General features: G+C 62.4%; 54 protein-coding genes, 1 tRNA gene and 1 riboswitch (1 of these 56 running past the window's edge). Of the genes, 26 read left to right on the top strand and 29 right to left on the bottom strand.

All coding sequences use genetic code 11. The annotated features are described in order from the left end of the window. Window positions 1–126: 126 nt before the first annotated feature. On the top strand, window positions 127–1,620 hold the full coding sequence (locus XB14_RS08660; protein WP_077961204.1) for an MFS transporter: 1,494 nt from the start codon (window positions 127–129) through the stop codon (window positions 1,618–1,620). 54 nt (window positions 1,621–1,674) lie between these two features. On the opposite strand, the gene XB14_RS08655 is transcribed toward XB14_RS08660, so the two are convergent. Together XB14_RS08655 and carB are read right to left on the bottom strand one after the other, a co-directional pair. Further along, window positions 1,675–2,010, bottom strand: coding sequence for a hypothetical protein (locus XB14_RS08655; RefSeq protein WP_077961203.1), 336 nt, complete (start codon window positions 2,008–2,010; stop codon window positions 1,675–1,677). Window positions 2,011–2,150: 140 nt separating this feature from the next. Continuing rightward, entirely contained in the window at window positions 2,151–5,642 is a 3,492-nt protein-coding gene (gene carB, locus XB14_RS08650; protein WP_077961202.1) for a carbamoyl-phosphate synthase large subunit, read from the bottom strand. 705 nt (window positions 5,643–6,347) lie between these two features. On the opposite strand from carB, the gene XB14_RS08640 reads away from it, so the two are divergent. Next, window positions 6,348–7,286: a neutral zinc metallopeptidase gene (locus tag XB14_RS08640; protein ID WP_077961200.1), complete on the top strand. Its 939-nt coding sequence runs from the start codon at window positions 6,348–6,350 to the stop codon at window positions 7,284–7,286. A 48-nt stretch (window positions 7,287–7,334) separates the two neighbouring features. Here XB14_RS08640 and XB14_RS08635 read toward each other — a convergent pair whose 3' ends face one another. Beyond that, entirely contained in the window at window positions 7,335–8,327 is a 993-nt protein-coding gene (locus XB14_RS08635) for an aldo/keto reductase (RefSeq protein WP_077961199.1), read from the bottom strand. 120 nt (window positions 8,328–8,447) lie between these two features. Here XB14_RS08635 and XB14_RS08630 point away from each other — a divergent pair, with 120 nt between their 5' ends. The 3 genes from XB14_RS08630 to XB14_RS08620 all read left to right on the top strand — a co-directional run bounded on the left by XB14_RS08630 (window position 8,448) and on the right by XB14_RS08620 (window position 12,392). Continuing rightward, window positions 8,448–9,356: a LysR family transcriptional regulator gene (locus XB14_RS08630; RefSeq protein WP_077961198.1), complete on the top strand. Its 909-nt coding sequence runs from the start codon at window positions 8,448–8,450 to the stop codon at window positions 9,354–9,356. Between the two features lie 167 nt (window positions 9,357–9,523). Beyond that, on the top strand, window positions 9,524–10,837 hold the full coding sequence (locus tag XB14_RS08625) for a TCR/Tet family MFS transporter (protein ID WP_077961197.1): 1,314 nt from the start codon (window positions 9,524–9,526) through the stop codon (window positions 10,835–10,837). A gap of 142 nt (window positions 10,838–10,979) precedes the next feature. Next, on the top strand, window positions 10,980–12,392 hold the full coding sequence (locus tag XB14_RS08620; RefSeq protein WP_077961196.1) for an MATE family efflux transporter: 1,413 nt from the start codon (window positions 10,980–10,982) through the stop codon (window positions 12,390–12,392). A gap of 140 nt (window positions 12,393–12,532) precedes the next feature. Here XB14_RS08620 and XB14_RS33770 read toward each other — a convergent pair whose 3' ends face one another. Both XB14_RS33770 and XB14_RS33765 read right to left on the bottom strand, forming a co-directional pair. Continuing rightward, entirely contained in the window at window positions 12,533–12,661 is a 129-nt protein-coding gene (locus XB14_RS33770; protein ID WP_255380878.1) for a hypothetical protein, read from the bottom strand. An 11-nt stretch (window positions 12,662–12,672) separates the two neighbouring features. Continuing rightward, window positions 12,673–12,795 (bottom strand): hypothetical protein, encoded by a 123-nt coding sequence (locus XB14_RS33765; RefSeq protein WP_255380879.1) that lies wholly within the window; start codon window positions 12,793–12,795, stop codon window positions 12,673–12,675. Window positions 12,796–13,021: 226 nt separating this feature from the next. Between XB14_RS33765 and coaD the strand changes: the two genes are divergently transcribed. From coaD to tgt, 5 genes are all read left to right on the top strand, one after another. Continuing rightward, window positions 13,022–13,516, top strand: a complete 495-nt coding sequence (gene coaD / locus XB14_RS08615) for a pantetheine-phosphate adenylyltransferase (RefSeq protein ID WP_077961195.1) — start codon at window positions 13,022–13,024, stop codon at window positions 13,514–13,516. A gap of 35 nt (window positions 13,517–13,551) precedes the next feature. After that, window positions 13,552–14,124, top strand: a complete 573-nt coding sequence (locus tag XB14_RS08610; protein ID WP_077961194.1) for a peptidylprolyl isomerase — start codon at window positions 13,552–13,554, stop codon at window positions 14,122–14,124. Between the two features lie 21 nt (window positions 14,125–14,145). After that, window positions 14,146–14,655, top strand: a complete 510-nt coding sequence (locus XB14_RS08605) for a peptidylprolyl isomerase (protein ID WP_077961193.1) — start codon at window positions 14,146–14,148, stop codon at window positions 14,653–14,655. A gap of 73 nt (window positions 14,656–14,728) precedes the next feature. Continuing rightward, complete coding sequence (gene queA / locus XB14_RS08600) at window positions 14,729–15,811, top strand: tRNA preQ1(34) S-adenosylmethionine ribosyltransferase-isomerase QueA (RefSeq protein ID WP_077961192.1); 1,083 nt, start codon at window positions 14,729–14,731, stop codon at window positions 15,809–15,811. Next, window positions 15,812–16,942, top strand: a complete 1,131-nt coding sequence (tgt, locus tag XB14_RS08595; RefSeq protein WP_077961191.1) for a tRNA guanosine(34) transglycosylase Tgt — start codon at window positions 15,812–15,814, stop codon at window positions 16,940–16,942. A gap of 27 nt (window positions 16,943–16,969) precedes the next feature. Here the strand turns inward: tgt and XB14_RS08590 are convergent, their stop codons facing one another. The 3 genes from XB14_RS08590 to XB14_RS08580 form a co-directional block, all read right to left on the bottom strand. Next, window positions 16,970–17,392, bottom strand: coding sequence for a DUF4864 domain-containing protein (locus tag XB14_RS08590; protein ID WP_077961190.1), 423 nt, complete (start codon window positions 17,390–17,392; stop codon window positions 16,970–16,972). Between the two features lie 267 nt (window positions 17,393–17,659). Further along, on the bottom strand, window positions 17,660–18,457 hold the full coding sequence (locus XB14_RS08585) for an SRPBCC family protein (RefSeq protein ID WP_143348296.1): 798 nt from the start codon (window positions 18,455–18,457) through the stop codon (window positions 17,660–17,662). An 11-nt stretch (window positions 18,458–18,468) separates the two neighbouring features. Then, complete coding sequence (locus XB14_RS08580; RefSeq protein WP_077961189.1) at window positions 18,469–19,089, bottom strand: helix-turn-helix domain-containing protein; 621 nt, start codon at window positions 19,087–19,089, stop codon at window positions 18,469–18,471. 106 nt (window positions 19,090–19,195) lie between these two features. On the opposite strand from XB14_RS08580, the gene XB14_RS08575 reads away from it, so the two are divergent. From XB14_RS08575 to XB14_RS08560, 4 genes are all read left to right on the top strand, one after another. Further along, window positions 19,196–19,708 carry a GNAT family N-acetyltransferase gene (locus XB14_RS08575; protein ID WP_143348295.1) on the top strand — a complete coding sequence of 171 codons (513 nt, stop codon included), beginning with the start codon at window positions 19,196–19,198 and terminating at the stop codon, window positions 19,706–19,708. A gap of 172 nt (window positions 19,709–19,880) precedes the next feature. Then, a complete protein-coding gene (locus XB14_RS08570) occupies window positions 19,881–20,933 on the top strand; it encodes a hypothetical protein (RefSeq protein ID WP_210190008.1) in 1,053 nt (350 codons plus the stop codon). Between the two features lie 41 nt (window positions 20,934–20,974). Continuing rightward, a complete protein-coding gene (locus tag XB14_RS08565) occupies window positions 20,975–21,451 on the top strand; it encodes a hypothetical protein (protein WP_234804009.1) in 477 nt (158 codons plus the stop codon). A gap of 267 nt (window positions 21,452–21,718) precedes the next feature. Then, window positions 21,719–22,666: a phosphoribosylaminoimidazolesuccinocarboxamide synthase gene (locus XB14_RS08560; RefSeq protein WP_077961937.1), complete on the top strand. Its 948-nt coding sequence runs from the start codon at window positions 21,719–21,721 to the stop codon at window positions 22,664–22,666. A 32-nt stretch (window positions 22,667–22,698) separates the two neighbouring features. On the opposite strand, the gene XB14_RS08555 is transcribed toward XB14_RS08560, so the two are convergent. From XB14_RS08555 to metG, 3 genes are read right to left on the bottom strand one after another with little or no spacing between them, the layout of a single operon-like run. Beyond that, window positions 22,699–23,532: an MBL fold metallo-hydrolase gene (locus tag XB14_RS08555; RefSeq protein WP_077961936.1), complete on the bottom strand. Its 834-nt coding sequence runs from the start codon at window positions 23,530–23,532 to the stop codon at window positions 22,699–22,701. Between the two features lie 4 nt (window positions 23,533–23,536). After that, window positions 23,537–24,316, bottom strand: a complete 780-nt coding sequence (locus XB14_RS08550; RefSeq protein WP_077961187.1) for a TatD family hydrolase — start codon at window positions 24,314–24,316, stop codon at window positions 23,537–23,539. Window positions 24,317–24,326: 10 nt separating this feature from the next. Further along, window positions 24,327–25,880: a methionine--tRNA ligase gene (gene metG / locus XB14_RS08545; protein WP_077961186.1), complete on the bottom strand. Its 1,554-nt coding sequence runs from the start codon at window positions 25,878–25,880 to the stop codon at window positions 24,327–24,329. A 177-nt stretch (window positions 25,881–26,057) separates the two neighbouring features. Here metG and XB14_RS08540 point away from each other — a divergent pair, with 177 nt between their 5' ends. Next, a complete protein-coding gene (locus XB14_RS08540) occupies window positions 26,058–26,363 on the top strand; it encodes a pyrophosphatase (RefSeq protein WP_077961185.1) in 306 nt (101 codons plus the stop codon). Here XB14_RS08540 and XB14_RS08535 read toward each other — a convergent pair. The 4 genes from XB14_RS08535 to XB14_RS08520 all read right to left on the bottom strand — a co-directional run bounded on the left by XB14_RS08535 (window position 26,358) and on the right by XB14_RS08520 (window position 30,426). After that, entirely contained in the window at window positions 26,358–27,386 is a 1,029-nt protein-coding gene (locus XB14_RS08535) for a DNA polymerase III subunit delta' (RefSeq protein ID WP_419178570.1), read from the bottom strand. The two genes, XB14_RS08540 and XB14_RS08535, sit on opposite strands and share 6 nt — an antisense overlap. Next, a complete protein-coding gene (gene tmk / locus XB14_RS08530) occupies window positions 27,383–28,063 on the bottom strand; it encodes a dTMP kinase (protein WP_077961934.1) in 681 nt (226 codons plus the stop codon). Before tmk ends, XB14_RS08535 begins: the two co-directional genes overlap by 4 nt. Window positions 28,064–28,167: 104 nt before the next feature. After that, window positions 28,168–29,328, bottom strand: coding sequence for a D-alanyl-D-alanine carboxypeptidase family protein (locus XB14_RS08525; RefSeq protein ID WP_077961184.1), 1,161 nt, complete (start codon window positions 29,326–29,328; stop codon window positions 28,168–28,170). 63 nt (window positions 29,329–29,391) lie between these two features. Next, on the bottom strand, window positions 29,392–30,426 hold the full coding sequence (locus XB14_RS08520) for a septal ring lytic transglycosylase RlpA family protein (RefSeq protein ID WP_077961933.1): 1,035 nt from the start codon (window positions 30,424–30,426) through the stop codon (window positions 29,392–29,394). 311 nt (window positions 30,427–30,737) lie between these two features. On the opposite strand from XB14_RS08520, the gene XB14_RS08515 reads away from it, so the two are divergent. The 5 genes from XB14_RS08515 to XB14_RS08495 all read left to right on the top strand — a co-directional run bounded on the left by XB14_RS08515 (window position 30,738) and on the right by XB14_RS08495 (window position 37,400). Further along, window positions 30,738–30,827 (top strand) — tRNA-Ser (locus tag XB14_RS08515). 97 nt (window positions 30,828–30,924) lie between these two features. Next, a complete protein-coding gene (locus XB14_RS08510; protein ID WP_077961183.1) occupies window positions 30,925–31,590 on the top strand; it encodes a CBS domain-containing protein in 666 nt (221 codons plus the stop codon). A gap of 209 nt (window positions 31,591–31,799) precedes the next feature. Then, entirely contained in the window at window positions 31,800–34,256 is a 2,457-nt protein-coding gene (locus tag XB14_RS08505) for a phosphoketolase (protein WP_077961182.1), read from the top strand. A 125-nt stretch (window positions 34,257–34,381) separates the two neighbouring features. Beyond that, entirely contained in the window at window positions 34,382–35,701 is a 1,320-nt protein-coding gene (locus tag XB14_RS08500) for a glucoamylase family protein (protein WP_077961181.1), read from the top strand. A gap of 25 nt (window positions 35,702–35,726) precedes the next feature. After that, entirely contained in the window at window positions 35,727–37,400 is a 1,674-nt protein-coding gene (locus XB14_RS08495; protein ID WP_077961180.1) for an ABC transporter ATP-binding protein/permease, read from the top strand. A gap of 90 nt (window positions 37,401–37,490) precedes the next feature. Here the strand turns inward: XB14_RS08495 and XB14_RS33760 are convergent, their stop codons facing one another. Together XB14_RS33760 and XB14_RS08490 are read right to left on the bottom strand one after the other, a co-directional pair. Continuing rightward, on the bottom strand, window positions 37,491–37,616 hold the full coding sequence (locus XB14_RS33760) for a hypothetical protein (protein ID WP_255380881.1): 126 nt from the start codon (window positions 37,614–37,616) through the stop codon (window positions 37,491–37,493). A 193-nt stretch (window positions 37,617–37,809) separates the two neighbouring features. Then, window positions 37,810–38,052, bottom strand: a complete 243-nt coding sequence (locus XB14_RS08490; RefSeq protein ID WP_077961179.1) for a hypothetical protein — start codon at window positions 38,050–38,052, stop codon at window positions 37,810–37,812. 229 nt (window positions 38,053–38,281) lie between these two features. Between XB14_RS08490 and XB14_RS08485 the strand changes: the two genes are divergently transcribed. Both XB14_RS08485 and XB14_RS08480 read left to right on the top strand, forming a co-directional pair. Next, on the top strand, window positions 38,282–39,193 hold the full coding sequence (locus tag XB14_RS08485) for a DnaJ C-terminal domain-containing protein (RefSeq protein WP_077961178.1): 912 nt from the start codon (window positions 38,282–38,284) through the stop codon (window positions 39,191–39,193). A 3-nt stretch (window positions 39,194–39,196) separates the two neighbouring features. Beyond that, window positions 39,197–39,511 carry a chaperone modulator CbpM gene (locus tag XB14_RS08480; protein WP_077961177.1) on the top strand — a complete coding sequence of 105 codons (315 nt, stop codon included), beginning with the start codon at window positions 39,197–39,199 and terminating at the stop codon, window positions 39,509–39,511. On the opposite strand, the gene XB14_RS08475 is transcribed toward XB14_RS08480, so the two are convergent. After that, window positions 39,508–39,936: a nuclear transport factor 2 family protein gene (locus XB14_RS08475; protein ID WP_077961176.1), complete on the bottom strand. Its 429-nt coding sequence runs from the start codon at window positions 39,934–39,936 to the stop codon at window positions 39,508–39,510. The genes XB14_RS08480 and XB14_RS08475 overlap by 4 nt on opposite strands. Before the next feature lie 206 nt (window positions 39,937–40,142). Here XB14_RS08475 and XB14_RS08470 point away from each other — a divergent pair, with 206 nt between their 5' ends. Further along, window positions 40,143–40,499 carry a hypothetical protein gene (locus tag XB14_RS08470; protein ID WP_077961175.1) on the top strand — a complete coding sequence of 119 codons (357 nt, stop codon included), beginning with the start codon at window positions 40,143–40,145 and terminating at the stop codon, window positions 40,497–40,499. A 21-nt stretch (window positions 40,500–40,520) separates the two neighbouring features. Here XB14_RS08470 and XB14_RS08465 read toward each other — a convergent pair whose 3' ends face one another. Further along, entirely contained in the window at window positions 40,521–41,507 is a 987-nt protein-coding gene (locus XB14_RS08465; RefSeq protein WP_077961174.1) for a DUF1775 domain-containing protein, read from the bottom strand. 96 nt (window positions 41,508–41,603) lie between these two features. After that, complete coding sequence (locus XB14_RS08460) at window positions 41,604–41,993, bottom strand: hypothetical protein (protein WP_077961932.1); 390 nt, start codon at window positions 41,991–41,993, stop codon at window positions 41,604–41,606. A 162-nt stretch (window positions 41,994–42,155) separates the two neighbouring features. Then, a riboswitch (glycine riboswitch) is annotated at window positions 42,156–42,243 on the top strand. A gap of 141 nt (window positions 42,244–42,384) precedes the next feature. On the opposite strand from XB14_RS08460, the gene gcvT reads away from it, so the two are divergent. From gcvT to gcvP, 3 genes are read left to right on the top strand one after another with little or no spacing between them, the layout of a single operon-like run. Further along, window positions 42,385–43,524, top strand: a complete 1,140-nt coding sequence (gene gcvT / locus XB14_RS08455) for a glycine cleavage system aminomethyltransferase GcvT (protein ID WP_077961173.1) — start codon at window positions 42,385–42,387, stop codon at window positions 43,522–43,524. A gap of 16 nt (window positions 43,525–43,540) precedes the next feature. Then, window positions 43,541–43,903 carry a glycine cleavage system protein GcvH gene (gene gcvH / locus XB14_RS08450; protein WP_077961172.1) on the top strand — a complete coding sequence of 121 codons (363 nt, stop codon included), beginning with the start codon at window positions 43,541–43,543 and terminating at the stop codon, window positions 43,901–43,903. Then, window positions 43,903–46,767, top strand: coding sequence for an aminomethyl-transferring glycine dehydrogenase (gene gcvP, locus XB14_RS08445; protein WP_077961171.1), 2,865 nt, complete (start codon window positions 43,903–43,905; stop codon window positions 46,765–46,767). Before gcvH ends, gcvP begins: the two co-directional genes overlap by 1 nt. Window positions 46,768–46,945: 178 nt before the next feature. Here the strand turns inward: gcvP and XB14_RS08440 are convergent, their stop codons facing one another. The 9 genes from XB14_RS08440 to XB14_RS08400 form a co-directional block, all read right to left on the bottom strand. Continuing rightward, window positions 46,946–47,344: a response regulator gene (locus XB14_RS08440; protein ID WP_234804034.1), complete on the bottom strand. Its 399-nt coding sequence runs from the start codon at window positions 47,342–47,344 to the stop codon at window positions 46,946–46,948. A gap of 41 nt (window positions 47,345–47,385) precedes the next feature. Beyond that, the gene (locus tag XB14_RS08435; protein ID WP_077961169.1) at window positions 47,386–48,891 is read right to left on the bottom strand and encodes a sensor histidine kinase; all 1,506 of its coding nucleotides are present in this window, start codon (window positions 48,889–48,891) and stop codon (window positions 47,386–47,388) included. A 95-nt stretch (window positions 48,892–48,986) separates the two neighbouring features. Continuing rightward, entirely contained in the window at window positions 48,987–49,379 is a 393-nt protein-coding gene (sufA, locus tag XB14_RS08430; protein WP_077961168.1) for a Fe-S cluster assembly scaffold SufA, read from the bottom strand. Between the two features lie 94 nt (window positions 49,380–49,473). Further along, window positions 49,474–49,854 carry an SUF system Fe-S cluster assembly protein gene (locus XB14_RS08425; protein ID WP_077961167.1) on the bottom strand — a complete coding sequence of 127 codons (381 nt, stop codon included), beginning with the start codon at window positions 49,852–49,854 and terminating at the stop codon, window positions 49,474–49,476. A gap of 69 nt (window positions 49,855–49,923) precedes the next feature. Continuing rightward, entirely contained in the window at window positions 49,924–51,165 is a 1,242-nt protein-coding gene (locus XB14_RS08420) for a cysteine desulfurase (RefSeq protein WP_077961166.1), read from the bottom strand. 129 nt (window positions 51,166–51,294) lie between these two features. Beyond that, window positions 51,295–52,575: a Fe-S cluster assembly protein SufD gene (gene sufD, locus XB14_RS08415; protein WP_077961165.1), complete on the bottom strand. Its 1,281-nt coding sequence runs from the start codon at window positions 52,573–52,575 to the stop codon at window positions 51,295–51,297. Between the two features lie 22 nt (window positions 52,576–52,597). Next, a complete protein-coding gene (gene sufC / locus XB14_RS08410) occupies window positions 52,598–53,353 on the bottom strand; it encodes a Fe-S cluster assembly ATPase SufC (protein WP_077961164.1) in 756 nt (251 codons plus the stop codon). A gap of 77 nt (window positions 53,354–53,430) precedes the next feature. After that, a complete protein-coding gene (sufB, locus tag XB14_RS08405) occupies window positions 53,431–54,900 on the bottom strand; it encodes a Fe-S cluster assembly protein SufB (RefSeq protein WP_077961163.1) in 1,470 nt (489 codons plus the stop codon). A gap of 150 nt (window positions 54,901–55,050) precedes the next feature. Further along, a protein-coding gene (locus XB14_RS08400; RefSeq protein WP_077961162.1) for a cysteine desulfurase family protein crosses the window boundary here: on the bottom strand, window positions 55,051–56,136 show its 3' portion. Its footprint extends 81 nt past the window's final position; only the last 1,086 of its 1,167 coding nucleotides appear in the window; its start codon lies beyond the right edge, outside the window; the stop codon is at window positions 55,051–55,053.

Below are 56,136 nucleotides of genomic sequence, written 5' to 3'. Positions count from 1 at the left end.
AGAGGCGGTTGCAACTTGCGGAGGAGGCGGGCGGCTGGCAAGCTCCGGAGAAAGCGCTTTACCTCAACCGTGGTTGAGGTCGTAACACAGGTGTTCCTGAAAGATGACAACGAGGGAACGTTAGGCATGGTTCTGGCGAAGGACGATACCGAGGCAAGCGAAAGAAAGACCGCGGCTGAGGAGGACGGCCGCTGGAGCGAGTTGCTGCGGCCGGACTATCTGGCGACGACGGCTGCCCTCTGTCTCGGGGTCGCGCTCTTCGCCTTCAACGAATTTTTCGTCTCCACGGCGCTGCCGACGGCCGTCAACGAGATCGGCGGTGCCACCATACTTTCCTGGGCGGTCACGCTCTATCTCGTCTTCGCCATTCTCGGCGGGGCCGTCGCCGCTAACCTCAAGGCGCGGTTCGGTGCACGCAGCACGCTGATTGCGGCCGCGCTGATTTTCGTGGTCGGCACCATCATCGCGACAACCGCTGGCAACATGCCCCAGGTTCTCGCCGGCCGCGTGTTCCAGGGGTTCGGCGAAGGGATCATTGCCGCGATCTGCTACGCGCTCATCCCGGAACTCTTTCCTGCCCGGCTTGTGCCGAAGGTCTTCGGAGCCGAGGCCATCGTCTGGGCGACGGCCGCCTTTGGCGGGCCGCTCGTGTCCGGTTTCCTGACGGAGCACTGGTCGTGGCGGGCGGCCTTTGCCGTCAACATTCCCGCAACCGCCATCTTCGTCGCCCTCGTTTTGTTCATTGTGCCGGCACGGAAGGCGCCATCGACCGACACGCCCCGTCCAATCCCCATTCTGCGCCTGGCCGTCGTCGGTGCTGGCATATTGCTCATATCGGTATCAAACACGGCGAGCAGCGTTCCCTTGATGGCGGCGGCGTTGGCAACGGCGCTGACGATCCTCTGGGCGGCCGTCGCAACCGACCGCCGGGCGGAGCATTCGATCCTGCCTGGGGGTGCCTTTCAGCTCACGAAACCGCTCGGCACCGGACTTTGGGTCGTGCTGCTGATGCCGCTCGCTCAGGCGTCCGGCTCGGTGTACCTCATCTACGGCCTGCAACATGTCTGGAACTTCAGCCCGACTGCCGCCGGTTTTTCCGCAGCACTGATGGCCATCTCCTGGAGTGTGACAGCAATCGCCGTCGCAAGCCTGCGCTCGCACGATCTGCGCGTGAAGCTGATCCCGACGGGACCTGCGCTTCTCAGTCTCGGGCTTGCCGGCCTGATGATCGCCTTCGCGATCGACGACTTCCGGCTGGTCTTCCCGAGCCAGATCGCGGTCGGGGCCGGCTTCGGCATATCCTGGGGAACGCTCAGCCAGCTGATGATGGACGTCTCTTTGCGTGGAGAGCGGGACAAGACCTCGGCATTTCTGCCGACATTGCAATCGGCGGGCTACGCGATCGGCGCGGCAATCTGCGGACTGACCGCAAATCTTCGCGGGTTCGACGAAAATGCTGACATCGCGACCATGCATGGCGCCTTGTTCACGGTCTTTGTCGTCGCCTGCCTGATCTCGACGGCATCGCTCTATCTCGGCCTCAGAACCGTGCGGCTCGCGGCCAGCCAATCGAGGCATGATCGGGCCAGAAATGCTGCCCAGGCGTTCGCGGGAGACTAAGCACGGAGCGACCAAGCGCAAGGGATGTGTATGCGCTTTAGTTACGAGTCGCTGTCAAGCCGCAGCGCGGAGTGGCGCGCCAATGTTGCGCCTGGCAAGCAGCGCCCGCTGTTCGGCGCCTCGGCCGATGGAGGGCACGATTGTTGCCAGCAGCCTGCGGTTGCTGGAGAGGACCTGGACCTTCAGCGAGCCGTAATCGGCATCGCGGCCGATCTTGTCCGCGACCCGCTGGCCGTAATAGAGGGCCGACCCTTCGTCGAAATGGCTGATACCGTCTTCATCGACGAAGTGCTCGTCGCCCCACAGCAAATCAAAGAAATAGAGTTGCACGATCTTGCCCCATGTCGCACCCGCCGGCGAAATCGCCGTTCCCTCTGTGCGCAGGGTCATAGAAACATGTGCTGGGGGAATGCAGGCTGAACCGGCCGTTCATGCGGCATTCAGCGGAGGGCGGCGGCTTTTGAAGCTCAACGCACGCTGCAGAAGAGGAGAGAGGCGGCGCGCGAGGTTTCGCGCGCCGCGATTGTGCATCAGGCCTTGAAGTAGCTCTGCAGCGGGCGCACTTCGAGGCTGCCTGCCTTCAGCGCCTTGATCGCGTGGGCGGCCGCTTCCGCGCCCGACATGGTCGTGTAGTAAGGCACCTTCTGCATCAGCGTCGCGCGGCGCAGGGACTTCGAGTCCGAGATCGCCTTGTTGCCGTCGGTCGTGTTGATCACGAGCTGGACGTGGCGGTTGCGGATTGCATCCTCGACGTGCGGACGACCTTCCTGGACCTTGTTGATCTTGGTGGCGGCAATGCCGTGTTCACCGAGGAAGCGGGCCGTGCCGCCCGTCGCCATGACCTTGAAGCCGATGTCGACAAGAATGCGGATCGCCGGTAACACCCGGGTCTTGTCCTCGTCGCGCACTGAAACGAACACCGTGCCGTCGCGCGGCAGGTCGACGCCGGCGCCGAGCTGCGACTTGGCAAAGGCCAGTGCATAGTCCGTGTCGAGACCGATGACTTCGCCGGTCGAGCGCATTTCCGGGCCGAGCAGCGTGTCGACACCGGGGAAACGTGCGAACGGGAAGACCGCTTCCTTGACCGCGATGTGCTTGAGGTTGCGCGGGTCCGGCTTCTCGCCATAGGCGGCGATCGCAACGTCGAGCGCTTCGCCGGCCATGACGCGGGCAGCGATCTTGGCGATCGGCGCGCCGATCGTCTTGGCGACGAAGGGCACTGTGCGCGAGGCGCGCGGGTTGACTTCGAGCACGTAGATCGTGCCGTCCTTGATCGCGAACTGCACGTTCATCAGGCCGCCGACATTGAGCGCCTTGGCAAGGGCCGCCGTCTGGCGCTCGAGTTCGTCGACCATGGCGGTGTCGAGCGTGTGCACCGGCAGCGAGCAGGCGCTGTCGCCCGAGTGGATGCCGGCTTCCTCGATATGCTCCATGATGCCCGAGACGAAGACGTCCTTGCCGTCGCAGAGGCAGTCGACGTCGACTTCGGTCGCGTTGGTCAGGTAGCTGTCGAAGAGCAGCGGGTTCTTGCCGAGCAACGTGTTGATCTGGCCGGTCTTGTCGTTCGGATAGCGCTGCTTGATGTCTTCCGGAACGAGGCCCGGAACCGTGTCGAGCAGATAGCTTTGCAGCATGCTTTCCGAATGGATGATCTGCATGGCACGGCCGCCGAGAACGTAGGACGGGCGCACGACCAGCGGGAAGCCGATTTCGGCAGCGACGAGGCGCGCCTGCTCGACCGAATAGGCGATGCCGTTGTTCGGCTGGTTGAGGTCGAGCTTCATCAGAAGCTTCTGGAAGCGGTCGCGGTCTTCGGCAAGGTCGATCGCGTCGGGCGCCGTGCCGAGGATCGGGATGCCGTTCTTTTCCAGCGCTTCGGCAAGCTTCAGCGGCGTCTGGCCGCCGAACTGCACGATGACGCCGACAAGCTCGCCCTTTTCCTGCTCGGCGCGCATGATCTCGATCACGTCTTCGGCCGTCAGCGGCTCGAAGTAGAGGCGATCGGACGTGTCGTAGTCGGTGGAAACCGTCTCCGGGTTGCAGTTGATCATGATCGCTTCATAGCCCGCATCCTTCAGCGCGAAGGCGGCGTGGCAGCAGCAGTAGTCGAACTCGATGCCCTGGCCGATGCGGTTCGGGCCACCGCCGAGGATGACGACCTTCTTGCGATCGGAAACCTCGGCTTCGGAGCGGGCTGCACCGACGAAGGGCGTCTCGTAGGTCGAGTACATGTAGGCGGTCGGCGAGGCGAATTCGGCAGCACAGGTGTCGATGCGCTTGTAGACAGGGCGGACGTTCAGCGCATTGCGCAGTTCGGCCACTTCCTTCGGGCGCTTGCCGCCGAGCGTTGCCAGGCGCGCGTCGGAGAAGCCCATGGCCTTCAGCATGCGCAGGTTCTCGGCATCCTGGGGCAGGCCGTGCTCGCGGATGCGCGCTTCCATGTCGACGATCGCCTTGAACTGGGCGATGAACCACGGGTCGATCTTGCTCGCCTCGTGGACTTCCGCTTCGCTCATGCCAAAGCGCAACGCCTGCGCCACCATGCGCAGACGGTCCGGCGTCGGCGTACCGATCGCCGCACGGATGGCGTTGCGGCCATCGCCGTTCTCGTCCATGTCCGGAATTTCGATTTCGTCGAGACCGGTGAGGCCGGTCTCGAGGCCACGCAGCGCCTTCTGCAGCGATTCGGCAAAGGTGCGGCCGATCGCCATGACTTCGCCGACCGACTTCATGGCGGTGGTCAGGACCGGCGAGGCGCCCGGGAACTTTTCAAAGGCAAAGCGCGGGATCTTGGTGACGACGTAGTCGATCGACGGTTCGAAGGATGCCGGGGTCGCGCCGCCGGTGATGTCGTTGTCGAGTTCGTCGAGCGTGTAGCCGATCGCAAGCTTTGCCGCGATCTTGGCGATCGGGAAGCCGGTTGCCTTCGACGCCAGAGCCGACGAGCGCGAAACGCGCGGGTTCATTTCGATGACGACCAGGCGACCGTTCTCCGGGTTGACGGCGAACTGGACGTTCGAACCGCCTGTCTCGACGCCGATCTCGCGCAGCACCGCGATCGAGGCGTTGCGCATGATCTGGTATTCCTTGTCCGTCAGCGTCAGCGCCGGAGCAACCGTGATCGAATCGCCGGTGTGAACACCCATCGGGTCGATGTTTTCGATCGAGCAGATGATGATGCAATTGTCCGCCGTGTCGCGGACCACTTCCATCTCGTATTCCTTCCAGCCGAGTACCGATTCTTCGATCAGCACTTCGGTGGTCGGCGATGCGTCGAGGCCGCTGCCGACGATGTCGAAGAATTCCGTGCGGTTATAGGCGATGCCGCCGCCGGTACCGCCGAGCGTGAAGGACGGGCGGATAATCGCGGGCAGGCCGACATCGTCGAGCGCCTGGGCGGCAATCGCCATCGCATGGTTCATGTAGCGCTGCTTGCGGTCGCCTTCACCGAGGTTCCACTGGTTCTCGAGGTCGTCGAGCGCCTTGTCGAGATCCGCGCCGGAAAGACGCCCCTTCAGTTCGGCGCGCTCGGCCTCGTGCGCCTTGCGGTCATGGTCCTTGATGTCGGTGGCGTTGGCGAGCCGCGACTTAGGCGTCTCGAGGCCGATCTTGGCCATGGCCTCGCGGAAGAGGGCGCGGTCTTCCGCCTTGTCGATGGCGTCGGGCTTGGCGCCGATCATCTCGACATTGTAGCGCTCGAGGACGCCCATGCGGCGCAGCGAGAGCGCGGTGTTGAGCGCGGTCTGGCCGCCCATGGTCGGCAGCAGCGCATCCGGGCGCTCCTTGGCGATGATCTTGGCGACGACCTCAGGCGTGATCGGCTCAACATAGGTCGCGTCGGCGAGACCCGGGTCGGTCATGATCGTTGCCGGGTTGGAGTTGACGAGGATGACGCGGTAGCCTTCCTCCTTCAGCGCCTTACAGGCCTGGGTGCCGGAATAGTCGAATTCGCAAGCCTGACCGATGACGATCGGCCCTGCGCCGATGATAAGAATGGACTTGATATCTTGGCGCTTCGGCATGGTCGATCATCCGTTTCTAGCTGCGCGAAAAACCGGCCGAGGTGGGAGGTCACCGGCCGGGCACGCATTGATGGGTCTTTTCAGGCTAGAAGCGGCTTATAGGCAAATGTTTCTGCAAGCGAAACCCCGAAAATTCCGGAATCGACAGGAACTCGGCATATTTGCGCGCGTCTGGCCACGTAGTGAGCCCTGCGCGCGCCGCGGCAGTGCTTCGAACTGCAGGCGCCGCCGGGGATGACGAGAACTTTGACCTCGCCGGCTGCCTGCGGATGCGCGACGGCTTCGGCTGCTTGGCCGAGCTTGGTGAGCCGCGTCGACTGCATGCGGTTTCGGCAACACCGGCACATTCGATGACGGCGTCGACCCCATCGGCACGAGCCCGGTTTCCCGGCGATCTGTTCCACGAATCGTCGGAGGAGGGATCGACCGTCGCCGCTGCGCCGACCTTTTCGGCAAGACGGCGCGTTTCCGCCTGTCGCGTCGACAGGAAGAGCGTCGTTGCGTCCAGGCGGGCGCGACTGTTCCAGGCGGGCGATCGATCGTGCGGGGTTTGGTTTCCGGAAGCGCTTCGCGATCTGGCCATTGCGGCAAAAAGATTGGTGAGATCGCGAACTTAAGGGTGGCGATTGCGTTTTACAACGACGTTAGGGCCGTCTTATAAAAGAGCAAACCGACAACGCCTTTCAGAGGCCGGGAGGACAGATCATGGAATGGAAGGGCCGCCGCCAATCCGACAATATCGAAGACCAGCGCGGCGCGAGCCCGGGTGGCGGCAACCCGTTCGGTCGGGGCGGTGGCTTCCGCATGCCGGGAGGCGGGGGCGGGATGCGCCGCGCCGGCGGCGGCATGAGCTTCGGCACGATCATCTTCCTCGTCGTTCTCTATTTCATCCTGAAGGCCATGGGCATCGACATGCTGCAGGTGCTGGAAGGCGGCGGCGGGCAGGTGCAGATGCCGGGCTTCGAGCAGAGCGACGGCTCGCCGGCGCCGCAGGGAACTGCCCAGGAAGAGGAAATGAAGCAGTTCATGGCCACGGTGCTCGCCGAAACCGAAGATACCTGGAACGGCATCTTCCAGGCGAGCGGCCAGCAATATGAAGAGCCCAAGATGGTGCTCTTCCGTGGTCAGGTGCGTTCTGCCTGCGGCTTCGCTTCGGCTGCATCCGGCCCGTTCTATTGCCCGGGAGACCGCAAGGTCTATCTCGACATGAGCTTCTTCGACGAACTCGCCCAGAAGTTCGATGCATCCGGCGATTTCGCTCAGGCCTATGTGGTCGCGCACGAGGTCGGTCACCACGTGCAGAACCTGATCGGGGTGCTGCCGAAGTTCAACCAGATGCGTCAGTCGATGAGCGAGGCCGAGGCCAATCAGATGTCGGTTCGGGTCGAACTGCAGGCCGATTGCTTCGCCGGCGTCTGGGGCAAGTATACCGAGCAGAAGGGCCTGCTGGAGCAGGGCGATCTTCAAGAGGCGCTGAACGCCGCCACCCAGATCGGCGACGACACGCTGCAAAAGCGCATGCAGGGATATGTCGTTCCGGAAAGCTTCAACCACGGCACGTCCGAGCAGCGCATGCGCTGGTTCAAGCGCGGCTTCGACAGCGGCAAGATGACGTCCTGCGACACCTTCTCCGGCGGCGTCTGAACGCTTCCACTCAACAAACCGAAAGGGCCGGCCCTTTCGGTTGTCGCCTCAGCGTTCGCTGTCCATATGGGCGAGCTGCGCCTCGGGATATCGGGCGCCCGCGGCGGCGTCTTTCGGAACCGCCTGTTCGATCGCCGCCATGTCGCCGGCACTGAGATGGACGTCGCGCGACGCCAGCGCTTCCGCCAGCCGATCGCGCCGCCGCGCGCCGACGAGCGGAACGATGTCCTTGCCCTTGATCGCGACCCAGGCGATCGCGATCTGCGCCACCGAAACACCCTTTTTTTCGGCGATCTGTCGCAGCGCTTCGACGAGCGCGAGGTTCCGGTCGATGTTGCCTTCCTGAAACCGCGGGCTCATGGCGCGGAAATCACCCTTGCCGGCCGCCCCTTTCTGCCAATGGCCGCTGATCAGCCCGCGGGAAAGTACGCCATAGGCGGTGATGCCGATGCCGAGTTTGCGGCAGGTCGGCAGGATCTCATCCTCGATGCCGCGCGAAATCAGCGAATACTCGATCTGCAGATCGGCGATCGGATGCACGGCAGCGGCACGCCGGATGGTCTCAGCCCCGACTTCCGAGAGACCGACATGCCTGACGTAGCCCGCCTTCACCAGATCGGCGATCGCCCCGATCGTGTCTTCGATCGGTACATCCGGATCGAGCCTTGCCGGGCGGTAGATGTCGATGTGATCGACGCCGAGGCGCTGCAGCGTGTAGGCGAGGAAATTGCGGATGGCCTTCGGCCGGCAATCGTAGCCGGACCAGTTGCCTGCGGCGTCCCGCAAGGCGCCGAACTTGACGCTCAGCACCGCCTTGTCGCGCCTGCCACCTTTCAACGCTTCGCCGATCAGCATCTCGTTGTGGCCCATGCCGTAGAAATCGCCGGTATCGAGCAGCGTGATGCCGGCTTCCAGCGCGGCGTGGAAGGTAGCGATGCTTTCGGCGCGGTCCGCGGGGCCGTACATGCCCGACATTCCCATGCAGCCGAGGCCGAGCGCCGAGACCGAGGGGCCGGTCTTTCCGAGTGAAACGTAGTCCATCTTCGTTCTCCTTCGACAAGGCCGAGAACCTGCCGGCCGTTTGCCTGCCCTCTGTTTACTTCTCTCGCTTGCGTGCGATAATCCGATCTGAACCGAACGACTTGTACGGAATTCCGCACAATGGACGACTTGCCACTCGCCGATCTCGATGCCTTCACCGCCGTTGCCGCCGCGCGCAGCTTCCGTGCGGCTGCAAGGAGGCGCGGCGTTTCCGCGTCGTCGCTGAGCGAGGCGCTTCGCCGCCTCGAAGCCAAGTTGCAAGTGCGCCTGCTCAATCGCACGACCCGCAGCGTCACGCTGACGGAGGCCGGCACACGGCTGCTCGATCGGCTCACGCCGGCGCTCGGCGAAATTGCCGGCGCGCTCGATCAGGTCAACGAGATGCGCGACAGCCCAGCCGGAACGCTGAAGCTCAACGTTCCGACCATCGTCGCCCGCGAGATATTACCACCGATCATTGGCCGCTTCCTGCACGCACATCCGGCGATCACCCTCGAGGTGACGGCGGAAGACGGCTTCGTCGACGTTCTCGCCGCCGGCTTCGATGCCGGCGTCCGCTACGAGGAACGCGTCGAACGCGACATGATCGCGATCCCGATCGGCCCGCGTCGGCAGTGTTATGTCACAGCCGCAGCGCCGGCATATCTCGAAAGCCGCGGTGTTCCGCAGCATCCCCGCGATCTTCTGGAGCACGCTTGCATCCGCCACCGCTTTGCCAGTGGCTTTTCGCTTCCCTGGGAGTTCGGCGAGGGTGATGCGACGATCACGATCGCGCCGCCGGCCGTCGTGACCGCCAACACGATCGATCTCGAACTCGGTGCTGCGATCGACGGGCTCGGCATCATCAGGACGTTCGAAGAATTCGTCGCCCCTGCAATTGCAGCGGGCCGGCTTGTGCCCATTCTCGCCGACTGGACGACAGGCTTTTCCGGACCGTTTCTTTACTATGCAAGCCGCCGGCATATGCCGGCGCCCTTGCGCGTCTTCGTCGATTTCTTGAAGCTCGAACAGCGGCGTGAAAGCCTGTGAGTTGCGGGTGCACTGCACGCGAGTGATCAACCTTTGCGATCGTTCCTATCAGAAAAATTGAGATGTTCACGGATTGTTTCGTATGAAATGATCCGTTACACCTAAATTGGTACGCGTCGTTCACGTTCCGTCCCTCCCAGGACGGCAGGCGCTCGGGGAGGGGTTACATGCGCCACGAGAAATTTGTGCGACGTGGCCTGTTCCTCGTCTTCCTCATCCTGTTTCTGGATATCCTCGGCATCGCGATCATCGTGCCGGTGCTGCCGGCCTATCTCGAGGAATTGACCGGTGCTGATGTCAGCGAGGCGGCGATCGACGGTGGCTGGCTGCTGCTCGTCTATGCGGCGATGCAGTTTCTCTTTGCCCCGCTGATCGGCAATCTCAGCGATCGATTCGGCCGCCGTCCGGTACTGCTTGCATCGGTCTTCACCTTCGCGCTCGACAATCTCATCTGCGCGCTTGCCACCAGCTACTGGATGCTGTTCATCGGCCGTGTTCTCGCCGGGATCAGCGGTGCGAGCTTCGGCACCGCGTCCGCGTACATTGCCGACATCAGCCACGACGGCAACCGCGCCAAGAACTTCGGGCTTATCGGCATCGCCTTTGGGACGGGCTTTGCGCTCGGACCGGTGCTTGGCGGTTTGCTCGGCGAACTCGGTCCGCGGGTACCGTTCTACGGCGCGGCGGCACTTTCCTTCGTCAATTTCATACTTGGCGTATTCTTGCTGCCGGAAACGCTCGATAGCGCCAACCGTCGCCGGTTCGAGTGGAAGCGCGCCAACCCACTCGGCGCCCTCAAGCAGATGCGCAATTATCCAGGTATCGGCTGGGTGGGGCTCGTGTTCTTCCTCTTCTGGCTCGCCCATTCCGTTTACCCCGCTGTCTGGTCCTTCGTTTCCAGCTACCGCTATGGCTGGAGCGAGGGACAGATCGGCCTTTCGCTCGGGATCTTCGGCATCGGCGGCGCCTTCGTCATGGCCGTCATCCTGCCGCGCGTGGTGCCGCGGCTCGGCGAGTGGCGCACAGCCGTGCTCGGCCTGACCTTCACCACGCTCGGGGCCATCGGTTATGCTGGCGCCTGGCAGGGGTGGATGATTTATGCTGTGATCATCGCGACCGCGCTCGAAAGCCTCGCCGATCCGCCGCTGCGCAGCATAGCCGCTGCCCACGTTCCGCCGTCGGCGCAGGGAGAGCTTCAGGGTGCGCTGACCAGCATCGGCAGCATCACCACGATCATCGGTCCGCTGATCTTCACCCAGGCCTTCGGTTATTTTACCAGCCCTGCCGCCCCCGTCGCCTTCGCTGGTGCGCCCTATGCGCTCGCCAGTTGCTTCCTCGTCGGCGCACTGGCCGTCTTCTTCCTGAAGATACCGAGAAGCAGGGCAGTCGGATCGCAGGGTGAGGAAAATGTGGCGCCGATCGAGCTCGCAGCGGCGGAGCAGGGCGAAGGGACGGGGCGGTCGCGAATGCACGGAAATTGATCAATTTCCGTGATCTATCGATGAAAGTTTGAGCAACCTCGCCCTTGCGGCTGGCTCTTTGACCTGACGTGTTCTATCTGCGGTCTTTCCTCCTTTCGATCGACGGTTGCGGCCTGGTGCCGACGACTGCCAGGACTCTGCCATGCTGACCGCGAATCCAAGCCCCACAGTTTCGACGACCGACAATTCGTGGCGGACGCACTATCGTGCGAGCTTCTATCTCGGCGTGCCGTTCATCGGCGCGCAGCTTGCGCAGCTCGCCATCAACACGACGGATGTCTTGATGGTCGGCAAGCTCGGCGCCACCGAACTTGCAGCGATCATTCTGGCGACGCAGATGTATTTCACGGTCTATGTCTTCGGGAATGGCTTTGCCAATGCAGTGGTGCCCATGGCAGCCCAGGCCGTCGGCCGCGGCGACAAGGTTTCCGTGCGCCGCTCGGTGCGCATGGGCATGTGGGTGGTCATGCTCTACGGCCTTTTGACCGCGCCGATCCTCTGGATGGCCGAGCCGATCCTGCTTTTTGCCGGCCAGCAGCCTAAGGTCGCAGCCCTTGCAGGAGAGTATGTCCGTATTGCGCAATGGGCGATCTTCCCCGGCCTGATCTTCATGGTGCTTCGCGCCTTCTTGAGCGGCCTGGAGAGGGCAGGGATCATTCTATACGTCACGCTGGCGACGCTCGTGCTCAATGCGGCGCTCTGCTACGTGCTGATCTTCGGGCATTTCGGATTCCCGCGCCTCGGCATTTTCGGCGCTGCGGTCGCAGCGCTTGGCGTCGCCGTGCTCGGTGCGGCGCTGACGATCGGCTACATCAAGAGCAAGCCTGAACTGAACCAATACGAGCTCTTCGTTCGCTTCTGGCGGCCCGATTGGGTCGCCTTCCGCGAAGTCGTCTTTCTCGGCATACCGATCTCGCTGACCATCCTTGCCGAAGTCAGCCTCTTCACCGTCGCGTCGCTGCTGATGGGCACGATCGGCACGGTCGAACTTGCAGCCCATGGTATCGCCCTGCAGTTCGCCTCCATCGCCTTCATGATCCCGCTCGGGCTTGCGCAGGCAGCCACCGTGCGCGTCGGACTTGCCTATGGCCGCGGCGATCTCCTGGGCGTTCGGCGTGCGGCCATCGCCTCGCTGGTGCTCGGCGCCGGCTTTGCCATGGTCGGCAGTGCCATCTTTGCGTTCTGGCCGAGCCAGCTTGCGGCTCTCTATCTCGACACCGGCCGCCCGGATGCCGCAGCGGTGCTGGCGTTTGCTGCCCCGCTCATCGTCATTGCCGGCGCATTCCAGCTCGTCGATGGCATGCAGGCAATCGCAGCCGGCATGTTGCGCGGGTTGAAGGACACCAAGGTGCCGATGCTCCTGGCCTTGATTTCCTACTGGCCGATCGGCTTCGTGTGTGCCTGGGTCTTTGCCTTTCCCTTCAATTTCGGCGGCATCGGCGTCTGGTTCGGCTTCGTGCTTGGCCTTGCGGCCGCGGCAGTGCTCTTGAACTGGCGCTTCTTCCGGATGCTGAACGCGCTTTCTGCAAAGGCTGAAGCCAAGGCGGCGGCCTAAGTGGAACGGACGAGGCTGCGTGCAGGCAAAGAAAAAGCCGGACGGGCAGGGGATGCCGTCCGGCTTGAAATGGCGACCGCCTCAGGGGAAGGGAACGGCGTCGCCTACTACCAAGCTTCGATTACGAAGCCTCGAAACCGCTAGACGTTAAAGCCGTCGAGCCGTTCCGAACCCTGGCGATCGCGCTGGAGGTCGCGTATCGTCCGGGCAAAGTCGATCAAGAATACGAGACTGATGACCGCTGCCGCGATCATGAACAGGGTGGCCATAGTGCCCTCCATCAACGGAAGATCTTCTGGGTCGCGTAGCGCTCGCGCCGGTCACGGGACTCGTTGCGCAGTCCATGTATCGTCGCAAAGATCATCGCGAAAAACATCGCCATCGAAAACAGAGCAAGTCCCATAGCCGTAATCCTTTCGCATCCTAAACGGCGGTACGTTCCAAAAAGTTCCGTTGTTACTGGCGCTACACTTAACGTCTTGCGTGTGAAGCACCGTTGAACATGGCATTCATCTAGCATTCATTCTTTCTGTGCCGCTGTTTCCCAGGGAACAGGGCCAAGCGCCGTACAACTCTTGCGATCCGTCGCCGTCCGTGACAAAAGGCTTCACCAAACGGAAACAGGTGCGATGACCACGGCATTTTATCCCGGCTCCTTCGATCCGATGACGAACGGGCATCTCGACGTGCTCGTGCAGGCGCTGAACGTGGCGGCAAAGGTCATCGTCGCCATCGGCATCCATCCGGGGAAAGCTCCGCTCTTTTCCTTCGACGAACGCGCCGAGCTCATTCGGCTCTCGCTTCAGGAATTTCTGCCGGACAGGGCAGGCGATATCGACGTCGTTGCCTTCGACAATCTGGTGGTCGATGCCGCGCGCGAGCGCGGCGCGAAGCTGCTTGTGCGCGGGCTTCGTGACGGAACCGACCTCGACTACGAGATGCAGATGGCCGGCATGAACCGGCAGATGGCGCCTGATATCCAGACCCTGTTCCTGCCCGCAGGCACGGCGTCACGGCCCATTACCGCCACATTGGTTCGCCAGATCGCGGCCATGGGCGGCGACGTCAGTGCCTTCGTGCCCAGGTCCGTTTACGAAGCACTGCAGGCCAAACGCCGCACGTAAAGTGTGGCTACCAATTCACCACGCAGGGAGAAACCATGAAAATCCTCCACCTCGCATTTGCCGGCGCCATCGCGCTTGCTTCCTTGACGGGAACGGCGCTTGCGCAAGCGGCCGACAACTTCATCACGATCACGCTCAAGGATGGGCCGGTCGTCGTTGAACTCAGGCCCGACATCGCCCCGAAGCATGTCGAGCAGATCAAGGCACTTGCCACCGCTGGCGAATACGACAACGTCGCCTTCCACCGCGTGATCAAGGGCTTCATGGCCCAGACCGGCGACGTGCAGTATGGCGATATGGAAGACGGCTTCCAGCCGCAGGCTGCCGGCACCGGCGGCTCGTCGCGGGCTGACCTGCCGGCCGAATTCTCCGACGTCCCGTTCGAACGCGGCACGGTCGGCATGGCCCGCTCGCAGGATCCGAACAGCGCCAATTCGCAGTTCTTCATCATGTTCGCCCCGGGCGACTTCCTCAATGGCCAGTACACGGTCGTCGGCAAGGTCGTCTCCGGCATGGAGAACGTCGACAAGATCAAGCTCGGTGACGATGCCAACAACGGCTCCGTTACCGATCCCGACCGCATGATCAGCGTCAAGGTCGGCAAGTAAATCAACAGAAGGAGAAAACCCATGGCCGAGATCAAGGATCCGGAAAACACGATCATCCTGGAGACCACCAAGGGCAAAGTCGTCATCGAGCTTCTGCCTGACGTCGCTCCGGGTCACGTCGCCCGCATCAAGGAACTGGCCCGCGAAGGCGCTTATGACGGCGTGGTGTTCCACCGCGTGATCGAGGACTTCATGGCCCAGACCGGCGACGTCCAATACGGCAAGACCGGCGGTGAGCAGTTCAACCCGGCTCGCGCCGGCATGGGCGGCTCTTCCAAGCCGGATCTGAAGGCCGAATTCTCGAACGTCAGCCACGTTCGCGGCACCTGCTCGATGGCCCGCAGCCAGATGCCGAACTCGGCCAACTCGCAGTTCTTCATCTGCTTCACCGATGCACCGTGGCTCAATAAGCAGTACTCGGTCTGGGGCCAGGTCATCGAAGGCATGGACAACATCGACAAGATCAAGCGCGGCGAGCCGGTGCGCGATCCCGATACGATCGTCACGATGCGGGTTGCCGCAGACGCCTGATTTGCGCTAATGCACGAACCCGCCCCGGTCGCCAACTGCGCCGGGGCGGGTTTGCTTTTGTCTGAAGATAATAATGCGCGTAGACCTGTTCGACTTCGACCTCCCGGAAACCTCGATTGCGCTCAGGCCCGCAAGCCCGCGCGACAGCGCCCGCATGCTCGTCGTTCGCCCCGACGGTGCGGAGGTTCTTGCGGACCATGGCGTGCTCGACCTGCCTTCCTTCCTGAAAGAAGGCGATGCGCTCGTCTTCAACGATACCAAGGTGATCCCGGCGCAGCTGGAGGGCATTCGCCGCCGCGCCGAAGAGATCGTCACGCAGGTTTCGCTGACGCTGCATATGCGGGTCGCGCCCGACCGCTGGAAGGCCTTCGCCCGTCCGGCCCGGCGCCTCAAGGTCGGCGATCGCATCGCCTTTGGCCATGGCGGCTCGAGCTGCCTGCTCGGTACGCTCGATGCGACCGTCGAGGAGAAGGGCGATGCCGGCGAAGTGACGCTGCGCTTCGACCTCTCGGGCCCGTCGCTCGACGAGGCGATCATGGCGGTCGGCCACATTCCCTTGCCGCCCTACATCGCCTCCAAGCGGTCGGAAGATGCGCAGGATCGTGCCGACTACCAGACCATGTATGCCCGCGAGGAGGGCGCCGTTGCGGCACCGACCGCCGGCCTGCACTTCACCGACCGCCTGTTCGCCAGGCTCGACGAGGCCGGCATCGAGCGGCACTTCGTGACGCTGCATGTGGGCGCGGGCACGTTCCTGCCGGTCAAGGCCGACGACACCGATGACCACGTGATGCACCAGGAAATCGGCCATGTCGACGCCCGAACCGCCGAGCGGCTGAACGCCGTCAAGGCGAGGGGCGGGCGCATCGTCTGCGTCGGCACGACCTCGCTGCGGTTGATCGAAAGCGCCACCTCGGAAGACGGCACCGTCAAGTCCTGGTCCGGCCCGACTGGCATTTTCATCACGCCTGGCTACCGCTTCCGCGCGGTCGACATGCTGATGACCAATTTCCATCTGCCGAAATCGACGCTGTTCATGCTGGTTTCGGCCTTCTGCGGCCTGGATACGATGCGTGCGGCCTATAAGCATGCGATCGACACCGGCTACCGCTTCTACTCCTATGGCGACGCCAGCCTGCTTTTCCGGAAAGACTAAATGACCGAGACCTTCCAGTTCAAGCTACACAAGACCGACGGCAAGGCCCGTCGCGGCGAGGTTTCCATGCCGCGCGGCACGATCCGCACGCCGGCCTTCATGCCCGTCGGTACCGTCGGCACGGTCAAGGCGATGTATCTCGACCAGGTGAAGGATCTCGGCGCCGACATCATTCTCGGCAACACCTACCACCTGATGCTGCGTCCGGGTGCGGAGCGCGTCGCGCGGCTCGGCGGCCTACATGGCCTGATCCGCTGGCAGGGTCCGATCCTGACGGATTCGGGCGGCTTCCAGGTGATGTCGCTGGCCGGCCTGCGCAAGCTCGACGAACAGGGCGTCACTTTCAAGAGCCACGTTGACGGCGCGCTCTTCCACATGTCGCCGGAACGTTCGATCGAGATCCAGGGACTTCTCGACAGCGATATCCAGATGCAGCTCGACGAATGCGTGGCGCTGCCGGCCGAGCCCAAGGAAATCGAGCGCGCGATGGAAATGTCGCTGCGCTGGGCCGAGCGCTGCAAGGTGGCCTTCGGCGACCAGCCGGGCAAGGCGATGTTCGGCATCGTGCAGGGCGGCGATATCCCGAAGCTGCGCGAACGCTCGGCTGAAGCGCTGAAGGGGCTCGACCTCAAGGGCTATGCCGTCGGTGGTCTCGCCGTCGGCGAGCCGCAGGAGGTAATGCTGCGCATGCTCGACATTACCTGCCCGATCATGCCGGTGGACAAGCCCCGTTACCTGATGGGCGTCGGTACGCCCGACGACATCCTGCGGTCGGTGGCCGAGGGCATCGACATGTTCGATTGCGTGATGCCGACCCGCTCCGGTCGTCATGGTCTCGCTTTCACGCGCCACGGCCGCATCAACCTGCGCAACGCGCGCCACGCCGAAGACATGCGCCCGCTCGACGAGCAGTCCTCGTGCCCTGCGGCGCGCGACTATTCGCGCGCCTATCTGCACCACCTGATCCGCTCGAACGAATCGCTCGGCGGCATGCTCTTGAGCTGGAACAATCTCGCCTATTACCAGGAACTGATGGCCGGCATTCGCCTGGCGATCGACGAAGGTCGCTTCGCCGACTTCATGGCCGAAACCCAGGAGACCTGGCGGCGAGGGGACCTGCCGCCGGTTTGAGAAGGCAATCCCTCTTCGGCAAACGGCTCAGATCGCCGGACCCGGCGTCTGTTGCAGCATCATCACGCCATTGATCTTGTAGCTGCCGTCCGGTTGCTTCAGGAGTTCGTAGACCGCCGTCCAGTCCTTTCCGTCAGGGGCCGAGATCAGCACCTCCTGCAACACCTGATCGCCAACGACCTTCGAGCGGCCGAAAGCGAAGTTGCCGGGCCGGTAGACCGGTTGATAGCCGCGCTTGACCATGTCGAAAAAGGCGGCCTTGTCGGGAAACTTTCCGCGGATGGCTGGCGAGGCGAACGAATAGGCAGCCTCCGCGTCGTCGTGCAGGAACGCCGTGATCTGCTGCTGTATGATGGCCCGCGCCGTATCGATGGGCTCGTCTGCGAACGCGGCCCCGCCAATCAACTGAGCCAGCAGACCTAGCACCACAATAGCAAAGCTCCTGAACATCGCCGTCCTCCCTTATTTCAATCAACGACCATAGGGCAGCCATGCGGCTTGGAAACGGGAGCGTCGGCAGCGAAAGTGGCTATGGCCACTCTCATGCTGAGAGATTGGTATGTATATCCAATAACTTGCAATATAATTCGAATGTATTGATTTAAATATCATAAGTTAGTGATATTGGTGGAGAGGGTGGCGGCAGGTCGAAGAGGAACCCGCCGCTCCTGGAACAGCGGGCTGAACTGAAAGCTGGCCGGTTCGATCGAGCAGGGTTTACCGGAACGTTGCTTCGAGCCAGTCGCGCCATTTCGGTTCGCTGTCGGCCGCACGCACTCTCGCGTCATCGCCGTAGAAATAGAGCGCCATGCTCGCATTGGCGCCATCGCCGGTCGAATAGGTTCCGATCAGCGCGATGCCGGCGGCAGGGGCCTTCAAGCGCAGGAGCAGATAGCGCTGCTTGGCGTCCTGCTGCACCCGCTCGACGATGCCGGCAAGGTGCTCCGGCTGTGGTGGCGTGGTGCGCTCCTCGGCAACATTCGCGCCGGCAAGCCCAAGCGCTTCGGTCAGGCGCTCCCAGGCCTTGGCTTCCGGTTCTTTCGTTCGTGCCATGGCGAAGCAGCTTGCCGCTTTCTCGCCGGCAAAGTGCGCGAGATAGATCCGCAAGACTTCGAAGAACGCGGGCCAGCCGCCCTCGAATCCTTCCAACTGATCGTCCCAGTCGTCGGTCGAGGAAAACAGCGAGTGCACCATGCGCAGCACGCAGCGATCGCCGGAGCGCGCCGTGATGGTGATTTCGGTTGCGACCGGCGGCGCGCCTTCGCTCCATTCACGCTCGACATAGGCAAAGCGGGCAGGTGGCTCCCAGTGGGTGACCTCGCCGGTCGAACCACCGTTCGGACCGAAGTCGAAGGCGATGCTGCCTCCGATCCGTTCGTCGATCTCCGTCTTGGTGAACCAGGCACTATTGCCGTTGCCGGTCGCGATCGCGTGCCAGACCTCTTCGGGCGAGCCCGGCACGATCAGTTCCATTTCAACCCAGCGCTTTCCGCTGCCATCCTTCTTGATCGGCATGAGATATCCTTTCAGGAGTTGGTGTCGTCGGGGTCGACGTTGCCTGCAGCCACGTCGTTTGGCGCAGGATAAGAGGCAATGACGAGCCGATGCGGCCGTGTGTTCGGCGCGCTTTCATCGTGGTAGCGCGCGGCGAGCGCGGTTACGGCCTGGGTGAGATCGGCAGTAAAGGCGGCGCGCTCCGCCGGCGAACGAAAGCTGATCACGGTGTCGATCGACAGCGTCGCCAGCCGCTTGTCCTGTTGGCGGGCGCTGCGGAGCAGGCTGCCGACTTCGCGCACCATGCGAGCCGCCAGCGCGACCAGATAGCTGGCCGAAAGGCGATCGTTGCTACGTCCGGGATCGGCGGCAATCGGTCCCAGCGCCGCCGGCGAAACGACGTAAGATGCAGCCGTCGCCACCATAAGTCGCTCGGTCAGTCCACCCCAGCGCCGCTCCTCGGCCGGTTCGATCAGCTTGTGTTCTTCGAGCGCCCGGAGGTGATAGTTGACCTTCTGGCGCGTCAATCCCACCCGGGCGGCCAGTGCGGCGGCCGATGCAGGCGCGGCGAGCTCCGACAGCAAGCGGGCCTTGATCGGCTCCAGGGCAAGCGCGGCGGCGGCCGGCGCGTCTATGACATCAAGATCGAGCATGGGTGGATAGTTGCCTTGACAGATTTTTTTGTCAAGGCAACAGCTGCGTCCGATGCGGGCAGGGGCGGTGTATGCGCCGAGGAGAGGCTGCAAAATCTCGCAGTGATTGAGCAGGACGACCGCTCAGAGTATGGCTATGGGCACACTCGTGCGTCATTTGATGGAAACCATGCAGCCAACGATCCGCCAGGCCACCGTCGCCGACCATGAGCGCCTGGAGGCGCTCCAGCGCCTTGCATCCTTGGCGACCGGCGAACACCATCAGGAACTGCTCGACAATCCTGGCGTCTTCGGCGTCGCGCCTGAAAACATAGCGCATTCGTTCGTCGCCGAACTGGACGGCGAGGTCGTCGGCTTCTGCACAATGTTGCCGAGGTCTGCAGAGGTTGCGGAGGTCGATGCCGTCTTCATCGATCCCGGCGCATGGCGGCAGGGAATCGGCCGCATGCTGCTGATTGAGGCGGAGCGGCGGGCCGCGCACGCCGGCATCAGGACGCTCGGTGTAACGTCCGGTGGCTATGCGGTTTCGTTCTATCAAGCTCTCGGTTTCCGGTTGTCGGGAACAGAGATGACCGATTTCGGGCCCGCGGATCGGCTTACCAAGGACGTAAGAGGCTAGCTCCGGCGGAAACTCCTCCATCTGAGGAGTGAACGAACAATGCGAATGCCGGACAACGAGAATGCTGACACGGCTTCGATGTTGTCGAGCAATGCGGGCAGGGCTTGCGACTGTCGGCAACCATCCCTATTTTTACGTTTCGTTGTTCTACTCAAAGTAGCGGGATCCCTGTTTGACCACTGACGGCCGATCCGAGCCCTACCTTACGAAGGGTCGCAGAGATTATCTGGGGCCAGTGCAGATCTTGTGCCTGGCAGGGCTCAGCGCCATTGGTGCCGAACTGCTTGCCGCCTATGCGGACAACACCGGTAACATCGCTGCCGTCCTGTTTGCGCTGCTATTCTTTGCGGCACTTTACGGCGCGCCAGCCTTGCTCGCGCGCGAGGTTGTTAGGCGGGCCGGGTGGGGCTGGCCATCTCTGCTTCTGCTGACGCTCGCTCTTGGCATTGCTCAGGCATGCCTGATTGATCAATCGCTCTTCGCTAAGGACTACTTCGCCTATGAAGGTTGGGCTCAATCCCGCCAGGCCGCGTTCATTCCCGCCCTTTCCATCAGTGCGAACCAGGCCCTGAACTTCATTCTCGGGCATGTGATCTTCAGCTTCGGCGCACCAATTGCGATTGCTGAGGCCTGGCGCCCACGCCGGGCCATGGAGCCCTGGTTGGGGCCAGTGGGGATCACGATCGCGGCGATTGTGTACGCGGGTACGGCGCTGCTCATCGCGTTTGATCCAGAATCTCAAAATGCATCGGCGTCGCAGTTCATTACATCGGCCGCTCTCGTCGCCGCATGCGTGCTCGCCGCCTGGTTTGTGGGCACCACCTTTGGCCGGAAGGCGAGCGCCGAACGCGATACATCATCGTCCGCCAAACCTGTTCTAACCTTCCTGGCGACGCTGCCGCTGGCGTTTCTGCTGGCGATGGACGTCTTTGGGGAGAGTTGGCGCGGCGTTGCCTTCAATGCGTCCGTGATCGCCGTCGTCGGCGGCCTGGTGTGGTGGCAGGCGCAACCGCCGGGTTGGACCGTCCACCACATCGCCGCCGTCGCTTTGGCTTTCCTAGTCAGCAGAGGAACGCTGGCCTTCACGTATTTCCCATTGATGGGCGAGGTGGAGCCGACCGCCAAATATGCCCACAACGTCGTCATGCTGTCTCTGGTCCTGCTGGCTGGCTGGTTTGCCGTCCGATCTCCGGCGAAGAGCCGGCTGACGCTTCGAGCTGGATAAGTTCAAGCCACTGTATCATCCGTTGAGGAGACGACCGGACCATGTCGATGAACCCGAGCACGATCGAAGTCTTTCATCCCCGAGCCGTTTCGCATCCGGGCCGTTGGGAGATCGGCGATCTCAGGCTGAAGGTCTATGGCCTTGTCGCAGACAGCCATGCGATCGACGGGGCAACGGTCAGCTTGGCGCGATCATTCGCCCAGGCAGATGTTCTTCCGCGTGTCGCAGACCAAGGCGACAGCAATGGCCTGGGGTTCGTGATCGTTCATCCAGGCACGCTTGGTCTTTCCATATCGGTTCACTGGTGGATACAGGGCTCGGTTCTTTGTCAGCATATCTATCGAAAACAGTATTCTGCCGCTGAACCCGTGGATACGAGAAAGCGACCCGTCATTGCCTGCGTCTGGGAGCTGGCTTTGATCAATGCCGAGCAAGAGACCTGGCGAAAGACCATGATGACAAGCGAGCCCAGTTCATCAGCCTATATGGCAAGCCGAGCAGAATTCGAACTGGCGTAGCGGGTAGAACTGAGACAAGGCCGGCACTGAGCGATCGCTGGGCTCGGCGCACATTTCGTCAGCTTGAGAGGGGTGATGCATATGAAAATGGAATCCGCCCCGGCTACAAACAAAGATCACATAAGATAGATTATGGAACTATCGGATATGCCGGAAAGCATGGATTGCGGCTGAACCTTGCCTTGGCGAGCTTGACCCGGCCTTTCCAGCCTGCTTAGCGTTCCAGTACCGAACACCTCATTTTCAAGGCCAGATGCGATGAGCGAATTGCGCGTTCTTTCAGATGCTTTCATTCCGGAACTGCCAAACCGCTACAAAGGCAAGGTTCGTGAAAACTACGACCTGCCCGATGGCAACCGCATCATCATCGCTACGGATCGCCTCAGCGCCTTCGACGTCATCCTGACCTCGATCCCGAACAAAGGTCATGTGCTGACGCAGACGGCGCGCTACTGGTTCGAGGAAACCGCCGACATCTGCCCGAACCATGTGGTCAGCTATCCGGACCCCAATGTCGTCATCGGCAAGCGGCTCGACATCCTGCCGGTCGAGGTCGTCGTGCGCGGCTATCTCGCCGGCACAACGAGCACCTCGATCCTGACGAAGTACCGCAACGGCGAGCGCGAGATGTACGGCATTACCTTGCCGGACGGCATGCGCGACAACGAGAAGCTGCCGCATGCAATCATCACGCCCACCAGCAAGGCCTTCGACGGCGGCCACGACGAACCGCTCTCGGCCGAAGCGATCCTCGAGCAAGGACTGCTGACGAAGGAACAGCTCGAAACGGTTTGGCAGTATGCACTGGCTCTTTTCGCCCGTGGCCAGCAGCGCGCGGCCGAACGCGGCCTGATCCTCGTCGACACCAAATACGAGTTCGGCACCGACGAAAACGGCACGATCATCCTTGCCGACGAGATTCACACACCCGACAGCAGCCGATACTGGATCGCCGACAGCTACCAGCAGAGCTTCGAACGCGGCGAACGCCCTAGGAGTTTCGACAAGGATTTCGTGCGCGCCTGGGTCACGGAACGCTGCGACCCCTACAAGGATCCGATCCCGGAAATCCCGGTTGACCTCGTCGAGCAGACCGCGGCCGTCTACATCGAAGCCTTCGAGCAGATCACCGGTCAGAGCTTTGTCCCGGACACGTCGGGCGCGACGGTTCTGGAGCGCATTCGCGCCAACCTGACGCCATATTTCTCGAAATAAATCAGTATATTAGATATTTATTCTAATCTGATTTAGGCGCTGAACGTAGGGTCATCGACGTCGAATTCGAGCCGCATCAGGTCGTATGCCGGCTCGATCTGGTCGGGCGTTTCACCCTGTACCGTGTCGTAGTCGAGCGGCACGTGCATGTGCGTCAGTACCGCCCGCTTCGGCTCAAAACGTGCAATCCAGCCGAGCGATTGCACCAGTGACAGATGGCTCGGGTGGAACTTGTATTGCAGCGTGTCTATTACCAGCAGGTCGAGGCCGCCGAGCTTGGCGATGGTTTCTGCCGGAAAGTCGCTCACATCGCTGCAATAGGCAAAGTCGCCGACGCGAAAACCGAGCGAATGAATGTTGCCGTGAAACTGCATCAGCGGCCGGAACGCGATCGGGCCGCCGGCGCCTGATATCACGACCGGCGGCAGGTCGTCGGGAATGATGTGCGGCTCGACGATCGGCGGATAGCCGCTGCCGGGCGGCGATTCCAGGCAGTAACGAAATCCCTCGCGAATGCGCTCCATCGTGTAGGCGTCGGCCCAGATCGGCACGCGCCGACGGTTCTCGATGACGAAGCCACGCAGGTCGTCGATGCCATGCAGATGATCCGCATGGGCATGAGTGTAGAGCACCGCATCGATGTGACGGACATTGGCCGCGACCATCTGGGCGCGAAAATCCGGGCCCGTGTCGATGACGACCGTGGTCTTGCCACCATCGGGCGCGACCTGCTCGACGAGCAACGCCGCACGCATGCGCCGGTTCCTTGGATTTTCAGGATTGCAGGCGCCCCAGTCACCGGTAATGCGCGGCACGCCGGGCGACGAGCCGCAGCCGAGAATGGTGAAGGTGCGCCGGAACGCCACCACGTCAGAGCCTCGGCATCTTCGAGAAGATGCGGAACGCGTTGTCCGTCGTGATCGTCGCGACTTCCTCTTTGCTGACGCCGATCGTCTCGGCAAGCACGGCGGCCGTATGGGCGACGTAGGCCGGCTCGTTGCGCTTGCCGCGGAACGGTTTCGGTGCAAGGTACGGCGCGTCGGTCTCGACGATCATCCGGTCGTGCGGCACGGTCTTGGCGATCTCGCGCAGCTCTTCGGATTTCGGGAAGGTCAGGATGCCCGAGAAAGAGACGTAGCCGCCGAGCGCTACGCCGATACGAGCAAGCTCCGGGCCGGAGGAGAAGCAGTGCAGAAGGAAGGGGAAGGCGCCCTTCCCTGTTTCCTCGGTCAGGATCGCCGCCATGTCCTCGTCAGCCGAGCGGCTGTGAATGACGAGCGGCAGTCCTGTCTCGCGCGCCGCGGCGATGTGACGGCGCAGTCCCTCGGCCTGTGCGTCGCGCGGGGCATTGTCGTAGAAATAGTCGAGACCCGCCTCGCCGATCGCCACCACCTTCGGATGGGCTGAAAGCCGGACGAGATCTTCCGTGGTGATGTCCAGCTCCTCGTCCGCATTGTGCGGATGGGTACCGACGGAACAGAAGACGTTCGGATAGGCCTCGGCGATCGCAAGGATCGTCTCGAACCGCTTCACGCGGGTCGAGATCGTGATCATCTGCTCGACACCCGCGTCATGCGCCCGCGCGACGATCGCGTCACGCTCCGCTTCGAAGTCGGGGAAGTCCAGATGGCAATGGGTATCGATCAGCATGCTCAATGCCTTATTGCGCTTCCGGCGGGACGTAGCGCGGGAAGACCGGTTTCGGCGCTTCGAGCGGCGTGCCCGAGACAAGGCGGCCCGCCTCGCCGAGTGCCGCGAAGTCGCGCTTGTCCGCCGGCGCTGCCACCAGGTCGAGCAGCTTTGCCGAGGATTCCGGCATGAAGGGCTGCAAGAGGATGGCGATCTGGCGCACGACTTCGGCCGTCACGTAAAGCACCGTTCCCATGCGCGCCGGATCGGTCTTCTTCAGCGCCCAGGGCTCCTGGCCGGCGAAGTAGCGATCCGTCTCGGATACGACTGCGATGATTGCCGCCAGCGCCCGGTGGATCATCTGCTTGCCCATCTCGTCGCGCGTGATCTCGTGCAGCGCGTCGGCGGCGGCCAGCATCGCCCTGTCCTCGTCGGTCAAGGGACCGCAGACGGGGACCTGGCCGTCGCAGTTCTTGACGATCATCGACAGCGAGCGGCTCGCCAGGTTGCCGATGCCGTTGGCGAGGTCGGAGTTGATGCGGGTCGCTATCCCCTCCTCGCTGTAGCTGCCGTCCTGGCCGAAGGACACTTCGCGCAGGAAGAAATAGCGGATCTGGTCGAGGCCGAAATGTTCGACGAGATTGAACGGATCGACGACGTTGCCGAGCGACTTCGACATCTTCTCGCCCTTGTTGAGCAGGAAGCCGTGGGCAAAGACACGCTTAGGCAACGGCAGTCCGGCCGACATCAGGAACGCCGGCCAGTAGACCGCGTGGAAGCGGATAATGTCCTTGCCGATCACATGGATGTTCGCTGGCCAGAACTTGGCGCGCGGACCTTGCGGGTTGTCGAGATAGCCCGTCGCTGTCAGGTAATTGGTGAGCGCGTCGACCCACACATACATGACGTGGGCCGGATCGTTCGGGACTTTGATGCCCCAGTCGAAGGTGGTGCGCGAAACCGAGAGATCCTTGAGGCCTGATTTCACGAAGGAAATCACCTCGTTGCGGCGCTCGGCCGGGCCGATGAAGTCAGGGTTTTCCTCGTAGTGCTTCAAGAGCTTGTCCTGGTATTCGGACAGCTTGAAGAAGTAGCTCTGCTCCTCGACCCACTCGACCGGCGTTCCCTGCGGTCCGTAGCGCACGCCGTCGCCGCGCAGTTCCGTCTCGTTTTCCTGATAATAGGCCTCGTCGCGGACCGAATACCAGCCAGCGTAGGAATCCTTGTAGAGGTCGCCCGCCTCGCCCATGCGGATCCAGATGTCCTGCGACGCCTGATGGTGGCGCGGTTCGGTCGTGCGGATAAAATCGTCGTTGGATGCGTTCAACACCACGGCCATCTTCTGGAATTCCGCCGAGTTGCGGTCGGCGAGCTCCTGCGGTGTCACGCCTTCCTTGCGCGCCGTCTGCTGCATCTTCTGGCCGTGTTCGTCCGTGCCGGTCAGGAAGAATACGTCACGTCCATCGAGGCGCTGGTAGCGCGCCATGGCATCCGTCGCGATCAGTTCATAGGCGTGGCCGATATGCGGCTTGCCGTTCGGGTAGGAAATCGCGGTCGTGATGTAGAAGGGGGACGTGTCTCTCATAGGCGGATTCGATCTATCTTGGATTAAGCTACGCACGCTCTTAGCGCATACGCTTGAAGGAAGAAACATGCGATCCGTGAAAAGCCCGGCCTGAGCGGGCGCCGCCACGCCCCTCCTCCTTGCGCGGTCCGGGCGCATGCCCTAGAACAAAACGGAAACGATGGGAGGGGATGAGTCATGCTGGATCGACTTGGCAGCCAATTTGAAACTGCTTCTGCCGGCTATGCCGCTGCGCACGGGATCGAGCGCGATCCCGACTGGTTCATCTTGAAGATGCAGGAGGAAATGGGTGAGCTGACCCAGGCCTGGAACAAACTCAGCGGTCGAGGGCGGTCCCAGGGAAAATCGCCGGACGACCTCAGGGCTCAGATGGCCGACGAGACAGCGGACCTTCTCGGACACGTCTTGCTCTTCGCACAGCATCACAAGCTCGACCTTCAGGCGGCGATCGAGCGCAAGTGGCGCTTTCAGCCGGCGCTATAGCGCCGCCTTCATGTCGTCGAGCAGCGACAGGATGGTCTGCTTCCGGTCGAGATTATAGGCATCGCTGACGGTCAGTCGCTCGGTCACGGAGGCCGAAAGTCGAGCGAAGCGCTCGGCGCGCATGATATCGCCGGAAACGGCCGCCTCCCGCGCCTCGCGCATGATGCGGTCGCTGGCAAGTGCCTGGAAGAAATCGAAGATCGTTTCGCTGTCCTTGCCGGCGAGGACGTCGGCGAGCTTGTGCATGTCCTTCCGGACCGCCGGTCCCTGCCCTGCAAGGATCCCCTCGAAGGTCGCCGCGATTTCCAGTCCGCCATAATTGATCAGTTTCAGAGCCTCGGCGACGCTGCCACTGGCGGCAGCGATAATGCGCCCGGCATCTTCGCCTGCAGGATCGAAGCCGAGGTGCGCCAACGCCTGGCCGAGCGGCGCGGCATCGAGAGGCTTCAGCCGCAGCGGCAGGCAACGCGAGCGGATCGTCGGCAGCAATTTTCCGGGTGCATGCGTCAGAACCAGGAACAGCGAGCGGCGCGGCGGTTCCTCGAGGATCTTCAGGATCGCGTTGGCCGCATTGCGGTTGAGGTCGTCGGCCGGATCGATGATGACGATGCGCCAGTTGCCGGTGCCCGACGTCTGGCTGAAGAACTTGCCGGCGCGCCGGACTTCGTCGACGGTGATCGCCCCCTTCGCCCTGCCCGTCTTCTCGTCGATCGGGCGGGCCAGGTGCAAGAGATTGTGCGAGGCGCCGGAGGCGAGTTGCCTGCCGATTGCAGAGCACGGGTCCGGGTCGGCAAGCGCTTCGGGCGCATCGGCCGGCTCGGGATGTTTCAGGATGTGATGGGCAAAGCGGAAGGCGAGCGTCGCCTTACCTATCCCCTCCGGCCCTTCGATCAGGATCGCATGGTGCCCCTTGCCGGAGCGATAGCTCTGCGCCAGAAAACTCTCGGCCTGCTCATGGCCGAACAGGCGATTGTTCTCCGCGGGCGCGATGGCGCCGTCCAGGACGCCGGCTCTTTCGCTCATGATACGACTTTCTCGGTTGAGGCGTCCGTGCCGTCGCCCTGCGGCAGAAGGGCTTCGACCAGCGAAAGCACTTCGGCGGCGATGGCCTCGACGGGCTGCGTCGCGTCCACCACCCGGCAGCGCTCGGAATCGCGCCTGGCGATGTCGAGGAAGGCATCGCGCCGCTTCTCGTGGGTCTCCAGCTGTTCCTTTTCGAAGCGGTCGGGATTGTCGTCGCCGGCACGGCGTTGCGCCCGTTCCAGGCCGACGCTGGCCGGCAGGTCGAATATGACCGTCCGATCCGGGACCACGCCGTTGATCGCCACGCGCTCCAGGGTCTCGACGAAGCTCTGTTCGAGATTGCCGGTGATGCCTTGGTAGACGCGCGAGGAATCCATGAAGCGGTCGCACAGCACGATGACGCCCTTTTCGAGCGACGGCCGGATGACTTCTTCGACATGGTCGCTGCGGGCCGCGGCAAAGAGAATCGCTTCCATCCTGACGCCGAAGGCTTCCGCCGCTCCAGACAGCAGCACGTGGCGTACAGATTCGGCGCCCGGAGAGCCGCCCGGTTCGCGCGTCGTCAGCACCTCGTAGCCGCGGGCGCGCAGGGACTCGGCCAGGAGGCGGAGCTGCGTCGACTTGCCGGCACCTTCCCCGCCTTCGAATGTTACGAACAGACCTTTTTTCAGCGACACCATGCTTTCCCGTATCGGCATGCAATTTGGTTCTGTTTAGCCGATTGGTCCTCCGGGCGAAACCGTCAGGTGGCGTTTTGAAGAGCGCTATCCAGTGCGCGCGACTAGAGCCAGAAGAAAAGCAGTTCCTGCAGGGCGTCGACAGCGCGGCTCGTCAGCGTCCCCTGCCCGACCGCACTGGCCGTCTTCACCGGAACCTCGCGCAACAGCTTCTCGCCGTTCCACAATTTCACGACGCCGACCTCGGTTCCGGCCGTGACCGGCGCCCGCAGGGGCCATTTGTAGACGATGCGCGCCGTCAGCCGTTCGGGATTGTTGACCGGCAGCAGCACGTCGACGGGGCCGCCGGCCACCAGCGCAACATGGGACGCATCGCCGCCATAGACGGCCGCCTCGCCGATCGATTCCCCGTCGGTGAAAATCCGCTTTTTTTCGAAAGCCGTCATCGCCCAATCGAGGACCTTGCGGCTCTCTTCGATGCGTTCCTTGTCGGTTTCAAGTCCGCCCATCGCCAGATAGACGCGGCGGTCACCGCGCTGCAATGAGGCGGCAAGCGAGAAGCCGAAGCCTTCGGCAAAGCCCGTCGCCAGACCATCCACGCCGATATTGGCCGCGATCAGCGGGTTCTTGTTGCGCTGGAGGATCTTGTTCCATTCGAATTCCGGCTGCGAATAGAGCCGGTAGAGATCCGGATGCGCCTCGTGCAGATGGCGGATGAGCGTCACCAGTTCGCTCATCGTGATCTTGTTGCCTGGATCGGGCAGCCCGGTCGCATTGCGGAAGGTCGCAACCGGCAAGCCGAGTTCACGCGCCCGTGCCGTCATGCGCTCAGCGAACGCGCCTTCGCTGCCGGTCATGCCCTCGGCAAGAATGATGCAGGCATCGTTGGCAAGCTGGACGGCCACGCCTTGCAGGAGATCGGCAACCCGGATGCGCGATTTCAGCGCGGCAAACATCGTCGACGTGCCGGCCGGTGCGCCGCCGGTGCGCCAGGCGTGCTCGGACACGTCGTACAGGGTTTCGGGCGAAATCTCGCCCTTGCCGAGCGCCTCGGCAACGACTTCCATCGTCATCAGCTTGGCAAGCGAGGCTGGCGGGATCGGCTGGTTTTCGGCGCGCGAGAAGAGCACCGTGCCGGTTTCTGCATCGACCAGCAGGATCTGTTTTGCCTTGGTGTCGAAGGTGGGCGCTGGCGTTTGCGCGAATGCGGCGCCGGCTAACAACGCAACGCCCAGGAAAGCGGCCGAAAGCATCTTCATGCGCATGGGAAACTCCGGTTTCCCCTCGGGCATAGCAGCGTGGTCATTTTGGCACAACGCCGAGAACTGTTAGCGGCTCGAACCGCTTGCCTTCTGGCGCTTGGCGTAGTCGACGATCACCTGCGGCGTAAGCTGCTTCTTGTCGACCATGATCGCTTCGAACGGCGATTCGGCGTCGCTGACACGAACTTCGTAATAGGCGGCAGCATAGGCCATGTTGCCGTCGGGCATCGGAATGTACTCCGGCCGCTCGCGCGGGATCGGGCCGATTTCCGGCAGCATGACGAATTCGTTGAACGACGCCGGCTGCTGGGCAAACTGCGGCACGGGTGCGGCCATGGCCGTGACCGGTTCGCTGACGTCGAGCGACGACTTTGCCGGAACGGTGATGGTGCCGAGGCTCTGTTTGCGGAACGGCTCGTTCGAGGCGACCATCACGCCGGTTGCGATCTGCCCTTCGGGCATCACGCTCGGGCCGCGCTGGCCCTTCTCGACATAGGACGCCATCAGGTAGGGCATGTCGTTGCCTTCGAGCGGCGCGCGGCCGACATATTGCACCCGCACATTGGCGCTGCCCTTGCGCTTGATGTCGAGCATGTCCGCCGTCTTCGAGGAAACGTCGATAATGCGACCGTACTCGTAAGGGCCGCGATCGTTGACGCGCACGATGACGGAAGTACCGTTTTCCATGTTGGTGACGCGGGCGTAGCTCGGCAGCGGGAAGGTCGGATGGGCCGCCGACAGATGCGCCTTGTCGTAGACTTCGCCATTGGCGGTCAGGCGGCCGTGGAAGGCGGAGCCGTACCAGGATGCCATGCCCGTCTTGTTGTAGCCGAAGTCTTCCTTCGGCTGGTACCACTTGCCCTTGACCTGATAGGCCTTGCCGACCTGAAAGCGGCCGCCGCCCTTGGGGATATTGTTGCCGGTGGCAACGCGCGGGCTCGCCTTCACGCCATAGACGGATTCAGGAAAGTACTCCTTGCTCCGCGCGGTTTTTTTGGTGTTCGATGTCGATCCACAGGCTGCAAGCGTTACGCAAAGCGCCGGAATCACTGCAAGGCGCAGTCCCTTGACCAGATATGCCGCATTTTTACTGGAGGTCATCTGTCCCACAACATCGATCGAATAAGCCGTACTCGAAACCTTCCGCCTACCCCCAGCGGAAATCTCGGCGTCCCGAAACGGAACAGGTGTGTATTCATGACATCATCAAGGCGAAAATGCGAACTCATCCACAGGCCGGCGCCGCATTTCGCTTGTTATGGTTTATAAATGGTTATCGTTACCAGGGTCCCCGGCGGCTCTCCGACGCGGTCGAGAAAATCTTGTCGGGGCGCATGTTAGGTGTTGCAAAGAGCCGGGGCTTCGCGCAATAACGCCCTGCTAGGCAGGCGCGCTTGCGCCGCTTCAGGCAAGGACAGGTGGCCGAGTGGTTTAAGGCTCTGGTCTTGAAAACCAGCGTACGGGAAACCGTACCGTGGGTTCGAATCCCACCCTGTCCGCCACTCTCCTTTTCTTAACCCACCAGTTGTCGAACCGACGAGATGGGACTAACTTACGCGGCGTAATGACGGTGCCAAGTCCTTTGGGAGCGGGATCGACATGCGCGTCAAAGATGTAATGACGACTGTCGTCGTCAAGCTGTCCCCTGACAACAGTGTCAGGCAGGCAGCCCGGATCATGCTCGATAATCATGTGAGCGGCCTGCCCGTCGTCGACGATGCGGGTGCGCTCGTCGGTGTTCTCAGCGAGGGTGATCTCATCCGCCGAACGGAACTGGGTGGCGGTGGCCTGGCGGTGGACGCTTCGCTTGCCGCAGACGAGCGGGCTCACGCCTATGTACGCCGCTCCTCCTGGCGGGTCGGCGACGCGATGACGACCGATCCGGTGACGATCGATGAGGATGCGCCCATCGGGCGCCTTGCCGCCTTGATGCAGGAGCGCCACATCAAGCGTGTTCCCGTTCTCAAGGACGGCCGCCTGATCGGCATTGTCAGCCGCGCCGACCTGCTGCAGGCGATCCTGGTGGCGAGACAGGACGAGACGGCCACGGGCGACGATGCGATCCGGCGCAGCATTCTGATCCGGCTTGGCGAAAACACTGGCCTAGAAGGATTGGATATCAAGGTCGCGGTGTCCGACGGCGTCGTGCATCTCTGGGGCAACGTCGAGACCGACGATTGCCGCCGGGCGGCACGGGTACTTGCCGAGGGCGTGCGCGGCGTCAGGGGTGTGGTCGAGCATTATTCGGAACCCTATCCGCAATAGCCTGCATACGTTGAGACCGCCACGGCATGTGTTCGTGGCGCTGAGTTGCAAGACTATTCCTGCTGCTGTCGTTCGAAGCTCAAGCGTTCCACCGTCCGCCCACCCCAGAAAAGCAACAACGACCGCAGCGAACTCGAGAGATTGCCATGGCTTGAGGGGCGGCAAGCCGGGGGAACTTCAGCATAGGTCCTTTTCACCGGGAGGTTCAGATGGCTACGGCTGAGACAGCAGCGACGAAAGAGACGGCATCCGGAAGATCGGCGACACCGTTGTCGGCGGACGAACTTCGCCTGATGGACGCCTATTGGCGGGCCTCGAACTATCTCTCGGTCGGCCAGATCTATCTGCTCGACAATCCACTTCTGCGCGAACCGCTGAAGCGCGAGCACATCAAGCCGCGCCTGCTCGGCCATTGGGGCACCTCGCCCGGCCTCAACATGCTCTACGTGCATCTCAACCGCGTGATCAAGCGCGACGACCTCAACATGATCTACATCATCGGCCCGGGCCATGGCGGGCCGTCTCTGGTGGCGCATGCCTATCTGGAAGGCACCTACAGCGAGTTCTATCCGAACATCGCCGAAGACGCCGAGGGCATGCAGCGGCTGTTCAAGCAGTTCAGCTTCCCCGGCGGCATTCCGAGCCACGTGGCGCCGGAAACGCCCGGCAGCATCCACGAGGGCGGTGAGCTCGGTTATGCGCTGAGCCATGCCTATGGCGCCGCCTTTGATAATCCGGACCTCGTCGTCGCCTGCATCGTCGGCGATGGCGAGGCTGAGACCGGACCGCTTGCGACCGGCTGGCAGAGCAACAAGTTCCTGAACCCTGCCCGCGACGGCTGCGTGCTGCCGATCCTGCATCTGAACGGCTACAAGATCGCCAATCCCTGCTTCCTCGCCCGTATTCCGCATGATGAGCTCAAGAAGTTCTTCGAGGGCATGGGCTACAAACCCTATTTCGTCGAAGGGCACGACCCGCAAGCCGTGCACCAGCAACTGGCCGGCGTACTCGATACGGCGATGGCCGAGATCCGGCAGATCTGGGACGACGCCCGCGTGAGGGGCAACCTCAAGCGGCCCGCCTGGCCGATGATCGTCTTCCGCACCCCCAAGGGCTGGACCTGCCCGCCGGAAATCGACGGCAAGAAATGCGAGGACTACTGGCGCTCGCACCAGGTGCCGATGGGCGAGATGGACAAGCCCGAGCACATCCGCATCCTGGAACAGTGGATGAAGAGCTATCGGCCCGACGAGCTCTTCAGCGACGAGGGCCGGCTGAAGCCCGAGGTCGCGGCGCTCGCGCCATCAGGCCATCGGCGCATGAGCGACAACCCGCACGCCAATGGCGGCCTGCTCCTGCGCGACCTGAAGATGCCGGCGTTCCGGGACTACGCCGTCGACGTTCCGAGCCCGGGCGCGACGACCGTGGAAGCGGCGCGGGTGATGGGCAAGTTCCTGCGCGACGTGATGAAGAACAACATGGATGCCAAGAACTTCCGCCTGTTCAGCCCGGACGAAAACAACTCCAACCGCTGGCAGGACGTACTCGAGGTCACCAATCGCTGCTACATGGCCGAGATCTATCCCGAGGACGATCACCTGTCACCGGATGGCCGGATCATGGAGGTCCTGAGCGAACATCAATGCCAGGGTTGGCTGGAAGGCTATCTCTTGACGGGGCGCCATGGCTTCTTCTCCTGCTACGAAGCCTTCATCCACATCATCGATTCCATGTTCAACCAGCACGCCAAATGGCTGAAGGTCTGCAACGAGATCCCCTGGCGCCGGCCGGTGGCATCGCTCAACTATTTCCTCAGTTCCCACGTCTGGCGCCAGGACCATAACGGTTTCAGCCACCAGGATCCGGGCTTCATCGATCACGTCGTCAACAAGAAGGCGGAAGTGGTTCGCGTCTACCTGCCGCCGGATGCCAATACGCTGCTGTCGGTCACCGACCATTGCCTGCGCAGCCGCAACTACATCAACGTCGTCGTCGCCGGAAAACAGCCGGGGCCGCAATGGCTGACGATGGAACAGGCGGTGCGCCATTGCAGCATGGGGGTAAGCATCTGGGACTGGGCGAGCAATGATGCCAACAGCGAGCCGGATGTCGTCATGGCCTGCTGCGGCGACGTGCCGACGTTGGAAACGCTGGCCGCGGTGCAATTACTGCGCGAGCACCTGCCGGAGGTGAAGGTTCGCGTCGTCAACGTCGTCAACCTGATGAAGCTGCAGCCGGCGGAAGAGCACCCGCATGGCCTCTCGGACCGCGACTTCGATGGGATTTTCACGCGGGACAAGCCGATCATCTTTGCCTTCCACGGCTACCCGTGGCTGATCCATCGCCTCACCTATCGCCGCACCAACCACGGCAACCTGCATGTTCGCGGCTATAAGGAAGAAGGCACGACGACGACGCCGTTCGACATGGTGGTGCTCAACGAGCTCGACCGCTTCCATCTTGCCGGCGATGCCATCGATCGCCTGCCGCAACTGGGCGCGCGCGCTGCCTATTTCAAGCAGGCGATCCAGGCCAAGCTGATCGAGCATCGGGAGTACATCGAGAAACATGGCGACGACATGCCCTCGATCAGCAGCTGGAAATGGGGTGTTCAAGGGGCGCAGCCTGCGAAGGCAGGGACATCGACCGAAGGGGACAATGTCTAGGGCCTGCCCACCGCCGGATTGACGATCGCCCCTGCGCGGCTCGTCTAGGCTTGCGAGCCGCTCCGCAAGGAGCGTCTCGCGCACACGACACGAACGAACCCTCATCGTCATCGCGGTTGGCTGCCATGTCGGAATTGCTGTCGACACATCCCGAACTGAACCGGATGCCGACCGAGCAGGATCTTGCCCGGTTGCAGTTCACGACGCTGCTCTACTATCTCCACTGCACCAACCCGGACAACGGCCTGGTCCGTGACAAGACCCAGGAAGACGCGCCCGCAAGCATCGCCGCGGTCGGCATGGCGCTCGCGACGATCCCGGTGCTGGTCGAGCGCGGCATTGTCATTCGCAAGTTCGCCGCAAAGATCGCGCGTCGGCGGCTGCAGTTTCTCCTTGAGTGCCCGCAGGGACCGGAACCCGACGCCTCCGGCTACAGGGGCTTCTTCTACCACTTTCTCGATATCGAGACCGGCCGGCGCGTGTGGGAATGCGAGCTGTCGACGATCGATTCCGCCTTCCTTTTTGCAGGCGCCCTGACGGTCGCCGCCTATTTCGATGGGGATGCCGCGGAAGAGGCCGAAATTCGCCGGCTGGCCAACACGCTTTATGAGCGGGCCGACTGGAACTGGGCCTGCGACCACGGGCTGACGCTCACCCATGGCTGGCGCCCGGAAAACGGCTTTATCCCCTACCGTTGGCGCGGTTACGACGAGGGGTTGCTGCTCTACATCCTCGGTCTCGGCTCGCCCACCCATCCGCTGCCGCCGGAAGCCTACATCGCCTACACGGAAAGCTACGACTGGCGGAACATTTACGGCCGCGAACTGCTTTACTCGGGACCGCTCTTCACCCACCAGCTCTCGCATATGTGGATCGATTTTCGCGGTATCCGTGACGACTTCATGCGCGAGCACAACAGCGACTATTTCCAGAACAGCCGGCACGCGACCTTCGTCCAGCAGGAATATGCCATTCGCAATCCGCTGAATTTCGTCGGCTATGGCGAACATTGTTGGGGCTTCACGGCAAGCGACGGCCCGGGCTGGACCAAGCGTACCGTGAACGGCGTCGAGCGGGAGTTCTTCGACTACATCGCCCGCGGCGCCCCCTTCGGTCCGGATGACGGCACCGTGTCGCCCTGGGCGGTCGTCGCTTCCCTGCCGTTTGCACCGGAGATCGTCATCCCGACGGTCTGGAACTGTGCTCGCATGAATCTCGGCATGACCAGGCTTTACGGCTTCAAGCCCTCCTTCAACCGAAGCTTTCCGGTGGAAGGAACCGAATCCGGCTGGTGGGTCAGCCCCTATCATTTCGGCATCGACCAGGGGCCCGTGGTGCTGATGATCGAGAACTACAGGACCGGCCTGCTGTGGAACATCATGCGCCGCTGCGAGCCGCTGGTGGTGGGGTTGAGACGGGCAGGCTTTTCCGGCGGTTGGCTCTGACGGCCACAGCAACAAAGGTGCTCTGATGGACAGCCAGCCAGTGCCGGTGAGAACAACAGCACTTCGCTTCGCACGGGCTGTCCGGATGCTGTTGACCTCCGAAGTCGGCGGCCGGGCCAAACTGATGTTTGCAGGGCTCGTGGGGCTGCTTTTCGGCCTGAATGGGCTGAACGTCGTCAACAACTACGTCGGCCGAAATTTCATGACGGCGATTGCCGAACGCCAGATGGACGAGTTCATCCGGCAAGCGGTTTTCTACGTCTGTGTCTTTGCCGTACTGACCGTCACCGGAGTTATCGCACGTTTTGTCGAAGAACGACTGGCGCTGCTTTGGCGTGAATTCATGACGCGCCGCGCCGTCGATCTCTATCTGGAGGATGAGACCTATTATCGCGTGGAAGTCTCGGGGACGCTAAGCCATCCGGACCAGCGAATATCCGAGGACATCCAGGCGTTCACCGTCACCACGCTCTCCTACATTATCATGCTGTTCAGCAGCACGCTGACGGTGGTGACGTTTTCAGGCGTGCTCTGGTCGATCAGCCCGCTGCTGTTTGCCGTCGCCGTTTTCTATGCCGCCTGCGGCTCGTACATGACGATCGTGCTGGGTCGCCCACTGATCGGCCTGAACTATGAGCGGCTCGACAAGGAGGCGAACCTCCGATCCAGCCTCATGCACCTGCGCGAAAACGCAGAAGCAGTGATGGTGGCCGGTGTCGAAGGACAGCAGAAGACAAGATTGCTGCATCGCCTCGATGCATTGGTCGTCAATATCCTGACGATTACTGCCGTCAACCGGAACCTGGCCTACTTTACCAGCGGCTATAACTGGATGATCCAGATCATCCCGGACTTGATCATCGCTCCGGCCTTCATGCGCGGCGAAATCGAGTTCGGGGTGATTACCCAATCGGGCGCGGCCTTTGCCATGCTTGTCGGCGCATTCTCGCTGATCGTCCGGCAGTTCAACTCGATCTCGAATTTCGCCGCCGTGGTTTCGAGGCTGAGTGCCTTGCTGGAGGCGATCGAGCAGAGCCGAAAACACAGCGTCTCCGGCATCGAACTGGTGAAGCAAGACGGCGATCTGGTCTTCGACCAGGTGACGCTGGGATCGACGGGTGGCCAGCCATTGCTTCGCGATCTGTCGCTGTCGGTCCCAACGGGAACGCCTGTGCTGATCTCAGGGCCGCACGCGGCTGCGGGGTCTGCCCTCTTCCGGGCAACCGCGGGAATTCCGACCGCCGGCACCGGGCGGATCGAGCGCCCGGAAAACCTGATGTTTCTGCCGCAGCGACCCTATCTGCCACCGGGTTCGCTTCGGCAATACCTTCTGCCGCCTGAAAATCCCGACGGCATCTCCGATAGTCAGGTTCTAGAGGTCCTGCGCAGCCTCGGCCTCGATGGGCTCGCCGACGGTGCCGAGGGGCTGGAGAAGGAGCCGGATCGGGAAATGTCCCTGGGCGACCAGCAGCTCCTGGCGGTCGCGAAGGTACTTCTCGCCAGGCCACGATATGTCTTCCTCGACCGGATCGAGGCAACGCTTGGTCGTGAAACCTTCCGCAACGCCCTGAGGCTTCTCTGCGAGAGTTCGATCACCTGCTTCAACAACGGCGAGGAAGGCGATACACGCGACCTTTACGGCGCCTTCCTGGATTGCCGGGAGGATGGCAGCTGGACGTGGAAAGACGATCGGGCTTGATCAGCCCATCCCGGCACGCACTCAAGGCCGAGATCTGACCGGTATGCCCCGCCTGAGCGATCGCCCGATGACCGATTCTGACGCCGGCACTTACCGCGGCGCGACGATGCCCTGGTAGTAGTCGCCATCACCGCCGACGACCCGCGGCGGACCATTGTAGGTTTGTGAACAGGCGGCCAGCGTGGTGAGCGCAAGCAACAATACGATCGTTCTCATGAAGTCCCCTTCTGGCCTGCATGCCGGCTATGTCCTTGAGACTTGGGAGAATCTGAGGCGGAGCCGGTTAGAAAACAAGTACTAAAATGGTGGTATAACAAAATGGTTGATCGTTGAAGATGCAATCTGCATCAACCGCCGCCCGCTATGGGGCGGCAATCCGGACACGGTCAACAATGGATGAATGCGCCGCCTAGATCGGGTGCTGCCGGTTCGTCTGTTCGCGCTCTCTCCAGTATTGGAGCCGAAGTCGCGGCGCCATGATCCAGGCGATGAACGGCGTGACGAGGAAACAGCTGACGACCACGACCGGGATCGCATACTTCGCGTTGGCCGTAAGGGCCGGCACAGACAGAACGATCAGGATCCCGATGGCGAACAGGATGGCATTGATCATCAAGCCGACCATGATCGCGAGTTGCAGGCGGACGGACATTTCGACCTCCCGAAGCTTCGGGGCAGTACGCCCCTTGAGCGCTTATTTGCGCGGCTGATTGTAGCAGACCGCCTGGTTTCGCGAAATGGTGGAACGCGTGTGGCCTCCCGCCCCTGTCGCGGGCGCAAATCTGCACTATGCTCTTAGGCGAGCGATTGAAGGTGCAGGGGCCGAGGCCGACAAGGCACGGGCACGGTTTATCGATCCGCTCTCGCCTGAAGGAGATCGCATGACGAGCCCATACGAAACGCTCGGCGTCAGCCGCGACGCGACGCAGAAGGACATCCAGAGCGCCTATCGCAAACTTGCCAAGAAGCTGCACCCGGATCTCAATACGGGCGACAAGGGCGCCGAGGACCGCTTCAAGGCAGTTTCGGCCGCCTATGCCGTGCTTGGCGACGAAGACAAGCGCGGAAAATACGATCGCGGAGAGATCGACGAGACGGGAGCGGAGACCCCGCCCCGGCACTTCTATCGCGACTATGCCGGCACCGCAGATGCGGCCGGTCGGTATGAAAGTGCGCACGGCTTTTCCGATTTTGCCGAAGGGGATGATATCTTCTCGAGCTTCTTTTCGCGCCGTGCGGGCGGGCAGCAGCGGCAGCGTGGTCGGGATGCGCATTTCTCGATGGAGATCGGCTTCCTCGACGCGGCCAACGGCACCAAGACGCAGATCAACCTGCCGGGCGGCGGTCCCGCGCTCGACTTGACCATTCCGCCCGGCACGCGCGATGGCCAGACGCTGAGGCTGCGCGGCAAGGGAGAACCGGGTCGCGACGGCGCACCGGCCGGCGACGCGCTGATCGACATTCGCGTCCGCCCGCATCCGCTCTTTGCTACGGATGGCGACGACGTGCGCTACGAGGTGCCGATTTCGCTGAGCGAGGCCGTGCTTGGCGGCAAGATCCGGATCCCGACAATCGACGGCGCCGTCAACGTCACGATCCCGCCGCACACCAACACCGGCAAGACGCTGCGGTTGAAGGGCAAGGGACTGCACAAGTCGGACGGTGGCCATGGCGATGCCTATGTCATCCTGAAGATCGTGCTGCCGCAGGCGCCCGATCCGGCGCTTTCCGCCTTTGTCGAAAGTTGGGCCGCCGGCAAGGCGGAAGATCCGCGCAAGGGCATGGGAGGGTAAGCTATGAACGACCATGAATTCTGCGAACATCTCGACATAGAGGTCAAGGTTCTGCACATCTGGGTCGAGCAGCGCTGGCTGATGCCGCAGGAGGCGGAGGCCGGCTGGCTCTTCGAGGACGCCGACCTTGCGCGCGCGCGGCTGATACAGGATCTGACGGGGCCCATGGGCGTCAATGACGATGGCGTCGACGTGGCCATGCGACTGCTCGACCAGGTCCACAGCCTGCGCGGCCGGTTGGCCGTGTTGATGAACGCCATTCGCTCCCAGGAGCCGGCGGTTCAAAAGCTTATCTTGTCGAGCGCCGAGGAGGATTAGGCGACGGCCGGTTCGTTCAGCAGCCCGATCGTTTCGGCGACGAACAAGGTGTCGACAAATTCCGTCAGATCGACGATCCGACTGTCTCGAAAGCTGAACTTGTCGATGATTTCGGTTCGCTCGCGGGCCTGCGTCGGGATGTATCGGACAAAGCCGGCGCGGTGGACGACGATGGTATCGCCATCGGCATAGCAGCCGACCATCTCCATCTCGCTCAGATCCCAGTTCTCAACGAGCGCCGCGAAGCTGCTGCGCACTGTTTCCGGTGTGTTGACCGCGAGCGCCATGGCACTGAGCCTGCCAGTGCCGACGATGCGGAAGCTGAAGTCCGGATCGAGCTGCGCCATCATGGTGTCGAGATCGTTGACGTTGCGGGCGAGATAGAGGGCCCGCACCCTGGTTTCCAGCACGTTTCGCTCGGTCATGGCAGCCTCCCCGCTTCTATCTGGGCGAGTGTGAGTGAACTTTAGCAGTATTGCAAGCATAGGTTCCCGTTTCGAATTCTTTCGCCGCAACTGCCGTCAAATCGGCGGTCGTTAGGATTTTATTAAAAAGCAGGCGCCGGTTTTTACACGCCTGCAAGTGGAATTGAGCGACAAGAATGGATTGACAACGGAAGGGCAGGAAAGACGTGACCCAGGTCGTCACAGTATCCGCGACCACGGCGGCCTATGCAGCCGAAGCGCTGAAGCCGTCGGCGCGTGTGCGCGGTGACGGTCTGACCGATGAGGCCATCACGTTGCTTTCGACCAAGCGCAGCGAACAACCGTCCCTGACGCCGGTGTCGATCCCGAAAACGAAGGGTGCCCTGCCCCTGTCTTTCATGCTGACGACGGCGGACGGACGACTGCCGGAACGCTCGGAGGCGGAAGCCTTGCGTCGCTATCTGGAGTTCATGCGCGACGACGACGATGGTTCCGAGAAGCAGGAAGACGAAGGCCGGCAGGACGAACCCGCCGGCGAGGAGAATGAAAGCGACGCCGCCTGAGGCGGCATCGCAATCTCTTGATCAATGATGCTTCTGGCCGCCGGCCGCTTCGCCGCCCTTGGCCGAGCCGACCGGGAATGTTGCATCCACCTTACCGGCCTTTTCGAAGGTAAGCGTTACGGGAACCGCGTCGCCTTCCTTGAAGGGCGTTTTCACGTCCATGAACATCAGGTGCAGGCCACCGGCCTTGAGCTCGACCGTTTCGCCGGCCGGCAATGCCACGCCGTCGTCGAGCTTGCGCATCCGCATCACGTCGTTTTCCATCTTCATCTCGTGGATCTCGACGCGCGCGGCTGCAGCGCTTTCGACGGCAACGAGCCGGTCTTCACCGGTGCCGCCGTTCTTGATCGTCAGGAAGCCGCCACCGACCTTGGCGCCGGGCAGCATAGCCTTTACCGAGCCGCCGGAGATATCGAGATCGCCGAGTTTTGCGGCACCTTCGGCTGCAGCCATCTGCCCGCCATGGCCGGCATGCGGATCGGCGGCCTCGGCTATCGTGACGGTCACGGTCGGTGCCGGGCTCTTCAGGTCATGCGCATTCTGGCCTTCGGTGGCAACCTGGTCCCAGACGACCTTACCTTCAGTTCCGCAAAGCTGCGTGGTCGGGAAGGCGAGCACGGTTTCCTTGTCGAAGCCCGAGATTTTGCCGCGCACGACGAAGGTATCGTAGTACTCGTCCGCGAGGTTGCCGCCCTTCCAGCGGATTTCCACCGGGCCGGACGAAACCTTCTCGCCGTGATTGTCATAGGTCTTCTGGTAGTCGCCCTTGATCACCTCGAGCTCCCAGCCGGGCTTCGGCTGCGGCTTGGCGAAGACGAAGCCTTCCGGCAGCTTGACCTGCACTTCGGTGGTCGGCTGGCCGTCGCAGCCATGCGGAACCTGCAGCACCGCCTTGAAGGTGGTTTCCACCGGCGCCGTGTCGTTCTCGAAGGTGGCATGGGCGTGGGCGATGCCGCTTGCGGCAAGGGTAAGGCCGAGCGAAAGCGAAGCGATCCTGGTCTTTGTCATGTCATAATCTCCTGACCACGTGCCGGGGCTTTGCCCGGTTTCCGGTGGTCCACGCCGCTTGAGGGCGGCAGATTGTATTGGGATGCGAGAGGAGAATTACGAGCGCGTCGGGGGCCCGTGCGAAGGCGGCAGCAGCCGTAGATGCCGATGCGGCGTCGTGTTTTCAGCGACAACCGGCGATACCTGCCATTCGCCCGTTTCGGCGCGAACGCTCTCGGTCGGTGGCGCCGGCAGGAGAATGGCGCCCGAAAGACGGCAGGCCTCGCAGACCGGGGCCATCGCCTGGCCCTTGCCGCTTTCGTGGTCGACGCCGTCCATGCCGAAGCAGATTTCGGCGATGGTTCCGTCGGGCAGCTGATAGGCGGCGGCTTCGGCGGGGGGCAGCGTCTTGGCGACGAGCGGCTTGTGGGCAAAGGTCAGGAAAACGAGCGCAAATACGGCGACCAGCCGCACTGCCATCCCGAATTTTCCTTCGCGCCCTGTCATGGTCATCCCCGGTATTGCTCTTGGGTTATCCTCAACTGGAGAAGAATGCAAAGGCAGAATTGCCGCACCCGCCTTGGCTGCGTCTTATGGTCATGCGACAAAAATGTGTTTCACCGCGACACCGCCCTCTTGCCAAGCTCCGGCCTTCGCCGTTATCTGGAGACGATCTTGTTGGGAGAAGCCGGCTCACACCGGTGCCGAAGGAGCAACCGCCCCGGAAACTCTCAGGCCAAAGGACCAGCAAGGTGCCGGTAGGACTCTGGAGAGAAGCGTTTTTGCGCTCGCCGAAGGGATAACAATCTCAGGCAAAGGGACAGAGGGGGCTCGAATCGACGGCGATTGACGCCGGAAGTGTGAGCCGGCGCGGGAGCGCCAGACCTGGAGGCCGGATTTGGAAAACAATCCTCATTTGAAACATACGCCGCTGCATGCGCTGCACCTTTCTCTTGGCGCGCGCATGGTGCCCTTTGCTGGCTACGACATGCCGGTGCAGTACCCCGATGGCGTGATGAAGGAACACCAGCACACCCGTGTTGCCGCCGGTCTCTTCGATGTCTCGCACATGGGCCAGGTCATCGTCCGGCCGAAGTCGGGCAAGATCGAGGACGCCGCCCTGGCGCTCGAAAAGCTGGTTCCGGTCGACGTGCTCGGCCTTGGCGAGGGTCGGCAGCGGTACGCGATCTTCACCAATGCCGAAGGCGGCATCCTCGACGACTTGATGATTGCCAACCGCGGCGACCATCTCTTCCTCGTCGTCAACGCCGCCTGCAAGGATGCAGATTTCGAGCATCTGAAAAAGGGACTTGCCGACACCTGCGAAGTCACCATGCTCGATGACCGCGCGCTGATCGCACTGCAGGGACCGCATGCCGAAGCCGTGCTTGGCGAACTCTGGGCCGATGTCTCGGCCATGCGCTTCATGGACGTCGCCGAAGCCGATCTGCACGATGTCGCCTGCATCATCTCCCGCTCGGGCTACACCGGTGAAGACGGCTTCGAGATTTCGATTCCAGTTGCTTCCGCCGTCGATGTCACCCAGCGCCTGCTCGAACATCCTGATGTCAAGCCGATCGGCCTTGGCGCGCGCGATTCGCTGCGTCTGGAAGCGGGCCTTTGTCTCTATGGCAACGATATCGACACCACGACGACGCCGGTCGAGGGCGCTATCGAATGGGCGATGCAGAAGGCCCGGCGGGCCGGCGGCGCCCGTGAGGGTGGCTTCCCCGGTGCCGATCGCATTCTCGGCCAGCTTGCCGATGGCGCTTCGCGCCGTCGCGTCGGGCTGAAGCCCGAGGGACGCGCACCCGTCCGTGGCGGCGCCAACCTCTTTGCCGATGCCGAGGGCAAGACCCCGGTCGGCCAGGTGACCTCGGGTGGCTTCGGCCCCTCCGTCGATGGCCCGGTCGCCATGGGCTATGTCGATGCCGGCTATACCGAGAACGGCACCACCCTTTTTGCGGAAGTGCGCGGCAAGTACCTGCCGGTGGCGGTCGCCGCCCTGCCCTTCGTCAAACAAACCTACAAACGCTGATCAGGAGAGAGCGATAATGTTGAAGTTCACTGAGGAACACGAGTGGCTGAAGATCGAAGCCGGTGTCGCAACCGTCGGCATCACCGAGCACGCCGCCGGCCAGCTTGGCGACCTCGTCTTCGTTGAACTGCCGGAAACCGGTTCGACCTTCTCGAAGGGCGATTCCGCCGCCACCGTCGAATCCGTAAAGGCAGCTTCCGACGTCTATTGTCCGCTTGACGGCGAAATCGTCGAAGTGAATCAGGCGATCGTCGACGACCCGTCGCTGGTCAACAGCGACCCGCAGGGCGCTGCCTGGTTCTTCAAGCTGAAGCTTGCCAACCCCAGCGATGCCGACGCCCTCCTCGAGGAAGCGGCCTACAAGGAGCTCGTCGCCTGATGAGCATGCCCAAGGATTTCACCTTTACGGACTACAAGCCGTATGACTTCGCCAACCGGCGTCACATCGGCCCGTCGCCGGCCGAAATGGACGAGATGCTGAAGGTCGTCGGCTACCCGACGCTCGACGCGCTCATCGACGACACCGTGCCGCCGTCGATCCGCCAGAAGACGCCGCTTGCCTGGGGCGCGCCGATGACCGAGCGCGAGGCGCTCGACAAGATGCGCGAAACGGCCAACCGCAACCAGAAGCTCGTCTCGCTGATCGGCCAGGGCTATTACGGCACGATCACGCCGCCGGTCATCCAGCGCAACATCCTGGAAAACCCGGCCTGGTACACGGCCTATACGCCCTACCAGCCGGAAATCAGCCAGGGCCGCCTGGAAGCGCTGCTCAACTACCAGACCATGGTCTGCGACCTGACCGGCCTCGACGTTGCCAACGCTTCGCTCCTTGATGAAGCGACCGCTGCCGCCGAAGCCATGGCGATGGCCGAGCGCGTTTCGAAGTCGAAGGCCAAGTCCTTCTTCGTCGACGAGAACTGCCATCCGCAGACGATCGCGCTTCTGAAGACCCGCGCCGAGCCGCTCGGCTGGCAGATCGTCATCGGCAATCCCTTCACGGATCTCGATCCGGTCGACGTTTTCGGCGCGATCTTCCAGTATCCGGGCACCTACGGCCACGTGAACGATTTCACCGGTCTGATCGCCCGTCTGCACCAGACCGGCGCGATCGCGACCGTTGCCGCCGATCCGCTGGCGCTGGCGCTTCTGAAGTCGCCCGGCGAAATGGGTGCCGATATCGCCATCGGCTGCACCCAGCGCTTCGGCGTCCCGGTCGGCTACGGTGGTCCGCATGCGGCCTACATGGCCGTCAAGGACGCGCACAAGCGCTCGATGCCCGGCCGTCTCGTCGGCGTCTCGGTCGATGCGCGCGGCAATCGCGCCTACCGCCTGTCGCTGCAGACCCGCGAACAGCACATCCGCCGCGAAAAGGCGACGTCGAACATCTGCACCGCGCAGGTTCTGCTCGCCGTCATGGCCTCGATGTACGCTGTCTTCCATGGTCCGAAGGGCATCAAGGCGATCGCCCAGAGCGTTCACCAGAAGACCGTTCGTCTCGTCATGGGCCTCGAAAAGCTCGGCTACACCGTCGAGCCCGACGTGTACTTCGACACGATCACCGTCGAAGTCGGCAAGCTGCAGGGCATCATCCTCAAGACTGCGGTCGCCGAGGAAGTAAACCTGCGCAAGATCGGCGAAACCAAGATCGGCATCAGCCTCGACGAGCGTTCGCGCCCCGTCACGCTCGAAGCCGTCTGGCGCGCCTTCGGTGGCGACTTCAAGGTCGAGCAGTTCGATCCGGACTATCGTCTTCCGGAAGCGCTGCTGCGCACCAGCGAGTACCTGACGCATCCGATCTTCCACATGAACCGCGCCGAAAGCGAAATGACGCGCTACATCCGCCGTCTGTCAGACCGCGACCTCGCGCTCGACCGGGCGATGATCCCGCTCGGCTCGTGCACGATGAAGCTGAACGCGACCGCGGAAATGCTGCCGATCACCTGGCCGGAATTTTCAGAAATCCATCCCTTCGTGCCGAAGGATCAGGCGGCTGGCTACCGGCACATGATCGAGGATCTCTCGGAAAAGCTCTGCGCCGTCACCGGCTATGACGCGATCTCGATGCAGCCGAACTCGGGTGCCCAGGGCGAATATGCCGGTCTCTTGACGATCCGCGCCTATCACATCGCCAATGGCAACGGCCACCGCGATGTCTGCCTGATCCCGACCTCCGCGCACGGCACCAATCCTGCCTCGGCCCAGATGGCCGGCATGAAGGTGGTCGTCATCAAGGTCAGCGAAAACGGCGACATCGACATGGAAGATTTCCGTGCGAAAGCCGAGCAGTATGCCGAAAACCTCTCCTGCTGCATGATCACCTACCCCTCGACGCATGGCGTGTTCGAGGAGAACGTGCGTGAAGTTTGCGAGATCGTGCACAAGCACGGCGGCCAGGTCTACATGGACGGTGCCAACATGAACGCCATGGTCGGCCTTGCCCGCCCCGGCGACATCGGTTCCGACGTCAGCCACCTCAACCTGCACAAGACCTTCTGCATCCCGCATGGCGGCGGCGGTCCCGGCATGGGCCCGATCGGCGTCAAGGCGCATCTGGCACCCTACCTGCCCGGCCACCCGGAAACGGATGGCCAGGACGGCGCGGTTTCGGCTGCTCCCTTCGGTTCGGCCTCGATCCTGCCGATCTCCTGGAGCTACTGCCTGATGATGGGCGGCGAAGGCCTGACCCAGGCGACGAAGGTGGCGATCCTCAACGCCAACTACATCGCCGCGCGGCTGAAGGGCGCCTACGAGGTACTCTACAAGTCGTCGAAGGGGCGTGTCGCGCATGAATGCATCATCGACACCCGTCCGCTGGTCGAAAGCGCCGGCGTCACCGTTGACGATGTCGCCAAGCGCCTGATCGACTGCGGTTTCCACGCGCCGACCATGAGCTGGCCGGTTGCTGGCACGCTGATGATCGAGCCGACGGAATCGGAAACCAAGGCCGAGATCGACCGCTTCTGCGAGGCAATGCTGGCAATCCGCGAGGAAGCCCGCGCCATCGAGGAAGGCCGGATGGACAAGCTCAACAATCCGCTGAAGAACGCTCCGCACACGGTCGAAGACCTGGTCGGCGAATGGGATCGTCCCTATTCGCGCGAACAGGCCTGCTACCCGCCGGGCGCCTTCCGGGTGGACAAGTACTGGTCGCCGGTCAATCGCGTCGATAACGTCTTCGGCGACCGCAACCTCGTTTGCACCTGCCCGCCGCTCGAAAGCTACGCGGAAGCTGCGGAGTAAAGACAGGGACCGGCGGAGCAGCAATGCTCCGCCGGTTGTCCTGGCGCGGCTGCGCCTGGAACTGGAAGCGCCGCATGCGCGCTCCAAGTTTCGCTCGCTGCAAGTTGCGCTCCAAGTGCGCTCGACGCCATTTCCCAAAATCGTGAGGTGGAATGCCGGCAGCATGTGGACCGCCGGTCTATCGGCGGGTGCTCATCCCCGCCGGCAGGATCGTGCTTTCCACCCAGAAGCGGATGAAGGCCTCCGCAAAGCGGCGATACTCGGTGACCGAGGACGGCTTTGCGACATAGGCGTTGGCGCCGGCACCGTAGCAGTGAAGCACGTCGGCCGGATTGATCGATGACGTCAGCACGATGATCGGGATCAGTGCGGTCGCGCGGCTCTTGCGCACGCGCCTTAGAAGCTCGATGCCGTCGCTGCCGGGCAGCTTGATGTCCATGAGGATGCAGTCGAAGTGGTTGCGGCCGAGCTGTTCGACGGCCTCATCAGCGTCGCTGACCGGAACAATCTCGATGGCGTGATCAACCTGAGCAAAGGCTCTCATCACGAAACGCGCGTCGTGCGCGTCGTCTTCCACCAAGAGCAATCGCTTTGGCGTCGAGACCACCTTGTTCCGCCCTACTTCGTCTTCCTCAGCCGCCTCGGAAGAAGCACGATGAAACGTGCGCCTTCACGAAAGGTTGTGTCAAGGCAGATTGAGCCGTCGTGGCTTTCGGCAATACGTTTTGCGAGCGCCAGGCCGATGCCGGTGCCGCCGTAAACCGTTTCGTCCTTGTGCAGGCGTTGAAACACCTCGAAAATGCGTGTTGCAAAGCGGGGATCGATGCCGATGCCATTGTCCTCGACGACGAGTTCCACGGTGTGGTCGGACACGCTTCCATTGATTCGGATCACCGGCGATCGGTCGGCGTGGCGATACTTTATCGCATTGCCGACCAGGTTCTGGACGAGCCGCCGCAGCAGCTCCGGATCCCCCTCCACGTCAGGCAGCGCACCAACCTCGAATGTGGCATTGGCCGCTCGCGCGTCACTGGCAAGCATCGCCAGGGTCTCCGACACCACATCGCCAAGCTTCACCTGCGTCCAGTCGGTGATGCGATGGGCGATCTGCGCGTAATCGAGCAGGCTGTCGACCACCCGGTTCATCCGTCTGACGCTGTCGCGCAGATGGCGGGCATTTTCAGCGAGCTCGTTCGGCTCTCCTGTCTTGATGTCGTCCTCGATCATTTCGGAGAATATCGAGATGTGCCTAAGCGGCGCCTTGAGGTCATGGGAGACCGTGGCGGTGAATTGGTCGAGCGCTTCGTTCTTGTGCTGCAGTTCCTGTCGCTGCCGCTCGAGCGCCAGTTCGGCGCGCTTGAGGTCGGTGACATCGACACGCGCAACAACCGTGTTGCCATCCCTTGTCCGGATGTTCTCCACGCGCAGCCAGCGGTCGTCGGCATAGCGATAGATCTTCGGTTTTCCGTCCGGGTGGCGGAAATCGCGCAGCCGTGAGGCGATCCATTCGTCGCCTTCGCGTGTTCCCGGGATTGCGTCCGGGTAATGCCCACCCTGCCGCGCGAGCAGCAGGATCTCTTCGGCGGTGATCCCGGGTTTGAGCGCCGGTCCGGCCGGGCCGCAGATCGCCTGGTAGGCCCTGTTGTAGACGACCAGCCGCTCATGGCGGTCGAAGATGGCAAAGCCTTCCGGCATGGCTTCGAGCGCTGCGTTCAGCATCCGGGACGCTTTCTCGCGCTCGCTTACCGCCTCGGTAAGGTCCGAAATGTCTCTGATGATACCGATCAGCGCCAGCTCTTCGCCCTGGTCGTCGATCAAGGGCGTCGTTCGCAGGTGGCCGGAAAACGTCGAACCGTCGCGCCTGACATAGAGGTAGTTCGACGAACGGGGCGCGGTTTCGTCGACCTTCGCGGCGCGGTTCTTAAGCCGCTTGTCGTACTCGGCATCATTCGCATAGATCAGCCGCACGGACTTGCCTATGAAATCTTCGGCCGGGTAACCGAACTGATGGAGGGCGGCATTGTTGGCGGAGCGGATGATCCGCTCGGCGTCGATGATGATCACCGGATCGGGAAACGTCTCGTAGAGTGCCTTGAAGACGAGTTCCTCATTGAACGCCGCCATTGCTATAGTCTCCGTTCCAGCCCGGCTACATCTCAGCAGAAAAAAGGCCCGGCGAAAACCGGGCCGACCTATTCATCGGAGCGAATGAAAGAAACTTAGTTAGCGCGCACCACCGCGTTACCCTCGGCGGCCAGTGCCGCAAGGTCCGCAGGCTTCAGCTCGACCGATTCGCCGCAGCCGCAGGCGGATGTCTGGTTGGGGTTGTGGAAGGTGAAGCCGGAGCGCAGCGTCGTCACTTCAAAATCCATCTGCGTGCCGAGGAGATAGAGCACGGCCTCAGGCGCAACCCAGACCCTCGCGCCCTGATGTTCGATCAGATCGTCCTTGGGGTTCGGCTCGCTCACGAGATCGATGGCATATTCCATGCCGGCGCAGCCGCCCTTCTTGATGCCGACACGAATGCCCTTGGCATCGGCGCCCGAATTTTCGACGATCGCACGGACGCGGCCGGCAGCGGCATCGGTCAGGCTCATCACGGCAAAGCCCATGGGCTCATTCTCCTTGTCGTCACCGGGGTAAAGGCCCGGCGCCTTACAGAATCAAATGTAGTATCCGTGCCTTGACGGATCAATACGGACGCGATCAGTACCAGCCGACGGCGACCTGTGCTTCCTCCGACATGCGGTCCGGCGTCCACGGCGGATCGAAGGTCATCGAGACCTCGACGCCAGACACACCCTCGACGGCACCGACGGCATTTTCGACCCAGCCGGGCATTTCACCGGCAACCGGGCAGCCGGGTGCTGTCAGCGTCATGTCGATCTTCACCATGCGGTCGTCTTCGATGTCGATCTTGTAGATGAGACCGAGTTCGAAGATGTCGGCCGGGATTTCCGGATCATAGACGGTCTTCAGCGCGCCGATGATGTCGTCGCTGAGGCGCGCAAGTTCTTCGGCCGGGATCGCCGAATGCACGATGCCCTCGCGGACGTCGACCTTTTCTTCCGTTGCATCAAGGCTCATATCGGCCTCCTGGACTTTCTCTTATGGTTCAGAAGATTAGTATAAATCTTTGAACCTTTTACATGTTTCTCAAGCGAAGAACTTGCGTGCATGCTCCAGCGCATCCACCAGCGCATCGACCTCGGCCCGCGTATTGTAGAGACCGAACGACGCACGGCATGTGGAGGTGACGCCGAAGCGTTTCAAGAGCGGCTGGGCGCAATGCGTGCCGGCGCGAACGGCGACACCCGCCCGATCGATCACCATTGAAACGTCATGCGAATGAATGCCGGCAAGCTCGAAGGCAAAGATGCTGCCCTTGTCAGGCGTGTTGCCGAAGACCCGCAGCGAGTTGACTGCGGATAGGCGCTCGCGCGCATAGGCCGTCAGGTCCGCCTCGTGAGCCTGTATGGCTGCCCGGCCGAGCTTTTCCATGTAGTCGAGCGCGTAGCCAAGGCCGATCGCTTGCACGATCGGTGGCGTGCCCGCTTCGAAGCGGTGCGGCGGATCGTTGTAGGTAACGGTGTCTTCGGTCACCACCTCGATCATCTCGCCGCCGCCGAGGAACGGCCGCATCTCCTTCAGGCGGTCGGTCTTCCCGTAGAGAACTCCGACGCCGGAGGGGCCGTAGAGCTTGTGGCCGGTCATCACATACCAGTCGCAGTCGATGTCCTGCACGTCGACAGGCATGTGCACGGCGCCCTGGCTGCCGTCGACCAAAACCGGAATGCCGCGCTCGCGGGCAATGCGGCAGATCTCCTTGACCGGAACGACGGTTCCGAGCGCATTCGACATATGGGTGATGGCAATGAGCTTGGTGCGCTCCGTCAGGCACTTGACGAAATCTTCGACATGCAGCGCACCGTCGTCGTCGACCGGGATCCACACGAGCTTGGCGCCCTGGCGCTCGCGGATGAAGTGCCAGGGAACGATGTTGGAGTGGTGCTCCATGATCGACAGCACGATCTCGTCGCCTTCGCCAAGGACAGGCATGCCGTAGCCATAGGCGACCGTGTTGATCGCCTCGGTCGAGGACTTCGTGAAGATGACGTTGTCGACCGATGGGGCGTTCAGGAAGCGGCGCACTTTTTCGCGCGCCGCCTCATAGGCTTCCGTCGCGGCATTCGACAGGAAATGCAGGCCGCGATGAACGTTGGCATACTCGTTGGAATAGGCATGGGAGATCGCATCGATCACGACCTGCGGCTTCTGTGCCGATGCGCCGTTGTCGAGATAGACGAGCGGCTTGCCATAGACGGTCCGCGACAGGATCGGGAAATCCTTGCGGATCGCTTCGACGTCGTAGGCAGGCACAGGTACCGTGTGTTCCATGTCTCTCAATCCAATTGCCCTAGGCGCCGCGCGTCCCTCAGGACGCGCCAAGCGCGCTGCAACATGTTGAAGCGCTGCATAATTTTACCCCCAAATCGATGCCGATTTAAGGAATTACGCAGCAGCCCGTCAGGCGTGCTTGTCGAGCCAGGCCGAGATGACCTCTTCCAGCGCCTCGACCAGCGCTTCGTGGTCTTCCAGCTCTTCGACGATCTCGGCGACGAAAGCATTGACGAGCATCGCTCGCGCCTTGTTCTCCGGAACGCCGCGCGCCATCAGGTAGAAGAGCTGCGTGTGGTCGATATCGGCAACGGTTGCGCCGTGACCGCACTGAACGTCGTCGGCGAAGATCTCGAGCTCCGGCTTGGCCGAGAGATCGGCGTCGTCGGACAAGAGCAGCGTGTTGCACGCCATCTTCGCGTCGGTCTTCTGCGCGTCCTTGGCGACCAGGATCTTGCCCTGGAACACGCCCTTGGCGCGGTCGAACACGACGTTGCGGATGATCTCGGTCGAGGTCGTGTGCGGTACGTTGTGGCCGAGCGTGAAGGTTACGTCGGTGTGGCTTTCGCCGCCGAGCAGATTGATGCCGCGCAGCTTGAAATCCGCGCCCTCGCCGCTCGTCTTGCCGTGGATCTCCTGGCGCACCAGCTTGCCGCCGGCGTTGATCACGAAGAGATGCAGCTTGGCGTTCTTGCCGAGGTCGAAGCGCATCTGGCCGAGATGGGTATCGGCGCTACCCTGCTGCTGCAGGATGATCCAGATGACATCGGCACCTTCTCCAAGCGTTACGTCGCTGACGGAGGAGACGAAGCTTTCGGCGTCCTTGGTCGACAGATGCCGCTCGATCACGGTTGCCTTGGTGTTGGCGCCGAAGGTGACCGGAAAGCGCGTATGGGCCTGACCGAGGCTCTGCACCAGCTGGATTTCCAGCGGGTCTTCGAGCGCGGTTTCGGCTGCGACAGCGATTTCGAGACCGCCGCGAACGAGACCGCCATTGATGCGGCCGATCGCGTCGTCAAAGCCAAGCACGGCGAGGCCGGCCGTGGCCGAACCATCGAGCAGGCTGTCGACATAGGAACGGACAGTCACGCCCTCGGGCAGGTTGCCCTTAAGGTCGACCTGGCCATTGCGGACCGAAAACACGGTCGAGCCCGGAACCAGCGCGTCGACACGGTCGGCAAAGGCTGTCGGGTCGGCGGCCGGAACGGCGCGCAGCAGCGTGCGAAGGTCCGTGTAGTGCCAGGATTCGACGCGGCGGGTCGGCAGGCCGGCGGTGCGCAGTTCATGCACCAGCGTGTCGCGAACCGACAGCACCGAACCGTCACCCGGCAGGTCGCCGATCTGGTTGGTGTAGGCATCGACGAGCGCCGTCTCGGCAGCCGTCATCTTGATTGCCTGTTGCATATTCATTCGAACACTCCTTCGACAGGCCCTAGGCTGCAGCCTCGATGATGTCAGCGTAGCCGTTGGCTTCGAGTTCGTGTGCAAGCGTCTTGTCGCCCGACTTGATCACCTGGCCCTTGTAGAGGACGTGAACGCTGTCCGGCACGATGTAGTCGAGCAGGCGCTGGTAGTGGGTGATGACGACGACGGCACGATCCGGCGACCGCAGCGCGTTGACGCCGTCGGCGACGATCTTCAGCGCGTCGATGTCGAGGCCGGAGTCGGTTTCGTCGAGCACGCAAAGCTTCGGCTGGAGCAGCGACATCTGCAGGATCTCGGCGCGCTTCTTCTCACCGCCGGAGAAGCCGACGTTGAGCGGACGGCGCAGCATTTCCGGTGCGATCTTCAGCTCGGCTGCCGCTTCCTTGACCCGGCGCATGAATTCCGGCGTCGTCAGTTCGTCTTCGCCGCGGTACTTGCGCTGCTCGTTCATCGCCACCTTCAGGAACTGCATGGTGGCAACGCCGGGGATTTCGACCGGATACTGGAAGGCAAGGAAGATGCCCTTGGCCGCACGCTCGGAAGCGTCGAGCTCGAGGATGCTCTCGCCGTTATAGAGGATGTCGCCTTCGGTGACTTCGTAGTCCTCGCGGCCCGACAGGATGTAGGACAGCGTCGACTTGCCGGAGCCGTTCGGGCCCATGATGGCGGCGACTTCGCCGGCCTTCACGGTGAGGTTCAGGCCACGGATGATCTCGGTGCCGTCTTCGGCGATGCGGGCGTGCAGGTTCTTGATTTCAAGCATTTCTAATCGTCCTCTTGGGAAACGAATGTGTGTTCGGGCGCAATGTCTTGCGCGCATTCAATATCCAGTCCGGGGCCTTAGCCGACCGAGCCTTCGAGCGAGATGCCGATCAGCTTCTGCGCTTCGACGGCAAATTCCATCGGCAGCTCCTGGATGACTTCCTTGACGAAGCCGTTGACGATCAGCGCGATCGCCGCTTCAGTCGGGATGCCGCGCTGCAGGCAGTAGAACAGCTGGTCCTCGGAAATCTTCGACGTCGTTGCTTCGTGTTCGAACTGTGCCGTCGAGTTCTTCGCCTCGATGTAGGGCACGGTGTGCGCGCCGCACTTGTCGCCGATCAAAAGCGAGTCGCATTGGGTGAAGTTGCGGGCGTTCTCGGCCTTGCGGTGGGCCGAAACCTGGCCGCGATAGGTGTTTTCCGAAACGCCGGCGGCAATACCCTTCGAGACGATGCGGCTCGACGTGTTCTTGCCGAGGTGGATCATCTTGGTGCCACTGTCGATCTGCTGGTGGCCGTTCGAAACCGCGATCGAATAGAACTCGCCGCGCGAACCATCGCCGCGCAGGATGCAGGACGGGTACTTCCAGGTGATCGCCGAACCGGTCTCGACCTGCGTCCAGGAGATCTTGGAGTTCTTGCCACGGCAATCGCCACGCTTGGTGACGAAGTTGTAGATGCCGCCCTTGCCTTCCTTGTCGCCCGGATACCAGTTCTGCACCGTCGAATACTTGATCTCGGCGTCATCGAGCGCAACGAGTTCGACGACGGCAGCGTGAAGCTGGTTTTCGTCGCGCTGCGGCGCGGTGCAGCCTTCGAGATAGGAAACGTAGGCGCCCTCTTCGGCGATGATCAGCGTGCGCTCGAACTGGCCGGTGTTCTTCTCGTTGATACGGAAGTAGGTCGACAGTTCCATCGGGCAACGAACGCCCTTCGGCACGAAGACGAAGGAGCCGTCGGTGAAGACCGCGGAGTTGAGCGTCGCGTAGTAGTTGTCGGTCGTCGGAACGACGGAGCCGAGATACTTCTGCACGAGATCGGGATGCTCGCGGATCGCTTCGGAGATCGACATGAAGATCACGCCGGCCTTCTTCAGCTCTTCCTTGAAGGTGGTGACGACCGAGACGCTGTCGAAGACGGCGTCGACGGCGATCTTCGACTTCTGCACGCCGGCCAGGATTTCCTGCTCCTTCAGCGGGATGCCGAGCTTCTCGTAGACCTTGAGGATTTCAGGGTCGACCTCTTCAAGCGACGTCGGACCCGTGATGCCCTTCGGCGCGGCGTAGTAATAGATGTCGTTGAAGTCGATCTTCGGGTAGCTGACGCGGGCCCAGGTGGGCTCCTCGAGCGTCAGCCAACGGCGATAGGCGCCAAGGCGCCATTCGAGCATCCATTCCGGTTCATTCTTCTTTGCCGAAATGAAGCGAATGATGTCTTCCGACAGGCCCTTCGGGGCCTTCTCGACTTCGATGGTCGTCTCAAAGCCGTATTTGTACTGGTCCACGTCGATCTGACGGACCTGATCAATGGTCTCCTGCACGGCAGGCATGTCGTTCTCCAATCTTGCCGGATCCAAGGTCCGGCAGCTTGTCAATACGATGCGCTTGGCACACCGCTTATGTAATGGCTAAAAGGCGCTTTTCACCCTGTTTGCCAAGCGGAAAATTGCTTTTCCGCAATTTCGTCCTGTCCCGTCGTCTCAGGCCGCTTGCCCGGGCGCTCGTCTTCGTGCTGCTACCTTTGCAAACACTGTGGCGCAACGTTCGATATCAGCCTGTGTCGTCCCCTCGCCGATCGAGATCCTGAGCGCACCCTGGCGCGGATCGTAACCCATCGCCGTCAGCACGTGGCTCTGCCCGACCTTGCCGGACGAACAGGCGGACCCCGCCGACAGCGCCACGCCTTCGAGGTCGAAGGCGATCTGTCCCGTCTCCGCCTTCATCCCAGGAAGCGTGAAGAAGATCGTGTTGCCAACGCGCGAAACGTCGCGGCCGTGAATGACCACGTCGGCCGCGGCCGCAAGCATCTCGGCTTCCAGCCCGTCGCGCAGAGCCGCAATCGCGCTCATCCGCTGGCCGACGCCTTCGCTCGCCTTTCTGGCGGCTGCGGCAAAACCGGCAATCGCCACCGTGTTTTCCGTGCCGGAGCGGTGCCCCTTCTCCTGTCCGCCGCCGCGGATCAGCGGCGCAGGCATCATCACTTCGCCGCGCGCCACCAGCGCGCCGGCGCCCTTCGGGCCGCCGATCTTGTGCGAGGAGAGAATGAGGAAATCGGCGCCGAGGTCTTCGATCGAGAGCGGCACGCGGCCGGCCGCCTGCACCGCATCGACGACGAAAATGCCGCCATGGGCGCGAACGATCTCGGCGATTTCGGCAACCGGCTGAATGATGCCGGTCTCGTTGTTGACCAGCATGACGGCGACCATCGGCAGGCCCAGCTGGCGATCATGCGCTTCAAGCAGGTCCCGCAGCGCCGCAAGGTCGATAACTCCGGCCGAGGTCACTGGAATTTCGCTCAACGCCTCGCGCGGAAAGCGTCCGCCCTCGCGTACCGCCGGGTGCTCGATCGCCGAGGCGTAGAGTGTGCCGATCTTCAGCGGCGTGCGCCCCATGCGGAAGTCCGGAGTCAGCACCAGATTGGCGGCTTCCGTCGCGCCGCTGGTAAAGATGACGCTGGCAGCTTTCGCGCCGCAAAGTGCTGCCACGTCGCGGCGGGCGTTTTCGATCAGCGTGCGCAGCGCGCGGCCTTCGCCATGGACGGACGAAGGGTTGCCGACGAGGTCGAG

Source organism: Ensifer adhaerens, assembly GCF_002007205.1.
Taxonomy (GTDB): domain Bacteria; phylum Pseudomonadota; class Alphaproteobacteria; order Rhizobiales; family Rhizobiaceae; genus Ensifer; species Ensifer adhaerens_D.
Note: the sequence above shows the minus strand (reverse complement) of the source record. Positions and strands in the feature narration are given on the sequence as shown.

What these genes read in the sequence shown, in the direction of transcription:
- XB14_RS08660 (WP_077961204.1), top strand. Translation starts at nt 127, where the DNA reads ATGGTTCTGGCGAAGGACGATACCGAGGCAAGCGAAAGAAAGACCGCG.
- XB14_RS08655 (WP_077961203.1), bottom strand. Translation starts at nt 2,010, where the DNA reads ATGACCCTGCGCACAGAGGGAACGGCGATTTCGCCGGCGGGTGCGACA.
- carB (WP_077961202.1), bottom strand. Translation starts at nt 5,642, where the DNA reads ATGCCGAAGCGCCAAGATATCAAGTCCATTCTTATCATCGGCGCAGGG.
- XB14_RS08640 (WP_077961200.1), top strand. Translation starts at nt 6,348, where the DNA reads ATGGAATGGAAGGGCCGCCGCCAATCCGACAATATCGAAGACCAGCGC.
- XB14_RS08635 (WP_077961199.1), bottom strand. Translation starts at nt 8,327, where the DNA reads ATGGACTACGTTTCACTCGGAAAGACCGGCCCCTCGGTCTCGGCGCTC.
- XB14_RS08630 (WP_077961198.1), top strand. Translation starts at nt 8,448, where the DNA reads ATGGACGACTTGCCACTCGCCGATCTCGATGCCTTCACCGCCGTTGCC.
- XB14_RS08625 (WP_077961197.1), top strand. Translation starts at nt 9,524, where the DNA reads ATGCGCCACGAGAAATTTGTGCGACGTGGCCTGTTCCTCGTCTTCCTC.
- XB14_RS08620 (WP_077961196.1), top strand. Translation starts at nt 10,980, where the DNA reads ATGCTGACCGCGAATCCAAGCCCCACAGTTTCGACGACCGACAATTCG.
- XB14_RS33770 (WP_255380878.1), bottom strand. Translation starts at nt 12,661, where the DNA reads ATGGCCACCCTGTTCATGATCGCGGCAGCGGTCATCAGTCTCGTATTC.
- XB14_RS33765 (WP_255380879.1), bottom strand. Translation starts at nt 12,795, where the DNA reads ATGGGACTTGCTCTGTTTTCGATGGCGATGTTTTTCGCGATGATCTTT.
- coaD (WP_077961195.1), top strand. Translation starts at nt 13,022, where the DNA reads ATGACCACGGCATTTTATCCCGGCTCCTTCGATCCGATGACGAACGGG.
- XB14_RS08610 (WP_077961194.1), top strand. Translation starts at nt 13,552, where the DNA reads ATGAAAATCCTCCACCTCGCATTTGCCGGCGCCATCGCGCTTGCTTCC.
- XB14_RS08605 (WP_077961193.1), top strand. Translation starts at nt 14,146, where the DNA reads ATGGCCGAGATCAAGGATCCGGAAAACACGATCATCCTGGAGACCACC.
- queA (WP_077961192.1), top strand. Translation starts at nt 14,729, where the DNA reads ATGCGCGTAGACCTGTTCGACTTCGACCTCCCGGAAACCTCGATTGCG.
- tgt (WP_077961191.1), top strand. Translation starts at nt 15,812, where the DNA reads ATGACCGAGACCTTCCAGTTCAAGCTACACAAGACCGACGGCAAGGCC.
- XB14_RS08590 (WP_077961190.1), bottom strand. Translation starts at nt 17,392, where the DNA reads ATGTTCAGGAGCTTTGCTATTGTGGTGCTAGGTCTGCTGGCTCAGTTG.
- XB14_RS08585 (WP_143348296.1), bottom strand. Translation starts at nt 18,457, where the DNA reads ATGCCGATCAAGAAGGATGGCAGCGGAAAGCGCTGGGTTGAAATGGAA.
- XB14_RS08580 (WP_077961189.1), bottom strand. Translation starts at nt 19,089, where the DNA reads ATGCTCGATCTTGATGTCATAGACGCGCCGGCCGCCGCCGCGCTTGCC.
- XB14_RS08565 (WP_234804009.1), top strand. Translation starts at nt 20,975, where the DNA reads ATGTCGATGAACCCGAGCACGATCGAAGTCTTTCATCCCCGAGCCGTT.
- XB14_RS08550 (WP_077961187.1), bottom strand. Translation starts at nt 24,316, where the DNA reads ATGCTGATCGATACCCATTGCCATCTGGACTTCCCCGACTTCGAAGCG.
- metG (WP_077961186.1), bottom strand. Translation starts at nt 25,880, where the DNA reads ATGAGAGACACGTCCCCCTTCTACATCACGACCGCGATTTCCTACCCG.
- XB14_RS08540 (WP_077961185.1), top strand. Translation starts at nt 26,058, where the DNA reads ATGCTGGATCGACTTGGCAGCCAATTTGAAACTGCTTCTGCCGGCTAT.
- XB14_RS08535 (WP_419178570.1), bottom strand. Translation starts at nt 27,386, where the DNA reads ATGAGCGAAAGAGCCGGCGTCCTGGACGGCGCCATCGCGCCCGCGGAG.
- XB14_RS08525 (WP_077961184.1), bottom strand. Translation starts at nt 29,328, where the DNA reads ATGCGCATGAAGATGCTTTCGGCCGCTTTCCTGGGCGTTGCGTTGTTA.
- XB14_RS08520 (WP_077961933.1), bottom strand. Translation starts at nt 30,426, where the DNA reads ATGACCTCCAGTAAAAATGCGGCATATCTGGTCAAGGGACTGCGCCTT.
- XB14_RS08510 (WP_077961183.1), top strand. Translation starts at nt 30,925, where the DNA reads ATGCGCGTCAAAGATGTAATGACGACTGTCGTCGTCAAGCTGTCCCCT.
- XB14_RS08505 (WP_077961182.1), top strand. Translation starts at nt 31,800, where the DNA reads ATGGCTACGGCTGAGACAGCAGCGACGAAAGAGACGGCATCCGGAAGA.
- XB14_RS08500 (WP_077961181.1), top strand. Translation starts at nt 34,382, where the DNA reads ATGTCGGAATTGCTGTCGACACATCCCGAACTGAACCGGATGCCGACC.
- XB14_RS08495 (WP_077961180.1), top strand. Translation starts at nt 35,727, where the DNA reads ATGGACAGCCAGCCAGTGCCGGTGAGAACAACAGCACTTCGCTTCGCA.
- XB14_RS33760 (WP_255380881.1), bottom strand. Translation starts at nt 37,616, where the DNA reads ATGAGAACGATCGTATTGTTGCTTGCGCTCACCACGCTGGCCGCCTGT.
- XB14_RS08490 (WP_077961179.1), bottom strand. Translation starts at nt 38,052, where the DNA reads ATGTCCGTCCGCCTGCAACTCGCGATCATGGTCGGCTTGATGATCAAT.
- XB14_RS08485 (WP_077961178.1), top strand. Translation starts at nt 38,282, where the DNA reads ATGACGAGCCCATACGAAACGCTCGGCGTCAGCCGCGACGCGACGCAG.
- XB14_RS08480 (WP_077961177.1), top strand. Translation starts at nt 39,197, where the DNA reads ATGAACGACCATGAATTCTGCGAACATCTCGACATAGAGGTCAAGGTT.
- XB14_RS08475 (WP_077961176.1), bottom strand. Translation starts at nt 39,936, where the DNA reads ATGACCGAGCGAAACGTGCTGGAAACCAGGGTGCGGGCCCTCTATCTC.
- XB14_RS08465 (WP_077961174.1), bottom strand. Translation starts at nt 41,507, where the DNA reads ATGACAAAGACCAGGATCGCTTCGCTTTCGCTCGGCCTTACCCTTGCC.
- XB14_RS08460 (WP_077961932.1), bottom strand. Translation starts at nt 41,993, where the DNA reads ATGACAGGGCGCGAAGGAAAATTCGGGATGGCAGTGCGGCTGGTCGCC.
- gcvH (WP_077961172.1), top strand. Translation starts at nt 43,541, where the DNA reads ATGTTGAAGTTCACTGAGGAACACGAGTGGCTGAAGATCGAAGCCGGT.
- gcvP (WP_077961171.1), top strand. Translation starts at nt 43,903, where the DNA reads ATGAGCATGCCCAAGGATTTCACCTTTACGGACTACAAGCCGTATGAC.
- XB14_RS08435 (WP_077961169.1), bottom strand. Translation starts at nt 48,891, where the DNA reads ATGGCGGCGTTCAATGAGGAACTCGTCTTCAAGGCACTCTACGAGACG.
- sufA (WP_077961168.1), bottom strand. Translation starts at nt 49,379, where the DNA reads ATGGGCTTTGCCGTGATGAGCCTGACCGATGCCGCTGCCGGCCGCGTC.
- XB14_RS08425 (WP_077961167.1), bottom strand. Translation starts at nt 49,854, where the DNA reads ATGAGCCTTGATGCAACGGAAGAAAAGGTCGACGTCCGCGAGGGCATC.
- XB14_RS08420 (WP_077961166.1), bottom strand. Translation starts at nt 51,165, where the DNA reads ATGGAACACACGGTACCTGTGCCTGCCTACGACGTCGAAGCGATCCGC.
- sufD (WP_077961165.1), bottom strand. Translation starts at nt 52,575, where the DNA reads ATGAATATGCAACAGGCAATCAAGATGACGGCTGCCGAGACGGCGCTC.
- sufC (WP_077961164.1), bottom strand. Translation starts at nt 53,353, where the DNA reads ATGCTTGAAATCAAGAACCTGCACGCCCGCATCGCCGAAGACGGCACC.
- sufB (WP_077961163.1), bottom strand. Translation starts at nt 54,900, where the DNA reads ATGCCTGCCGTGCAGGAGACCATTGATCAGGTCCGTCAGATCGACGTG.